General features: G+C 50.4%; 34 protein-coding genes and 1 tRNA gene (2 of these 35 cut by a window edge). 21 read left to right on the top strand and 14 right to left on the bottom strand.

All coding sequences use genetic code 11. The features are described 5' to 3' along the window. From GmarT_RS15275 to GmarT_RS15245, 7 genes are all read left to right on the top strand, one after another. Positions 1–1,523, top strand: the 3' portion of a protein-coding gene (locus GmarT_RS15275) for a sigma-54 interaction domain-containing protein (RefSeq protein WP_002643637.1). 100 nt of this gene lie to the left of the window's left edge; 1,523 of the gene's 1,623 nt are visible here — the last part of the coding sequence; its start codon lies off the left edge, out of view; it ends in the stop codon at positions 1,521–1,523. 38 nt (positions 1,524–1,561) lie between these two features. Next, the gene (locus GmarT_RS15270; protein ID WP_002643638.1) at positions 1,562–5,092 is read left to right on the top strand and encodes an STY4851/ECs_5259 family protein; all 3,531 of its coding nucleotides are present in this window, start codon (positions 1,562–1,564) and stop codon (positions 5,090–5,092) included. After that, positions 5,059–11,343: a DEAD/DEAH box helicase gene (locus GmarT_RS15265; protein ID WP_081459355.1), complete on the top strand. Its 6,285-nt coding sequence runs from the start codon at positions 5,059–5,061 to the stop codon at positions 11,341–11,343. Before GmarT_RS15270 ends, GmarT_RS15265 begins: the two co-directional genes overlap by 34 nt. A gap of 284 nt (positions 11,344–11,627) precedes the next feature. Then, on the top strand, positions 11,628–12,044 hold the full coding sequence (locus GmarT_RS15260) for a hypothetical protein (RefSeq protein WP_002643640.1): 417 nt from the start codon (positions 11,628–11,630) through the stop codon (positions 12,042–12,044). After that, the gene (locus tag GmarT_RS15255; protein ID WP_198139377.1) at positions 12,037–12,954 is read left to right on the top strand and encodes a DEAD/DEAH box helicase; all 918 of its coding nucleotides are present in this window, start codon (positions 12,037–12,039) and stop codon (positions 12,952–12,954) included. The genes GmarT_RS15260 and GmarT_RS15255 overlap by 8 nt, the downstream gene beginning before the upstream one ends. Beyond that, positions 12,905–19,267, top strand: a complete 6,363-nt coding sequence (locus tag GmarT_RS15250; RefSeq protein WP_002643642.1) for a DEAD/DEAH box helicase — start codon at positions 12,905–12,907, stop codon at positions 19,265–19,267. The genes GmarT_RS15255 and GmarT_RS15250 overlap by 50 nt, the downstream gene beginning before the upstream one ends. 2 nt (positions 19,268–19,269) lie before the next feature. Beyond that, on the top strand, positions 19,270–21,336 hold the full coding sequence (locus tag GmarT_RS15245; protein ID WP_002643643.1) for a UvrD-helicase domain-containing protein: 2,067 nt from the start codon (positions 19,270–19,272) through the stop codon (positions 21,334–21,336). A gap of 294 nt (positions 21,337–21,630) precedes the next feature. Here GmarT_RS15245 and GmarT_RS15240 read toward each other — a convergent pair whose 3' ends face one another. Next, positions 21,631–23,208, bottom strand: a complete 1,578-nt coding sequence (locus GmarT_RS15240) for an ISL3 family transposase (RefSeq protein WP_230682539.1) — start codon at positions 23,206–23,208, stop codon at positions 21,631–21,633. An 826-nt stretch (positions 23,209–24,034) separates the two neighbouring features. Here GmarT_RS15240 and GmarT_RS15235 point away from each other — a divergent pair. Continuing rightward, positions 24,035–24,796, top strand: a complete 762-nt coding sequence (locus GmarT_RS15235; RefSeq protein WP_002643647.1) for a DUF5131 family protein — start codon at positions 24,035–24,037, stop codon at positions 24,794–24,796. A gap of 196 nt (positions 24,797–24,992) precedes the next feature. On the opposite strand, the gene GmarT_RS15230 is transcribed toward GmarT_RS15235, so the two are convergent. The 11 genes from GmarT_RS15230 to leuC form a co-directional block, all read right to left on the bottom strand. Beyond that, complete coding sequence (locus GmarT_RS15230; protein ID WP_002643648.1) at positions 24,993–25,178, bottom strand: helix-turn-helix domain-containing protein; 186 nt, start codon at positions 25,176–25,178, stop codon at positions 24,993–24,995. Positions 25,179–25,407: 229 nt separating this feature from the next. Beyond that, positions 25,408–25,481, bottom strand: a tRNA-Pro gene (locus GmarT_RS15225). A 197-nt stretch (positions 25,482–25,678) separates the two neighbouring features. Continuing rightward, on the bottom strand, positions 25,679–26,698 hold the full coding sequence (locus tag GmarT_RS15220; RefSeq protein ID WP_002643649.1) for a tetratricopeptide repeat protein: 1,020 nt from the start codon (positions 26,696–26,698) through the stop codon (positions 25,679–25,681). A gap of 308 nt (positions 26,699–27,006) precedes the next feature. Beyond that, positions 27,007–29,385: a hypothetical protein gene (locus GmarT_RS15215; RefSeq protein ID WP_002643650.1), complete on the bottom strand. Its 2,379-nt coding sequence runs from the start codon at positions 29,383–29,385 to the stop codon at positions 27,007–27,009. Positions 29,386–29,550: 165 nt separating this feature from the next. Then, on the bottom strand, positions 29,551–30,360 hold the full coding sequence (locus GmarT_RS15210) for a DUF1573 domain-containing protein (protein WP_002643651.1): 810 nt from the start codon (positions 30,358–30,360) through the stop codon (positions 29,551–29,553). Positions 30,361–30,495: 135 nt separating this feature from the next. Beyond that, positions 30,496–31,794 (bottom strand): MFS transporter, encoded by a 1,299-nt coding sequence (locus GmarT_RS15205; RefSeq protein ID WP_002643652.1) that lies wholly within the window; start codon positions 31,792–31,794, stop codon positions 30,496–30,498. A 117-nt stretch (positions 31,795–31,911) separates the two neighbouring features. After that, positions 31,912–33,459: a Gfo/Idh/MocA family protein gene (locus GmarT_RS15200; protein WP_002643653.1), complete on the bottom strand. Its 1,548-nt coding sequence runs from the start codon at positions 33,457–33,459 to the stop codon at positions 31,912–31,914. Between the two features lie 124 nt (positions 33,460–33,583). Continuing rightward, positions 33,584–34,825: a DoxX family protein gene (locus GmarT_RS15195; protein ID WP_002643654.1), complete on the bottom strand. Its 1,242-nt coding sequence runs from the start codon at positions 34,823–34,825 to the stop codon at positions 33,584–33,586. Between the two features lie 258 nt (positions 34,826–35,083). Beyond that, positions 35,084–36,190 carry an FAD:protein FMN transferase gene (locus GmarT_RS15190; protein WP_002643656.1) on the bottom strand — a complete coding sequence of 369 codons (1,107 nt, stop codon included), beginning with the start codon at positions 36,188–36,190 and terminating at the stop codon, positions 35,084–35,086. A gap of 92 nt (positions 36,191–36,282) precedes the next feature. Then, a complete protein-coding gene (gene leuD, locus GmarT_RS15185; RefSeq protein ID WP_002643657.1) occupies positions 36,283–36,873 on the bottom strand; it encodes a 3-isopropylmalate dehydratase small subunit in 591 nt (196 codons plus the stop codon). A 58-nt stretch (positions 36,874–36,931) separates the two neighbouring features. Then, complete coding sequence (gene leuC, locus GmarT_RS15180) at positions 36,932–38,353, bottom strand: 3-isopropylmalate dehydratase large subunit (RefSeq protein ID WP_044236046.1); 1,422 nt, start codon at positions 38,351–38,353, stop codon at positions 36,932–36,934. Between the two features lie 629 nt (positions 38,354–38,982). Here leuC and ffh point away from each other — a divergent pair. The 11 genes from ffh to ligA all read left to right on the top strand — a co-directional run bounded on the left by ffh (position 38,983) and on the right by ligA (position 52,195). Then, the gene (gene ffh, locus GmarT_RS15175; RefSeq protein ID WP_002643659.1) at positions 38,983–40,461 is read left to right on the top strand and encodes a signal recognition particle protein; all 1,479 of its coding nucleotides are present in this window, start codon (positions 38,983–38,985) and stop codon (positions 40,459–40,461) included. A gap of 95 nt (positions 40,462–40,556) precedes the next feature. After that, positions 40,557–40,949 (top strand): 30S ribosomal protein S16, encoded by a 393-nt coding sequence (gene rpsP / locus GmarT_RS15170; protein ID WP_044235929.1) that lies wholly within the window; start codon positions 40,557–40,559, stop codon positions 40,947–40,949. 46 nt (positions 40,950–40,995) lie between these two features. Then, entirely contained in the window at positions 40,996–41,697 is a 702-nt protein-coding gene (trmD, locus tag GmarT_RS15165) for a tRNA (guanosine(37)-N1)-methyltransferase TrmD (protein WP_002643661.1), read from the top strand. Between the two features lie 75 nt (positions 41,698–41,772). After that, complete coding sequence (gene rplS, locus GmarT_RS15160) at positions 41,773–42,144, top strand: 50S ribosomal protein L19 (RefSeq protein WP_002643662.1); 372 nt, start codon at positions 41,773–41,775, stop codon at positions 42,142–42,144. Between the two features lie 106 nt (positions 42,145–42,250). Further along, the gene (locus tag GmarT_RS15155; protein ID WP_002643663.1) at positions 42,251–42,649 is read left to right on the top strand and encodes a YraN family protein; all 399 of its coding nucleotides are present in this window, start codon (positions 42,251–42,253) and stop codon (positions 42,647–42,649) included. Between the two features lie 183 nt (positions 42,650–42,832). Further along, positions 42,833–43,276 carry a RidA family protein gene (locus GmarT_RS15150; protein ID WP_002643664.1) on the top strand — a complete coding sequence of 148 codons (444 nt, stop codon included), beginning with the start codon at positions 42,833–42,835 and terminating at the stop codon, positions 43,274–43,276. Between the two features lie 594 nt (positions 43,277–43,870). Beyond that, on the top strand, positions 43,871–45,160 hold the full coding sequence (locus GmarT_RS15145; RefSeq protein ID WP_002643665.1) for a beta-ketoacyl-[acyl-carrier-protein] synthase family protein: 1,290 nt from the start codon (positions 43,871–43,873) through the stop codon (positions 45,158–45,160). Between the two features lie 401 nt (positions 45,161–45,561). Further along, entirely contained in the window at positions 45,562–47,040 is a 1,479-nt protein-coding gene (locus tag GmarT_RS15140; RefSeq protein ID WP_002643666.1) for an aldehyde dehydrogenase family protein, read from the top strand. A gap of 189 nt (positions 47,041–47,229) precedes the next feature. Continuing rightward, on the top strand, positions 47,230–48,936 hold the full coding sequence (locus GmarT_RS15135; protein ID WP_002643667.1) for a cation:proton antiporter domain-containing protein: 1,707 nt from the start codon (positions 47,230–47,232) through the stop codon (positions 48,934–48,936). 219 nt (positions 48,937–49,155) lie between these two features. Then, positions 49,156–50,139, top strand: a complete 984-nt coding sequence (gmd, locus tag GmarT_RS15130) for a GDP-mannose 4,6-dehydratase (protein ID WP_002643668.1) — start codon at positions 49,156–49,158, stop codon at positions 50,137–50,139. A gap of 40 nt (positions 50,140–50,179) precedes the next feature. Beyond that, complete coding sequence (gene ligA / locus GmarT_RS15125) at positions 50,180–52,195, top strand: NAD-dependent DNA ligase LigA (protein WP_002643669.1); 2,016 nt, start codon at positions 50,180–50,182, stop codon at positions 52,193–52,195. A gap of 10 nt (positions 52,196–52,205) precedes the next feature. Here ligA and GmarT_RS15120 read toward each other — a convergent pair whose 3' ends face one another. Together GmarT_RS15120 and GmarT_RS15115 are read right to left on the bottom strand one after the other, a co-directional pair. Then, a complete protein-coding gene (locus GmarT_RS15120; RefSeq protein WP_002643670.1) occupies positions 52,206–53,126 on the bottom strand; it encodes an archaeosine biosynthesis radical SAM protein RaSEA in 921 nt (306 codons plus the stop codon). Positions 53,127–53,129: 3 nt separating this feature from the next. After that, positions 53,130–54,458 (bottom strand): asparagine synthase-related protein, encoded by a 1,329-nt coding sequence (locus tag GmarT_RS15115; RefSeq protein WP_002643671.1) that lies wholly within the window; start codon positions 54,456–54,458, stop codon positions 53,130–53,132. 284 nt (positions 54,459–54,742) lie between these two features. Between GmarT_RS15115 and GmarT_RS15110 the strand changes: the two genes are divergently transcribed. After that, a complete protein-coding gene (locus GmarT_RS15110; protein WP_044235942.1) occupies positions 54,743–56,107 on the top strand; it encodes a DUF1501 domain-containing protein in 1,365 nt (454 codons plus the stop codon). Between the two features lie 383 nt (positions 56,108–56,490). Continuing rightward, positions 56,491–57,671: the beginning of a PPi-type phosphoenolpyruvate carboxykinase family protein gene (locus GmarT_RS15105; protein ID WP_002643673.1), read on the top strand. 2,371 nt of this gene lie beyond the right edge of the window; 1,181 of the gene's 3,552 nt are visible here — the first part of the coding sequence; the start codon lies at positions 56,491–56,493; its stop codon lies off the right edge, out of view.

Genomic DNA, 57,671 nt, shown 5'->3' with positions numbered 1-57,671 from the left:
ATCAGCTCAAGGGAGCACCTGCTGAGCCCGGTGATTTGGGCCCTACGAAAACGCTCATCCAGGCACAGGGCTTTGATGAAATCCGGCTGCTGAGTACCTATGACCGGCAGTGGAACAAATGGTATCAGCAGTGGCTGGGCACCTCTGTCAACTGGATCCCCGTCGAACTGCATCAACCGACCGATTATGCCAGAATATTTGAGATCGTCGACCGGGAACTGGCAGAGATCAAACAGTCCAGGGACTGGTCGGAGACCGAGCTTTGTCTGCACTTGAGTCCAGGGACGCCGGCCATGTCCGCGGTGTTACTTCTGCTGGGGAAAACCCGCTATCCTGCCACATTCTATGAAACAGCGCGTGACGGGCGTGTCTGGGCGACTGATATCCCCTTTGATCTGATTGATGTACTTCCCGAAGTGCTTCGCAATCCGGACGCGCATCTGCAGCACCTGGCTTCCCGGGCTCCCGCAGAGATCGAAGGTTTTGAAGATATTGCCGGTGACAGCCGGGCGATCCGGGAAGCAGTGGGACGCGCCCAACGTGCTGCAATCCGCAATGTTTCAGTTCTCCTGGTAGGAGAAAGCGGAACCGGTAAAGAGATGTTCGCCCAGGCGATTCACAAGGCAAGTCAGCGTCGCCATCAGGAACTTAAAACTGTCAATTGTGCGGCACTTTCCAAGAGTCTGCTCGAATCCGAACTGTTCGGTCATTGCAAAGGGGCCTTTACAGGGGCGGAACAGGCCAGGGCAGGTTTGTTCGAGGCTGCTGATGGAGGAACGCTGTTCCTGGATGAAATCGGGGAGTGTGATCTGGAAACACAGGCCAAACTGCTGCGGGTACTGCAACCTGTCACGGGAAAAGGGGCTTCTGTGCGGCGGGTCTGCCGCCTGGGAGAGAATGATGAACGCACCGTGGACGTCCGGATCATAGCTGCCACTAACAAAGACCTGTTTTCGGCGATGGAAGCCGGCGAATTTCGGGAAGACCTTTATTTTCGCCTGGCCGCAATCTCCATTAACTTACCCCCGCTGCGGGACCGAAAGTCTGATATTCCCAAAATCGCAGAGCGATTACTGGGCATGCTTAATCGGCAGTTCGCCGCGGAAGAACCGGGGTATCAACACAAATCCCTTTCTGGTTCCGCAATTTCATTTGTGAAATCCCAGCCCTGGCCGGGGAATGTGCGGCAGCTATATAACGCCCTGATGCAGGCCGCGATTCTGTCCGAGGGAACAGAGATTGGAAAAAAGGAACTGGCTGCTTCCATAGCTGATTTTCCTGGGACTAAAAATGGCCGGAACTCGATCTTGGATCGTCCGCTGGGAGACGGCTTTGACCTGGAGGAACATCTGAATGAAATCCATTGTAGGTACTTACAACGTGCTATGGATGAGGCGCATGGAGTAAAGGCAAAAGCAGCCCGCCTGCTGGGAATGGGTAGTTATCAGACACTCGATGCGCAGCTCAAGCGGCTGGGGGTATCACAAAAAACAGCGAATGAAAGCAGGGCCAAATCAGAGTGAGATGATTCTTGGCATGCTTCTTGCTTTTGATATTCAGCATGCAACAGAAATTTAATACTTGCGAAGCTTCTTCCAGGTTTTCTGATCAGTCAGCGTTATTAAGTGAAATCTTCTTTGCAACAGAGGAAAGCATCTTGGCGAGCCAAATTCAGAATATTCTAGACCATATAATAGAGCGGTCTGGCCTCGATCCTGTAGATAAGCATCCATTGTACGCTTATAAAGTGACTCAAGAGGAGCTTTTAATGCTGCAGGCAGCGTTAAAAGACGCATTGCAGGTTAATCCAGAGTTAAGAAAAAAGGAGCAACAGGCTGCCTTCTGTCTGTTTGGGGCAGAGTGGTTTCGTCGGAATCACGATCAGGGGCCATGGAGCTGGGATATTATTCTAGATGATGGCCTTGGTCTCAAAGGTTCAACAAAAAAATCATTTCGAAACAATAGTGTGCGTCATACAACTGCGGCAGGGCTCAATTGGTGGAAAGTGCCTCTTGTCGAAACCGAGATTGCTACGCAATATCTCGTAACCCTGGCATGTCAAGGGGGGTTGCCGCTGAAGACATTACGAAACCATGTCGCTCCTTTGAGACGATTTCTGAAAAAGATGTTACAACATCACGAGCGCTATCCGCAGGAGCCTATCAACGGTGTGTTTGAGGAGTACGCATTTTTGCTGCCCAAGACTCTGAACAATAGCGGTGTTCAGACATTAACCTGTCGTATTGTTGATTGTGTAGCAAACCTGAGACGGAGTTCGAAGGCAGTCGAAGAGAATGGGCAGGGGCGACAGGAATATCTTGATCAAAATCTATCCGGTTGGCGTGATTCAATCCCGTTACGAATTGACGATTCAGATGCGATGGACCTGATTTTAGGGCTGCTGGATCAGGAAGTAGCCCGTGCATTGCCATCTGAAGGATTCTCTGTAACCACTTTCCTGACTATGCAAGATCAATCAATACTGATTTCTCGTGACTTGAACTATGAATCAGTGATCAATGAAGAGGACCTCTGGCGATGGCTTGAATTGTCTTCAGCTAAAGAACTTCAGCCTAGAATGACCCTGTATTTACAGAGTGATACACAGCAAGTGAGAGTGGGGACTATCGCTAAACGTTCTATTGATGATTCTTATGTCATTACCAGTATCTCATCTACTCCACTGACCGGAAGTGATGCTGACGGGACGATTCGACTGGTGGTGACTGCTGGCAACCGTCAAGTTTCATCTATTGTCGTACCTGGTGGTGAAGCACTTCCTGAATCGCCATGGGTGTTTTCTGATGCGGATCCAGCTGAACTGATCGGAGTTGGCTCAGTAAAGACGCGATATTCGACTGTGCTTGTAGCGATTCCTCCAGGAGTCACATGGGTCGGTTCGCCTGAAATGGAAGTTCTGATTGACTCGAATTCGGATGATAATCGGATCGTTATGAGATTGAGTGGAGAGTTGTGTCTGTGTCAGGATGGGAATGATGTTCGGATTTGTTCAAGGGCAGAAGAAGAGGCGACATCTATTTTTAAATTGAGGGGGCGTGGTGGAACGTTGGGGCCGAACGGATCAAGCTTTTGGTATGGAATACCTGAGATTATAGAGTATCCGGTCAATAGCTCGGGAACTGTCTCGGATGTTCCCCAACACATGATCGAATGGAAAGGGACAGGTAATACCTGGCAGAATCTTTCCTCGAATTGCGTCGGAGATGTCTCTTTGCGGGCAGTGCGGAATCATGAAACGATTTTTCAGACCCGTTTAACGCTTCTACCTGATGGCTTCAGTTATCGAATCCGTCCAAGGCGTAATAACAAAGGGACAATTGAATTAAAAAATCTTGGCATGGCTGCTGTGTTTCCAGGTGAGATTTCAGGTGTAGAAACGCAAGTCGAGAGTCAGAAGTCAGTCACCCAACTGCATGTTACGTTATGCTCAGGGAGCGATCGGCCAGTAACAATTCCGATCTCGATTCATTTTCATAACGGCGTGCGGTCATATTTACAGGCGACATGTCCAACAGATGGCATATATATCGTTAACGCTGCTGGTTTGGCCATTTCAAAAAACCTTCCGATTCCCATGGATCAGCTCGATGGTCTATTTTTACGCATCCTCACTCCTAAGAGTCAGGATTTAATCCTCATAGAACGATCCCGACATCGCTTCTTAGGTAAACCTACAGAGTTCAGAAATACTGGCACGCAAGAGTTTGCACTCTCATCGGTACAGGAAATCATTCAGGGGATCCTAGCACAATCAGATGATCCAGATGGAAGCGTTGAGATACGGCTTGAACGTCCACCATCCTCAATCGACCTGTTTTCTTTTAAAGTTGCGCGTTATCCAGGCTGGCTCGAGAAAGAGCCAAATGATTACTCAGAAACAGGGACTCAACCAGATTGCACAGAGGTTTTTGTGAGTGAACAGACATTGCAAGATCTTCGGATTTCTGGAGAAGATATTCGGATTGATGTCTCACCACTGGGGCAACCTGATGCGGTCATAGAAACAGCTGCCGTTCAAAGAATTGGAGAGGCGAAGTGGAAGTTATCTCATGAAATGCTGGGGACGGGGATTTATCTGGTGGTAGCCTGGATCAATGAATTTCGTTGTCTCAGACCACTCAGAGTTTCGGTAAATCTTAATTTAATTGATCCGATACGAGTGGAAGATGCAGAACCTTCGGATCAGTTTGACACGGCATTAAACACATTAAGTCACGATGTTCGCAGATTTGAGTGGGAAGCCTTCGTAAACAGAATTGCTTGTGACTCAGGTCATCCTGGTTGGGCACGGATTGATTCACTGATAAAATCAAATCAACGTCTCCCTCTTACTACATATGAGGCTATTTCGAGTCTTATCAGGAACTCTGATGCGACAGCCATGCTGGCGATCCGAATGCATCGACTTTCCTGGCTATGGCAGCGACTTGAAGAATTACCGTTTCTCTGGGCAACAGTGCCAGTTCGATCATGGGTGACTGCACTGAGGTGTCATGTCGAACTACTGCTTCAGCAGCTAGATTCACTTGAAGCAGATATGTCTAGCCAGATTATCGAAAGTAAAATAGAGGGCTTTTCTCAGGATCTTGCTCTGCGCTGGGGTGGGGGTGTCTGTATCAATTCATGTTTGCATATATCAGGTTTCAAAATCCCTCCGCAAAATATAAATATAAAGGACTTGATGGTGAATGAACAAGACTCGTTGCTGGAGCGACTGCAGCAGGAACGTAGTCGACTTATTGCTGACCATGATTTATATGATACGCGAACTGTTTGGCCACAAGTGGACTTGCGGATTCCAGAGCGAGTCAGGGGGGTTATTTCAGATATAGAAATTAGTGATGGACATTCTAATCAATGGGAAGTCCTGAATGCGCCTGCCATCGCTGCAGCATATTCAGTTCATGATTTTCCGTTACCCCCACTCATCATCATGAAACTGAAAGAGCTTCGCAGTGTTGATCCAGTCTGGTTTGATCGGGCGAATGTGATCGCGATGCAGATTCTAGCGGGGCGTCGACTTACACAAAATCACAGATGTTTTGTAATGGAAGAAAAGGTAGAGGTATGAGTGACAGTTATTTTTTATCCCTAATGACGAGACTCAGAGAGCAGACGGCTCGTGCCACGATCAGTGATAAAAATCCATCAAATGATGCCTTACGGCAGTTCCTGTTAAGAAACTTTGAGGCACTGCCTGGTAAAGATGCGAGTTTGCTGAGTCAACCTGTATTCGAATCACTTTTCGAATATGAAAAAAACGCGGATATACTCAGTGATATCGATTTCCTTCATCCGACGTTGATTAATTTGCTTGATGCCCCACCGAAAGATCACGCCGAACGCCGCTTCCCGAGGACGGAACGGCCTTATAAACATCAGATTGCAGCATGGCAGGCATTGAAAGAGAATCCCGCACGCTCTGTGATTGTAAGTACCGGTACGGCCAGTGGTAAAACAGAATGTTTTCTGATACCGATCCTGGATGACCTGGTGAGAGAATGGGAAGCCACTCGCAAGAAACAGCTGGTGGGGGTTCGTGCATTATTTCTCTATCCTCTGAATGCTCTTATTAATTCCCAGCAGGAACGACTCTCTGCCTGGACAGCTGGTCTCAAAGGCGGGGTAAGGTATTGTCTGTACAACGGTGCGACGCCGACTTCCTGTAATTCCGCCGATCAAAGCGCGCGACCGGAGCAGGTTCTTTCAAGAAAGAACCTGTGGGATTCACCACCACCAATTCTGGTGACGAATGCGACCATGCTGGAGTATATGTTGGTTAGAAGTCAGGATCGTCCCATCATTGACAAGTCGGAGGGCAAACTCCGCTGGATTGTTCTCGATGAAGCTCATACTTATCTGGGATCAAATGCTGCTGAAATTTCATTATTATTACGGCGAGTGATGAATGCGTTTAATACGGATCCGCAAAATGTACGGTTTGTAGCTACGTCGGCAACGATTGGAGGATCTGGCAATGAAAAGGCAAAAAATCAGTTACAGAAATATCTAGCAGACCTCGCAGGTATTGATGTTTCCCAAGTGAATGTGATAGGGGGGCGTCGAATTACTCCGACTCTGGAAGTACCAGAAGCAAAGCTTCCCCTGCCTACCATGGAAGAGTTGAAGTCCTTGGATAATTATGAAGCCCGATGGTCAAGATTAGCGGCATCAGCAGAAGTTCGGGGATTACGGAATACCCTCGGTAAAAAAGCACTAACACTCCCGCAGGTATCGGCTGAACTCAATATTGAGAATGATCCTGACTTTACTTTGCAGATACTTGATGCCTGTTCTGAATCTCCTGCAAAAAAGAATTCTTCTTCGACGCTTTTGCCGCTTCGTGGTCATTATTTTCTGCGGACGACACCGGGAGTCTGGGCCTGTTGTAATCCGGAATGTGAAGGTCGGAGTGATGAACTCGCTGATGACTCCTGGCCTTTTGGGGCAGTTTATTTCGATCATCGCAAAGTATGTCAGCACTGCAATTCGCTGGTATTTGATGTCTTATTATGCAATGACTGTGGAGAAGTGTACCTGGGGGCTCATGAGGGAGACGAAAACCAGTTGTTCGCAAATCCATGGAACGATGAAACCGAGTCGGATGATTTCGAAATCGAATTAAATGATGAACCATCCCTCGAAGATGAAGCTCAAGAACTAGATGCAGTATCGGTTTCACCTGCGGGATCAACAGCCAAACAACTGTTATGTAGTAGAGCTCCAAACGATCTGATGACCGGTCCAGTGCCCTATGACACTCAAACCGGGAAGCTAGCTGACGATGATGCCCGGACGGCCAGTTTTCTATTTGCATTGCCAGAGCCCGATACTGGTAGCCTTCGTTGTGTGGCATGTGGGGGAAGGGATAGCGATCGCTGGCAGCAGTTCAGTACCATTCGACTGGGAGGCCCATTTTATCTCGGTGTATCAATACCGATTTTGTTGTCACATGCACCAGTCCATCAGGATCAGACAAAAAAGAAGCCCTTCGAGGGCAGGCAAATGATTTCATTCACAGATTCTCGACAGGGGACTGCAAGGTTTGCAGTCCGGATGCAACGGGAGTCGGAAATCAATTATGTTCGGAGCTTTATTTATCACAAATTGTGGTCACTGGCTAAATCGGTTGATTCTGCTGAGCTTATCAGGCTTGAAGGAACTGTTGCCAGTCTTGAGAAGGTAGCAAGCACGAGTCCAGAACTGCAGCAACTTTATCAGGAGAAACTCCAGAAGTTGAACCAGTTAAAGTCTCAACAGGATACTCCCCAAGCAACTATCGCCTGGTCTGATCTTTCCAGTGCATTGGCTAAAGAACCTGCAGTTGAATTCTTTATACGGGAATCAACAAGGCAGCGTTATCTGAGTGCGATTCATGAACCGAACGAACTGGCAGAGATGTTTCTATTTCGCGAATTTTTATCCAGGCCACGTCGTAAGAATTCCTTAGAAACTTTGGGGCTGGCCAGTATTTGGTTCCCTGCGATTGAAGCATGTGATCCACCAGAAGAATGGCTCTCACGGAGACGCGGAAAATCCGAATGGTGTGTATTTCTGAAACTGTGCGTGGACTATCTGGTTCGGACTAATTACTGTTCGGAGATTCGCCGTGACTACCTGCGCTGGATTGGTGTGCGTTTCAGGCAACGTGAGTTGGTACCACCAGATCAGGATATTATCTCCAGATTACAGGTGAGGTGGCCGAGTGTGCGACGTAACAGGGGGCGTGCCTCTCGGATTATGATGCTGCTTCAGCTGGTACTCGGACTTAATCTCGAAAATGATCATGATAAAACTTTGATTGATGTTATTTTGCGCGCAGCCTGGCGGCAGCTGACGATGTCTGATATTTTCAATCAAACCACCGAAGGGTACCAGCTAAACTTTAACAAGAGCGAAATTCGGATCGCTACCTCTGGGTATCTGTGTCCGGTAACAAGACGGTTCCTGGATGCATGCATCGGAGGAATCTCTCCCTACCATGATCGTCGGTCACTTGCTACATTCGGTCTGGCTGCTGAAGTCGTAATGCCAACCCTACCATTTCCATTTTCGCGTAAAGATGGCCATACCGTCTCACCAGATGAGGTGTCTGACTGGCTGGCAACAGATTCGGTTACTCAGGCAGCAAGAAACGCGGGTGTCTGGTCTCAGTTCAATGATCGAATTGTATTTCTCTCTCCTTACTTTGAGACTGCCGAGCATTCTGGACAACTTTCAAAATCACGTCTGCAGTTTCTGGAAAAACGATTTAGGAAGGGAATGACTAATTTACTGAGCTGCTCGACCACCATGGAAATGGGCATCGACATTGGCGGCTTAACTTCTGTTGCTATGAATAACGCGCCTCCAGGACCGGCAAACTGGTTGCAACGGGCCGGTCGGGCGGGACGTCGAGGGATCACCAGAGCATCGACGCTGACATTATGTCGAGAATTGCCACATGGTCAGGCTGTTTTTCGAAATCCTCTGTGGCCTTTTACAACTCCTATCCATGTTCCGACTGTGTCCTTGAATAGTGACAGGATTGTCCAAAGGCATATTAATGCGTTATTACTGGGCAGTTTTATTGCTGCCGAGTCAGATAACGCCACAAAGCTGGAGTGTAAATGGTTCTTTCTACCTGAGCAAGAGCTTCCTTCTCGTTGTCACAGGTTTGCATCGTGGCTGGAGGAAACCGCTGAATCATGCGAGCAGATCGTGAGGGGGATCGAAAGGCTGCAGGCGCGAACCTTACTACAATCAGACTCTGTACGACGCATTCTCGATCATTCCAGTAGAATGATTCAAGAGATTTCCACACGCTGGTCACAGCAACGCGAATCACTTTGGGAACAACTGGAGATTGTGGGAGGTGCGCCGGAGCAGAACGAGCAAATTGGATCGGAGCAGGCAGCCGTTCTGCGTCAGTTGCGACGGCATGAAGAAGAATATCTGTTGCGTGAATTAGTCGGTGGCGGCTTTTTGCCATCACATGGTTTTCCCCTACATGTTTTACCATTTGTTAATACCAGTGTTGAATCTATAGAATCAGAAAGACAATCACATCTTAATGCTGATTCACAGGGGCGGGAAGATAATCAATTTCAGTACAGGAGCTATCCTTCAAGGGAATTGGATGTGGCAATCAGGGAATACGCTCCCGGCAATCGAGTCGTGATTGATGGACTTTCCTACCAGTCAGCTGGGCTGACATTAAACTGGCAGATTCCGCCAAATGATTCTGCTGTGAAAGAAATTCAGGCACTTCGCTGGGTGTGGTGGTGTCAGTCATGTGGTTCTTTTGCGACTTCAACTCAACGACAGGAGACATGCCATTGCGGTTCCAATGAAATCGTGAATAAAAAGTACATCCAGCCTTCAGGGTTTGCTGTCGATATTCGTCGGGGACCGAATTCAGAAGATGAAGTTCGAACATTTGTTCCTCCCACTGATCCGCGTGTGACATGTGAAAGCCCCTGGGTTTCCCTTTCTAACCCGGAGACAGGACAAATTCGCTACTCTTCAGATGGCAGAGTATTTCACCATAGTAAAGGGGCAACAGAATATGGCTATGCAGTCTGTCTGGAGTGTGGAAGAGCAGCATCAGAAACAGGTGACGCAGGAGAAGGTGCTGCGATACCGTTTGATGTCTCCGGGAACCATGAACGCTTAAGAACAGGACGGAAAAATGAAAATACGCATATCTGTAGTGGGAGCGATCGTGCGTTTGCGATTCAACGAAATCTTTGGCTCGGTGGTGAAGATCTAACTGATGTTGTGCAAATTCGATTACAGCATCCCCATAGAGAACGCAGACTGATGACAACGAGCGTTGCGACTTCGCTGGCTATCGCTTTAAGGACCAGTCTGGCTGAACATCTGGGGGTAGAGTCTCGGGAAATTGGTTGGGCAGTCCAAAGTTCGATTGAAGACGGAGTCAATTATCGTGATGTGTTTCTGTATGATGCAGCTGCAGGGGGGGCAGGGTATGTTGCTGCGATACCGCACTCCTTTGAGGGACTTCTTAATCGAGTCAGAGAGAATCTGAATTCTTGTGACTGCGATTCAGCGTGTCATTTTTGCTTACTGGATTTCGATACACAACGTAGCGCGGATGAGCTCGACCGAAATGCATTGCTGAGCTGGCTGGATGATGATTTGATGAATGCTATCAAAGTCCCTGACTCTTATCAGTGCTTTGGCACTGCTACCCGATACGAATCAGGATGTATTGTTGAAGGGATCATGGCAGAGTCTAAAAGACCTGGTCTGAGCCAGATTTGTGTATATCTGAATGGTCAGCATGATGCATGGGATTTGTCAGATTGGAGTCTGTATCGTCATTTGGCGAAGCTTTCATTATCTAAGCAGGGGGCTCATATTTCAATTATTGTTCCAAGTTCTATTTGCAATCAGTTACCTTGGTCGACACTTCACGCTTTAACTCGAATCGCAGAAACAAATGAAATTGAGCTCATAGAAATGCCAGATTCTATGTGTCGGGTTGAGAACGGGTACAGAGCGGCAGAAGTCTGTTCTGCAGGTCGCTATGTCGAATGGGCCGTATTTGAACCAAGCGTGTTGGAGGCTGGGAACCGGTGGGGCATCGGCCATCCAAAATCACCCTCAGTCCGGGAATCACATAATCGGGAATCGCATAATACAGTCCTCAAAAATGACTCGCAATTTCAGGAAGGGAGAAAACTGTCTCTTAGTCTGATCGAATCACAGAAACCCAATCAATGTCAAATATATAAAGCTGGTGGAGAACTCAACGGTGAGGTTGAAAATCTCGGTGTTGCTTTTTGGGGACAGATCCAAAAGGTTGCTCCCTGGATAACTGAGGCAATGAATGATGGCCCACCTTTAACTGTAGAGTACTCAGACCGTTATCTCGTATCTCCATTGGCTGTCAGACTACTGTACGAAGTGCTGAAGGAGCTGTTAGCTGGGAGTCATGGCAGTAGTAAGCTCTCTATTCAGACCATGAAGGTTGATAATCATCCTGTTACTGGTCGGTGTCTCCATCATAACTGGCAGAATGAACGTGCTCAGGAAAGCACTCTCAAACATGTGTTCAATCATGTTGCGAAATCTTCTGTGAGGCTATTGCGTAAGAACAAGCTGGCACATGCCAGAACAATGAGAATCAAGTGGCCGGGTGATCGACTTGCTGTGATTACTCTGGATCAGGGGATGGGCTTCGCTGAGAGTGAAAGTCAGATCCCATTCTCTTTTCATGATTCACCTGAGAAACAGGCTAACTCGATAATCAGCAGGCAGTTTAATGTTAGGCAGTATGATCACGAAGTGCCGATTTATGTGGCTGGTGTAGAGTAGGAGTGTTCCATCAAGAGTTTGGCACATTTCCTTACTGTGTATATTATTTCAAATTACAAAGTGGATATTCTTAAGTCTATATATTATTTATATTTAGGTGGTTCATGTTGTTGAATATTGAATTGTCAAATGGTAGGTTAGAGTCAGAGAAACAAGTTCTGTTCTGTACAAAAATAACTTAGCTCGATTGTTCACGATTTAAAAATATTAACTGCTTCAAATCCTTTGCTGCAAAGCAGTGTTTTGGGATTTCTATCATAAGGGAGAGGGCAGGGCATCTTACAATGAATAAGCAACTTGGCATGTTTCCTTCCGGACTTTCACATGAACAGTATGACCGCCTGGCGAGTTTGATAGATCAGGTATCTGGCTTAGCTGTGGATGAATTATTGGTTTCCGCCCGACAGCATCTAGTACTTACTCAGAAAGTGCATGCCCAAAATGCAATCGTTAATCTCCGGTTGGCAACTGCTATCGTGGAGGTGATTGAACAGGTAATTAAAGACTGGGATACCCTACCAGCCAACGTTCAAAACTGGTTATCAGGTGCATTTTGTTATTTCTTTCATAGTGATGATGATGAGCCGGATTTCAGTTCACCGATTGGTTTTGAGGACGATGCTGAAGTTCTGAATGCCTGTCTTCGATTCGCCAGACTTGACGACCTTTGCCTAAATGTGGATGACTATGACGATGCCTAATATGGGAGCTCCCACACCGGGCATGCGCGTTCTATGTCGAGATGCAGAATGGCTTGTCACCCGAGTGGATCCCTCTGACCACAATCACCAGAACTATGCAGTTCACTGCGTGGGTGCGGATGATCTTGTTCGTGGTCATGAGGCTATCTTTTTAACACAACTCGACACCATTGAGCCGGTTGATCCTCGGAATACACAATTGGTTCAGGATCAGTCCAGCGGTTATCGGATGGCGAAACTTTTTCTGGAAGCTCAGCTCCGACAGATGCCCGCGACAGGCGTTGAGCCGGATTTGGAAGGCATGGGCGTCTTTAAGCCGATGAAGTTCCAGATCCAGACGGTTGAATGGGCTCTACGTCAACTTCGACCGCGACTGTTACTCGCTGATGCCGTCGGGCTTGGCAAGACGATTCAGGTCGGGATGGTCCTTTCCGAGTTGATGCGACGTGGTCGGGCGAATCGCGTTTTGGTTCTCGCCAAGAAGTCGATGCTGACTCAGTTTCAGTCCGAGCTCTGGAATCGCTTCGGATTTCCACTGGTGCGACTCGACTCTGCCGGTATCGCCAAACTGCGGCTGCGAATCCCAGCGAATAAGAACCCCTTTGAAGTCTACCAACGTGTCATTATCAGTATCGACACGCTGAAGAACGTGGGCAGTTATCGGCACTTCTTGGAAAACACCCGTTGGGACTGTGTTGTCATCGATGAAGCCCACAACGTCGCCGGGGCAAGCGTTCCCGAAAGACACCTTGCCTACCGACTGGCTCGATTGCTGTCACGCCGCACAGACTCGATACTGCTGACCACCGCCACTCCGCACAACGGCAAACGGGAAACATTTGGGCGGTTGATTTCGCTGCTTGACCCGTCGGCGATCCCTGACCCCGACTTCAGGTACCGGCAGCGGTAAGACCGAATGCTTCCTGTTTCCGATTCTTGATCACTGCCTGCGTGCTCGCAAAGAAGGTCAGAAGGGGATTAAGGCGATCATCCTGTATCCGATGAACGCTCTGGCCGCTGACCAAGAGAAACGCTTCGCGAAAGTCATCTGGCGAACACCCGAACTTAAGCAGGCAGGCATCCGCGTTGGTAATTACACCGGACGCTATGATCCATCGGATCCGGGTGCTTCGGCCGGGAGCGGAACGAAAGCAATGGGCGAAGCTCACGGCATCAGCAATCACGAAGCTCAACAGGAAAATCCGCCCGACATCCTGCTGACCAACTATAAGATGCTCGACTACCTGCTGCTGCGTCCACAAGACCAGCGGCTATGGAGATTCAATGATGCCGGAGTGCTCAAGTATCTGGTGCTGGACGAACTGCACACCTATGACGGAGCTCAAGGGGCCGACGTCGCGTGTTTGATCCGTAGACTGAAAGAACGACTCGACATTGCCAAGGGCGATCTGTGTGTCGTTGGAACCAGTGCCACGCTGGACGATCGTGAACCAGCCAAGGACAGCACGAACAAGAAGGCCGACGGCAGCGTCGATGCCAGGGAAACCGGCAGTGATCGACTCGCCAAGTTCGCCAGTACATTGTTTGAAGAAGAGATCAACACCGAAGCGGTGATTGGTGAAGACAGGGTCACCGTGGAAGAGATGGTCGTGCTGGATCCGGAGGATGTGACACTACCGAATCCAACTGGTTGCCAACCACTGGAAGATGAAGACGCATTGAAGTACTCCCTGCGGCAATCGGTGTTGTGGGGCGGACCGAAGTATGCCGGACCCGACATCCCCCATCATCTGTTCTCGAAAGACGATCACAAGCTGAGCGATGAGGAAAAGGCGACTCTGGAGGCGGTCGAAGAGTGGTCCGTACAACTGGGCGGCTGGCTGAAGGGTCGTATGCTGTTCAAGTATCTTCTGAACATCTTTGAAAAGTCGGAAACCGACGGCTCAGGTCCGCTCACCTGGCAAAACCTAGTCGAACTACTGGCTCGTGAAGAACTGGGCTTCAACGACTACCCGAAAACGACCGACCGCGGTTTCATCTGCGCCTCGTTCTTCGCTCTGGTTGCCCAGGCCAAAGAGGTCCGCAGCGGTCATGCATTTCCGCTGGTGCCGACTCAGGTCCAGCTGTGGATTCGCGAACTGCGCCGCCTGGGGCGACTGGTGCACGACAAACCGGTGTTCAGCTGGCTGGATGAACCGACCCAGGAATTCCCCAGCCTGCCGGTCTTTCATTGCAGCGAATGCGGAGAATCAGGCTGGGTAGGACTGGCCGATCCGAACACCGAGACTCAGATTGGCGCGAAAGGCGTCAGTGGCTTTCAGCTTGATGCCGAGCCGTCCAAAATCTACCGCGGCTGGTTCGGATTCAAGGGAATGCGGAATCCGAACATCATCGTGATCTCGCCGGACAGGGAAGGACTCAGTGACGCCCCTCAACCAGAAGGAGAGGAAACGCCAGCTGAAAACCTGTCCCAACAAGAGTTCGGTTTCAAACAGTGGTACATGTGCCCCAAAAGCCTTGTGCTGAGACTGGAGGATGGTCCTTGCCCGCTGACAAACGATCCCAAGCGTTTCAAGGTCAAAGTCAATCACGAGACGCGGCAAGATAATAAGCAAGTCACCGTCGGTGATCAGGGATGCCCCAACTGCCAATCAAAAGATGGTGTGTTCTTCATCGGTAGCCAATCGGCGACGTTGTCCAGCGTGGCAATCGACGAGCTATTTGGTTCGGTACTGAACAATGACCCAAAACTGCTCGCGTTTACCGATAGCGTGCAGGACGCTTCGCACCGTGCCGGATTCTTTTCATCCCGGACATACCAGTTCACGTTCCGCACCGCACTTCAGCATGTTATTGATGACGCTGGCGACAGTGGGATCCGCTTGAGTGACGCGGGACCAGCTTTGTTGGATTGGTGGTCACAGCAGCGTCCTGGTTGGCGAGGAAGCATTCGCGAGGCGATGGCTTCGCTGTTACCGCCGGATTTGCATGAGTATTCCGATTTCGTCAACTATCGAGACAACGCATCGGCATCCGATCCACCCAAGCGTTTGCGAGATGAGATTGATCTTCGGCTGACCTGGGAAGTGACCAGTGAATTCGGCCTGATGCAGACTCACGGTCGCACAATGGAGCCTGCCGGTAGTTCCTGTATCGCCTGGGATGATCAGCGGATCGAATCGACTTTGAAGAACCTTCGGGAACGAATTCCCGGAATTGATCCAGCACTGGCGGATCTGTCGGACAAGGCGATCAAGCTCTGGATCTACGGCTTCCTGCATCGGGCTCGCATTCGCGGTGCTATTGCACATCCGTTTCTGGACAGCTTCGCCAAGAACAACTTCTGGGGAAAATACCCGTTCGGACGCACTCTACCAGGACGAGAAACCTACCCCGGGGACGGACATTACAAGCCGCACCTGATGGTGACGCAATCTCAGCGGACTCACGATTTCGTTCTCGCACCCACCAAAAAGGGCGGTCGACCGCCCTGGCAACTGGTTTGGGCAAGACGTTCGCTTGGAAAGCCGAACGCAGACGAAACCAGCCTGTTGGATCTGATCGCGGCTTTGCTGACGTGCGGTACACAGGCCGGGTTGTTCACACGGATGCATCAGGATGGAACCAAGAACTTCTACGCTGTCTCGGCCCACGCCGCGATCCTGACTTCGGACCGGGTCAATCTAATTTGCAGCGAGAGCGGGAAGGCCGTGATTCGTCCTGCCGCTGAAGCCGAGTACTGGAAAGACGCGCCAAGCTGGGAGTATTACTCACAGAAAGGTCGTTACGCGGAGGGAGATTACTCACCTCGGCAGGAATACTATCAGGATCGTTACCGGAAAGGGGCACTCCGGCGTGTCGTTGCCAGCGAACATACCGGTTTGTTGGCCACCGAGGATCGTGAAAAGCTCGAGCTTGATTTTTCGAGGACCAAACACACCGACGATCCCAATGTCCTGACCTGCACCAGCACGTTGGAAATGGGGATCGACATCGGTGACTTGTCGAGCACGATGCTGTGCTCGATCCCCCCGAGCACAGCCAGCTATCTGCAACGCATTGGGCGGGCTGGCCGGTCAACGGGAACAGCACTGATTGTTTCGGTGGTCAATCAACGTCCCCACGACTTGTTCTTCTATGGTCGCCCGTCGGAGATGCTGCGAGGCAAAGTGGATCCTCCCGGTTGCTGGCTGGATGCGTCCGCGGTGCTGGTTCGCCAATATCTTGCGTACGGGTTCGATTCCGCCACCAAAATCGGCGAACTGACTGAGTTGCCGAAGTCGGGTAAGCAGTTGGTCGAGGACATGGCAAAGCCTGAGGGCAACATCCCAAGGATGCTGCGGTGGATTACGAAGAACGAGGCCGACCTCCGCGGCCTGTTCCTGAAACGTTTTCACAACGACGTGCAATCCGATACTCGCGAGCGATTTGTCACCGAAACATCGTCCGATCTGTTGTTGCAACGAATGCACCTGGCGACCGGTGAATTCGAGCGAATGACTCGCGATCTGGAGAACGCCCGCAAAAGACTTCGTGATCAGCTCGCCAAGCTGGACGAGGAAGAGAAGGAAGCACGTCTGGAGATCGAGCAGGAACTACGGATCCTGCAGGGGCGATTGATGAGCCTGAGCAGAACCACGGCGCTTGAGATCCTGACCGATAACGGCCTGCTTCCCAACTATGCGTTTCCGGAACGTGGCGTCCGCTTCTACGGTGCGATCTACAACAAACATCGCAAGTCCGATCAGGAGCACAAACCGATCGAGGTCACTCGGCCAGCAGGTGTGGCCTTGAAAGAACTGGCACCGGCCAATCACTTCTACACGCATAGCCGCGTTTTCGACATTCAACAGATTGCGATCGGTAACCCACAGGATCCGCTGATCTTCACCTGGGCCATTTGCGGTGCCTGTGGTCATATGCGGCCCAAGGATGATTTGGACAAACCCGAAGCCCAACCTGCCTGCCCACAGTGCGGACATGACGGTGATTCAGACAGTCAACTGGATCAGGGCCAGCACCGGAAGTTCATCGAGTTTTCTCGCTCGCAAGCTTTGTCGTATATGGAGCATTACGACAGTCTGTCTGGCGACCGCAGCGATGAGCGGAATCGCGAGTATTACCAAACCATTCGCAGCTTTGACCTGACTCAGGACACACCGGCTGGTGCCGTTGGTGATGATGGATTGCCTTTCGGTATTGAGTACCGTTCATCGGTGATCATGCGAGAAGTCAACGTCGGATATCAGGGCGAACAGGGAATCGTTCCGTTTGGCGTCGATCAAGAAGCTCCTGAGGACGGTTTCCGCGTTTGCCGAGACTGCGGCATTGTCGTTACGCCGGGAACATCACTGGACGATATTCGGCATCGTCGTAGTTGTTCACGCCGACGGGCGAATGACAAACGTCGACAGGAAGGACGAAACGAACTTCCGTATAACTGGGAACCAGTCTACCTGTACCGTGAACTGAAATCGGAAGCGATCCGCCTGTTGCTCCCGATCGCGGACGATGATGACATCGACACGCTGACTGCTTGTGTTCACCTGGGACTGCGGCTGCGATTTGAAGGGAACCCGGCACACCTGAATGTGTCTCCGCAGATCATGCCGGACCCGGCTACCGGAATGAAACGGTATTACGTCATGCTGCTGGACGGCGTTCCAGGAGGAACGGGTTACCTGAAGACGCTCTATCAGGAGAAGGACGGCCAAAACCGCGATGGCGAGGGCATCATGCAAGTGTTGCGTTTGGCGCGGAACACTTTGGAGACATGTGTCTGTCGCCAAATGCGGCAGGATCCCGATCGACAGGACACCGATGGATGCTATCGCTGCATTCGCACTTATCACCTGCAATACAAGTCCGACACGATCAGCCGCGAGCGAGGAATCACGCTGCTGAACAAGTTGATTGCCGCAGGTGAGAAACGAGTGCCGCAAAAGGCCCTCGCAGCCATCAAACCGAACTCTCTGTTTGGCAGCATGCTGGAGAAGAAGTTTGTTGACCTTTTGGAGTCATTCGTCGAACAGCAGAACGGCAATTGGGAACAAACGATTATCCGTGGCAACCAGGGCTTCCGTTTCTCGCTGCCCGGTGTCGAACGACTTTGGGAATTGGAATTGCAGCCGACGCTCGGTTCCGCCCAGGGTGTCTCCGTTCAATCACAGCCCGACTTCGTTCTGAGATCGGATGATGATCGCATCAAGCCGGTCGCGATCTTCACCGATGGCTTTCAGTACCACTGCCACCCCGTCAATCGTCTCGCGGACGACCTGAACAAGCGGCGTTCCATTCTGGAGAGTGGAAAGTATCACGTCTGGAGCGTCACTTGGGACGATCTCAATCCTGAATACGCTGATCACGTGATGGTGTGCCACACACCGGTCGCCCAGATGCTTCAGCAGTACGCGAACGCGGCAAAGGGACAGGGCAAGATCATCCCGGATGCCAGGAAGATGATTTGCAATGGGCTGGTTCAGCTCAAAGCATTCATCGCAGCACCGCATGCTCCCGGTTGGGCTCAACTGGCGACGTTTGCATCGTATTTTCCGCTGCAGATGTTGGCGGGCCAACGGACAGTCAACGCCCAGGAACTTCGTGCGGCACTGAGCACATGGCGCCCCGGTGCAGCACTTCCCAAGGTTGCAACTCAGGAAAATGGAGAATGGGTTTACAACGATAGGGCCAGCTTGAATCAGGACCTGGTGAGTTACATCACGGTCGGTGATGCCGTCAGCAACCGGCAAAACCAAGTCATCACGCTCGCGCGACTTGGCGACAGTGAAACCGAGACAACAGGTAGCGATTTCAGTGAGCGATGGAGGCGGTTCCTGGCCTGTCTGAACTTGTACCAGTTCAGTGAGAACTTCCGGTTCTGGGCTGCTTCGGAAAGCGAAACCACGGCTCCCGAAATACCGCTCGAAGCAGTGGAGGCGGTCTCGGATGACTGGCAGCCAGTCATGGAAGATATTCTTCCGAGCCTGCAGCCATATGTGCAGGAGTTGGCGGCTGCCGCTTTGCCGTTACCTGCGGCGCTACCGAAAGTAGAATACTTCAACGAGCAGATTGAAGACGACGCGTTTGCCGAGTTGGCCTGGCCGAATTGTTCACCACCAGTCGCACTTCTAGCCGGAGGCCAGGCTGATTTTGCATCGGCATGGCAAGACCAGGGCTGGAAGGTCGTGACACCGGATGATCTGCAAGCGAAAGGTATCGCACACTTGATCGATTTGATCGCCAAAGGAATCTCAGGAGCTTGACTATGGCCAAATTGATGGTCCACCGAAATATATTGAAGTCCTTTAGTAAGCTCCCGAGCAAGGTGCAGAAGCGAGTCTCCGAGCTGATCGAAGAGTTTCAGCACGACCCGCAATCACCAGCGATCGGTCTGCATCCACTTCCGGGCACGATGTTGGATCCGAAGGTCCGTGGCGTGAAGAAACTTCCCGACGGGTACCGAGCAATTGTGATTGCTCCCGAAAAGGGCGACACCTACTTGTTGGTTCACATCGATGCCCACGACAAGGCCTACGACTGGGCAAAGAATAAACGGTTTGAAGTCCATGGGATGACTGGTGTTTTTCAGGTATTCGATGCCGAGGAAGTTCAATCTGTCGTCCAGGAAGCGGTGCCGACTCAGCCAAGCATCCCTGAATACCCTCTTGCTCGCCTGTCAGATAATGATTTATTTGAGGCAGGTGTGCCCAAGCCTCTCGTACCGGCAGTAAAGTCGATCCGTAGTGACGATGGCCTGGAAGCGCTGAGTGCGTATTTACCTCCTGACTGTCGTGACGTGTTGTTTGGGCTGGCGGCTGGTATGACGCTGCAGCAGGCAATCGACGAGATGCTCGGTGTTGTTGCTGGACCGGCTGAGGTCGCTCCCGAAAGTCCCGGCGACTTCACAAAGATTCAGGAGACTCCGAACTTCGATCTGGTTCTGGTCGCAGGCGAAGAGGAACTGAAGCAGATCCTGGAAGGCACGTTGGAAGAATGGCGGATCTTCCTTCACCCCTATCAACGAAAGATCGTCAAGTGGAAGACGAAGGGGCCGATGAACATCACCGGTTCCGCGGGCACTGGGAAGACAGTCGCCCTCATGCATCGTGCTGTGTATCTGGCTCGCCAGCTTGAGGACGAGTCCGCGAGAATCCTCGTAACCACATTCACCACCAATCTCTCGGTGACCATCAAGCATCATATGCAACGTCTTGCTCCGGATGTCGCAGGACGCATCGAAGTGACCAATTTGCATGCTCTGGCTCGAACCATTTGCAATCGAGCAGGTTGGAAGGGACGAATCGCGGAGGATGAAGAACTGGCCCAGATTTGGGACGAAGTGTGGCTAAGCTATTCGGATGAACTGCCACTTTCCAAAGAGGAAATGCAGCTGGAGTATGAGCTGGTCATCGACCCCAACGGTATCGACGCCGAAGAAACCTATCTCGGCACCGTTCGATCCGGTCGACCAAGGATCAGTCGGAAGCAACGCAAGGCGGCATGGCCTGTCTTCCGGGCATTTCAACGAGGGCTCAAGAAACGAAACCTGTTGACGTTTGAGGGAGCCATTCACGAAGCCCGTTTGGCAGTCCTGCAGGGCAACTTCGCACGATACGCCCACGTACTTGTCGACGAAGTTCAGGACTTTAGCTTGGAAGCCCTTCGTCTGATTCGAGCTATCAGTCCGATTGATGAAGGAACGCCCGACCCGCTTTGCACGGTGGGTGACGGTCATCAGCGAATCTATCGCACGAAGATTCCGATGAGCCGCGCCGGGATCGATATCCGGGGGCGCTCACGACGACTGAAGATCAACTATCGCACCAGTGAGCAGATTCGCAAGTTTGCTCAAGGGATCCTGAAAGGCCTGGAGATTGACGATCTCGATGGTGGAATTGTAACAACTGTCGGCGACCACTCGGTCTTTAAAGGCCCTGAACCGATGGTCGAGAAGTGTAAAACAGAAAAGGCAGAAGCTGAGGCGATCGTCGCCTGGGTTCAAATGTTGATGGCAGATTATGGACTCGCAACGCATGAAATCTGCGTAACGCCGCGTAAGCCAAAAATCGTCACAGCACTGTCGTCAGCCGGTATTGCTACCTTCGAGCTCAAGCCTCGCGAAGAAGACCCCGGGTCAGACGAAGCCGGCATCCGTGTGGGGACCATGAAACGCATCAAAGGACTCGAATTTCGAGCTGTAGCCATGGCTTGCGCCCAGAAAGACGACCCAATGAACCAACTCGATCAAGCAGAAATCCGCCACCGCTGCGAACGATATGTCGCGGCAACGCGGGCAAGAGAGCATTTACTGGTAACTACGAGATCCACGTGACCCTCGATATACATCTGGCAGACAACGGCTACCCGCCGATCGACCGGGACGAGGTCTACAAGGAAATTTTTGGGCAGCCTGAGAACTTTAAGAAGAATCAGACCCATCGCGACGGCTGAAAATATCCTTGAGTGACCATTCTGTGTGAGAACATTGATGGCATTTTTTAATTGTTATCAATTGATTGAACTGGAAGTATTAAGTGAATTACAGATATGGTCAGCCATGCAAAAATAATCCCATTACTCAAATGGAGATTGGCGTGCAAAGCGGGTTCTCCCGCACTTTTGATGATCATGCATTATTCAGGAACCGGGCTCGCAGTAAATCAAAACTTGCCCGACCGTACATCTGTCGTTTGACCATTTTCAAACGATTGACCTGACCTTCCACTTGGCCATTACTCCATATTGACTTCATCGCTGCTTTTACAGCCTCTTCATCTCGTTTTAAACTCTTTCCGAAACGACGAATATCAATGGGAGCATTTTCAGAACAGGCCCGTTCCAACCAATTATCCCAGCCGGCACTGTCTTGCTGCTGAATGAATGTGTGAAATTCATGGATCAGTTGTGTGGCTTGAAAAATCATTGGTGTCTGCAAAAGCTCCTTCACCAGTTTTTTCTCGTTACGCGCCAGTTCATCAATGGGTTTCCAAAGTAACCATGAAAGACACATTGAAGAGGGCTGTGACACCGGCAGCGCATTGTGTAGTATGCTTTTTCCATCTCCCGAAATCTGCAGTTTCTTTCTCCAGAATGCAACCTTTCGATTCACGATAGAGTAAGAACCGTCGAAGCCCAGCTCTTTCAACCGTCTCCATAAGACGGTTGCCGTGGTCACGCCTGCATCCCACATGGATTTCAATTCATCCAGATGAGGATCAAGACAACTTGTCCCGGATCGTGTTGCCCGTTCTGGAAATGCGTCAGTGCGTAAATAGCGTCTCACAGTTCTCCGACCGACTCGAAGCTGACAGGCCATTTTACGTATGGACATGCCACTTTGATGCAGTTCACAAATCTGCTCATACATTATCTGTTTTTTCTTGCGACTGTTATTGTCAGTGTTGGGAATCGTGGAAGAATTGTTGAGTGGATTAGAATCATGTAACGCATTAGAGGATAACTTAGATTCTCGCTCGGCAAGCAGCTTGACACTCTCACGAACCTGTTTCTGGTGCCGGTCAATGACTTTCTGTAAAGTTTCACGGGCGTTTTTCAGCAAATGCCAACGGTCTACGACCTGAATCGCCTGCGGTGCGCCTTGAGACGCTCCTTTGGCATATTCTCCCCCACGGTCACGGCTTATGATTTCCACACCGGGATGGGAAACCAGCCAGTCTGCCAGAGAACCTGAAGTACGATCTGGAAGCAAATCAATGACCTGACGTATCTCCAAGTCACACAAAATCGTTCCATAACGTTGTCCTCGCCGTAATGCCCAGTCATCCACGCCCAATACGCGAACGGGTGAATAATCCGATCGGGAACCGGTACGAATTCGTCTCAGGAGAGTATCCGCACTACAGGGCATTCCTAAAAAACTGGAGAGCTGTTTTCCTGGTTCTCCCCCCAGCAGTAACCCTATCTGTTGCTGGATCTTAGAAAGCCGAATGGTTGTTCTTGCATGAGGCTGAATCAAATCAGTGAGACGTTCGGTAAAGATTTTACGTTTACAGGTTTGATTAATACAGACGAAGCGACGGACCTGGAGAATGAGCTGTGTCTTTTGACTAAAGCAGGGAAGGTCACTTGGCGAACGCGTGTATCGACTATGGACACGGTCCGATTCTTTTTGGCATTCAGGGCAACAAGCCCTGGAATTCACCGCTCGAAGATAGATCTGAAATCGATTTTCATCCTGGACCATCCGTTGGATCTTCAAGCCGTGGATTTTCGGAAACACTATGAAATCAGGCATCCTTTATACTCCGTTATTCAGGAACAAACCTCTGAATTATACAGATTATCAGCCTGTCATATCATCAAAAGTGCGGGAGAACCCGCTTTACACGCCAATCTCCACTCAAATTCGAAGACATTTAATAATCAGCATTTCGAAAAATTCTTGAAGTATGCCCTGGCTTTGTCGTTAGAATCAAGTTCTGATCAGAATTCATTCGTGTCAGACATCAGGCGGTCATTTCAATTTCTTTTATATTTTGGAAAATAGAATAAATATTATGGAAGTCCTCAGGTAGACAGCGTATCCTAAGTTAACGACATACAAATAAAATTTCGTATCTCGAGCGAACCAGATTGCTCTCCGGTGGGAAATGAACGATTGAACCGGAACTCACAGCAGAGTTCGCCACTCTTACAACCAAATGATACGAAGATTCGACCTTTTGTGAACAGATATGACTTCCCAACGTTGCTTAAATAATCAGTGCAGCAAGTTGTGGATTGTGATCTGTCTGAAGTCGAAATCTTTTGCTACGAATTGAGCTCAATTCGACTCGGCTCCAGATTTACTCTCTGGTTACTCACTCCCTACGCCACTTTCTGAATCAGAAGCGAGGCGTTTCTGGAAAGACCTGTTTTAAGGCTTCCAGCGCAAACGATCTGATACCGTTTGCTTACCTCTTACTTCACCTTGATTCTCTCTGAAAAGAGGTTCCTGTACCCCCTGGCAACTGACTTGGTTTGTTGCCATTTCTGTTCAAGCACGAAATATCTGTTGAAAGTAGAGAGACATGGAAAATTCAAAAATTGGCTGGACTGATCACACCTGGAATCCCTGGAAGGCATGTCACAAAGTCTCTGAAGGTTGCCAACACTGTTACATTGGGCGTGTGTTACGTCGCTCCGGAGTTGCCAATCCCTTTGCTGGACCGATTCGTACCAAACAGGCTACCTGGAGCAATCCTCAAAAATGGAATCGAAAGACTAAGAACGCGGGGGAAGTTCATAAAGTATTTACCTGTTCGCTTTCCGACTTTTTCCATCCGGATGCGGATGACTGGCGACCCGCGGCATGGGATGTCATTCGAAGCTGTGATGCTTTAGACTGGCTGATTCTGACGAAGCGTCCGGAAATGATCAGAGATCGATTGCCTGCTGACTGGGGAGCAGGTTACCCCAATGTGTGGTTAGGAGTAACGGTTGAACTGCAGAAGAATTTGAAGCGAGTTCAGACGCTTTCTCAAATACCTGCCCTGGTTCGATTTGTTTCTGCCGAGCCATTACTCGGTCCCGTCCGGTTTGAGAAAGCGATTGCAAAGCTGGACTGGATCATTACCGGATGTGAGCAGGCACATCGGGAGAAACGGACCCCGATGGACTTTAAATGGGTGCGTTCCATCAGAGATGAATGTGATGCCGCCGGTGTCCCGTTGTTTCATAAACAATATTACCGCGGAAACCAGATTGAGACCGATGGGCTGATTGAGGGAGCGGTCAGGCAGAGTTACCCGCAATCCTGTAATGTCAACTTCTTGAGTTGTTCCGGCAAGTAACTGCTCGATGGCACGCGGATCTTGTGAGAGTTCTGATCATAACCAGCCATCAATGGTAATCGATTGATGGCTGGTTTCTCTTTTACTAATTGTAGCAGACTGCAAAGCGCAACCTTTCAAATTCTGTTTCGCGATCCTAAACTGATCTGACCTGCAGGGAAAGCACTTCCTGTCGGTAGAAGTAAATTAACTGTATCTATTCAGACCCGTTAAATTGATTCAAATGACGATGAACGGTCATCCGTGATTTCCCGGTGGCTTCTGATATCTCACGCACAGAGGCACCCTGCTGGTGCAGTTCCCGGATCTGGTCGACCGCTTTGCGGGTTGTATAGGCTTGCGGATGACGCTGGGTGGGATCACCGGGAACTTCGGCAAACACGGGTTGGAGGTAGGCTTCGACTTTGCGGATGGCCTAGCGGGTGTTTAGACCTGAAATTTGAATTGAATTCAGGTACTGAAAATGAGCAAAATAATGGTGGGAAAATTGAGCGAGGCTACCTGTTTTAACGCAAAAAAGGTATCACCAAGGGTATCACCGGGGAAAATTCGTTAAAAACAGGAGATTATTAAAACTCACAAGTCTTTTTTAGGTAATAAATTAGCGTAAGTCGGGATGACAAGATTTGAACTTGCGACCTCTGCGTCCCGAACGCAGCGCTCTACCAGGCTGAGCCACATCCCGCGGGACGTTTATTCTACCATGAGTCTTTGATGGGTCAACGCAGCCGGGGGCTTTGTAAGCAGAGATTGTGAACAGGATGAACTGTTTTCGATGATTCGACCATGATTTTAGACAGTCGCGTGTTTTATTGTAGCATCTTCAGATCCATTTGGATCGAGTATCATAGATCGGGAGGGCTACGGTTAAATGTGATGCCTTTAGTAGGGTTGAATAATCGGCGTGCCTGCTGTGGCTGGTTCGGTCGGGAAATGAGCCGGATCAACATTGACTGGTTCCGGAGAGGCAGTCATGTAGGGGGTTCCCATCTGGATAGGCTGTCCGGTCATTCCCGGGGCAACCAGCATCGGCTGCGAGGTGACAACCTGTTCGGAAAATCCGCCTGCCTGGCTCATCTGACCTGCATTCATCATGGCGACCGTACTTGTCGTACCACCTGTCATATAAGTGGGGAGGGGGTGCGTGTAATTTGCATTTGCGGTACGTGTCCGGTAACGCAAGAGGCTTCCGTTACCCATGGGGCCGTGTTCCCAGCCCTTTGCTACGATCCGATCCTGTGAACTGGTTGTGTCATAAGGCTTTTTGATGGAAGCGATTCGGGATTGCACCTGAGGCTGATACCATTCTGAGTAGAGTGATTGCTCATACATGGCGATTGCCTCTTCCGAGCGTCCAGTCTGCTGATAGACCTGTCCCAGGTGAGCTAACACTTTGGGATGGTTCGGGTCTACATTTGCTGCTGCTTTGAGGGACTGTTCTGCACCATTGATATCCCCCGACTGTTCCAGCAGCCAGGCCATTTCCAGGTGTGATTCGGCAATGTAGGGCTGAGTATCCCGCCAGGCAGTGATATGTTGAACGGCTTCCTGCTGGCGTCCCTGACTGATCATCAACTCGGCCAGACCGTGGTGTGACGGCTGGTGAGAAGGGTCGAGCCGCAGTGCGTTCTGGTAAGTCTGTTCGGCACCTGCCAGGTTCCCTTCTTTCTCCATGACGACCGCCAGATTATGGACGTAGTCAGGGTTGCCGGGATTATCTGCAATCGCACGTGTGAATGATTCACGGGCTTTGGCATATTCGCCCCGTTGGTAGTAACCATTCCCCATTTCATTACTGGCGACACCATGCATCGTATTACAGCCGGAAAGCGTGAAGATTCCCAGTGAAAGAAGAATGGTCAGATTGCCGATTAACGAAAAGTTGATCCGGGTCAAGTGCATCGTGCACAGCTCCATCGTTTGTAAGCATGGTTCAGAGTCCTATTCTGAATTTCATGCTGTCGGAAAATGGTTTAGACAGGGGGAATTAGATTTCAAGGATTGAAAATCAATCAGGAAATGACTGGGAGAGAAGTGTGAGGAAGATAGCAGTCTGCGAAAATTGCAGCAAGAGGAGTTTTTTAAAATCCGCTTAAAAAAAACAATGTCGACTGGAAAAATATCAGAACACAAGTCCCTGTTGAAAATGAAGATAGAACATTTTCAACAGGGAGAATCTGTAGTACTGCAGGCAGTAACTCCCGTTAATACTATGGGAGGACTGGTTTGCCTGGGGAAGCCGGACTGCTATCCTGCGGATCGACTAAGGAACCATGTTTTTCAATATGGGTGAACCAGCGTCGTGCCGTGGCCCGTCTTTGTGTCGGTGTCGCGATTGCGGAGTAATCGACAGAGCGTCCTGTTAACTCGTTGATGTAATTAAAGGCCAACTCGCGAACGGTGACATTGTCGTTCTCCAGCCATTCTACAAGTCGTCCCGAGATAAATCGGTCTTGTGCATCTTCCTGCTGGAATCCCCACAGCAGGCGTTCCATAATTTCAGCCATCTGCGGGGAGAACTGATTTTGCAGTGACTCGGTCAGGCGTTTGCCATTTTCCGGATCACGCAGCAGCCAGTTGCGGATGCCATTAATGGCGGCAATACGAGATTCATGGTGATCGACTTCATTGAGTACTTTCACCAGTTCCTGATAGCGGTTCGTCAATGCCAGTGACCTGGTCGCCAGGTCAGATAAGTTGGGTTTCAAATCCTTGGTGATTGCAGGCATGGTGAGTGAAACAAGCTGACCATCTTTCAATTCTTTGGCGAAAGCGGCGATTAAACGACGTGCAAGATAAGAGTTATCTTTGTAGTCAGGTTCAACCCAGTGTGGTACGCGCAGTGGTTTGGGGCGGTCAGAGGGGTTGATCAATCCTTGGGCCCGATCCCTGGCTGACAGAGACATCCAGTGTCCTGCGTCGATTGTCTGGACTTTTCCCTTTCCGTCAGAAAAACGAATCATGCCAGAATATACATACAGGATGCCTGTGTAATTATCTGCATCGGGAATCTGTCCTGGTTTATGGGGTTGAACTGGAACGATTTCAATTCCACACACACTGTCTCTGGTGACCAGATCAACACGCCAGAGTTCGTCGTTTACCTTGATCGACAGTATCGGGCCAGCTGCGTCTCTGGCATCGTTCAGGCCACGGGATGCTTCAATGCGGATGCGACCTTCCTGAATCTGGAAGCCCATGTCAGCCGCTTTATTTTTGCCTGTGTAAGTGACCGTTGTTCCAGGGAGGAGTACAACTTTGCAGAGTGCTTCGGGAATATTGATTCTAGCTGTAAATGGCTCGGGAGAAGCAATCGTGGCCCCCCCTTGAATGGGGCTGACCTTGGACAGGATGACCCAGTCGTTTTTATCTGCCAGTTCGTGTTTTTTGTCGACCTGTGCCAGGAAGAAGCCGTCTTCCGATTCGATCTGTGCTGCCGGCGCCTGTTCGGCAGCGTCGGCCATTTCAATCTTGGGTGGTGCTGGTGCTGCTGGCTTACTGTTGGCGGTATTCAAGGCAACTGTTTTACCGTCAGTCGCAGTGGGCTGAGGTGGTTCAGTTTTTGTTGTTTGTGACGGTGGTTCCGGAGTAGCCGGGATTGGTAAAGCTTTCGTTAATGGAGGCGTTGCCGGGACCGAACTGGATGTAGATGCTGTTTCAGCGTCGGCCGGTGGAGGCGGATCAAAAGCCGGAGGCTTCGTGTTCATTGCTACTGTTTCACCCGCTGGTTCTTTATTCTCTGAAGTTGAAACGGCCGGCTCCTCTTCTACTTCATTTTTTGTAGCGGGAGCAGCAGCAGAATTTGATTCAGAAGACGTTTTGGGCTGACTGATGGCTGCAGAGGGCCCCAGATCCACTTCCGGGTTTTCGACGGTATTACTGGCCATGTCAGTTGAATTGTCGCCTCTTGAGAACAGATTCGGGAAGAGCGCCTCATCACTGAAGAACAGGCCTGCCCAGACGACGACTGCCGCGAGTATCAGAAAATATGGTGTCACTCGTTTCCAGAGTGGTTTCGTTTTCAGGTAATCGGGTATGCGTGAAGAGAACGGCTCGGGTTCTTCTGCCGGCGTCGGCTGCTGTTTGGCTGGTGCAGGGTTTCGCAAAGGGGCTGCGGAGGGATGTTGTGTGGCTGTCTCTGGAGAAGCAGTGGACGACTGGGGCGCGGCCATTGCATCAGCAGTCTCTGGCTGCGCACCGGCAGGAACTGGCCCCAGGGCATAAATGCGATCTCTGGTATCCGGATTGATGGTGGCGGGCTCACCCAGAACGAGTGTTAAAATCTGATGCGTGGCGGCAACTTCCACAAGATTCACATCCGAATTCAGACAGATTTTTTCTACATCGGCAACACTTTCCGGTGTGAGTGTATTATCCAGATATTCTGCAACCGTATTCGGATCAGGGTTTGAGCCGGGACCTTCGACTTCAGGTGCAGTCAGACGGCGTCTGCGCATCACATCTTTAATTCGTTCAACCAGGGAAGATGCGTAGCTGCTTTCTTCCAGTTTCTTGCCGATCTCTTTGATTTGAGATGGTTCAAGGACATCGTCGAGATAAGCAATCAGAGTTCGGAGTGTCAAACGCATACAGCACCATTGAAGAAAAGAGGAACGTGGGGAAAACCGCAAAACATGGTTTCTCTACCCATAAATAGTGGGGCTGAAACACGCTTTCCGTACAAAAAATGTATAGAAAATCTCAAAAAGAGAGAAAATTATTCACATTTCGAGGAAAGAATGGAAACACCTGGCTTAATTGGCGTTAGGTGAACCTGGCAGCAGGTTTTGGGCTGTTTTCCGGTCGGGCCCCTGGATGATCATTGGGACATAGAGTTCCGGGAAATCAGGGTCATTGGTTTTGATGACGATCATCCCGTTATGCTTTCCGGGGGGCACCAGGTTTTCGACGATGACTTCCAGTTTCTGTGAAGTGACCCCTTTATCCAGCTCCCGTTCTGCCAGTTTTACTTTTGCAAATTTCGAAGTGCTCTCGACACTGATGATTTCGAAATCCTGACCGCCCCGGTAGTCGGAAACGGTCAGCGGATGGATAGTTCTCCCGGGTGTGAATTGGTAGATTACCAGTGCTTTGGGTTTTACGACCAGTCTGCGGGTCGGCAATTCCAGTTTGAATGTCAGGCGTGTGGAGCGTTCCTGCGTGTCTTCGTATTTGAAGTCAACGAAGTATTCTTTCTGTCCAGGGGATTCACTGGCGGTTTCCATTTTCAACTGGAATTCACCCGTTTCATTCGGCTCATAGACTTTTTTCTCAAGGCGTGGTTTGAGGCATCCACAACTGGGGACGAGTTCCGTGACAGTCACCTTATGCTCACTCAGGTTTTTAAAACGGAAACGGGCGCCGACAACCCGTGTGGTCTCTTTCACCATGCCGGTATTGACCATGTAGGTTTCAAATGCCAGAGCCGGTTTTTCTTCTGCAGCCAGTGACTCCTGAACCCGTGAACCGGACCAGTGCGCGAAACTGGCCGTAATAAAAGGGGAAACAGCTAATGCCAGCAGAATACTGCGATTCCATTTTGATTTGAAGAGATTATTGCGCATGGCATCCGTGCCCGTAAGAGTGTCTATCTTGTCATTTAAAGGCTAAAACTGTGCATATCATTAACACAAACTGAAAAACGGGACAAGACCGGGTTTTGTGAGTGTTAGCAGGACCACAGTGAGACTGGCCTGCCTTTAAGTTTCAGCCGGGGATGAGATTTCGGGCTCTGATTCCGTATCAGTCGAGCCAGATTTTAAGATGGTCATCAGAATCAGGCCGAGCAGCATGATTCCGGCTCCTACCCAGTAGGGGGCAGTAATGCTGCCTGTGATCAGATCTCCTTTAGTTCCCTTAAACAGAATGATGCCTGCGAGGGGGCCGAGAATCCGTGCGAGGGCAGAGATACTCTGGCCGACCCCGAGGATTCCACCCTGTTCTGCATCGGAAGTATTCAGTGAGAGCAGCGACTGCAGGGAAGGGGTTGTCGCGGAAAACCCAATCACAGAAATCGGGAGTACGGCATACAGCATTGTGTAGGACCCGGAATTGCCGGCAACGCCAATCAGCAGCAGGCCGATAACCATCAGAACGATTCCAAATAATCCCATGCGATATTCACCCAGCCTGGGAATCAGTCGTCTGACCAGAAACCCCTGGCTGAGTGTTAAGATAAAACCGATGTAGGCAAAGATGAAAAAGTTGCTGCGGGCAGCGAATCCGAGTTCCTGAGTCAGCAGGGAGAGCGTGGATTCAAACTGGGCAAACGCGAAGGTCGTCAGAAAGATCGCCAGCAGAATCAGTCCGATACGCGGTTGTGTCAAAGCATGTCGAAAACTGGTGATATCGAACCAGTGATGACGTCTGGCGAGAGAATCGGTTGTTTTTTTCGTCAGGGATTCAGGCAGAATGAAAATGGAGAGCAGGGCAGCCATTCCTGAGAGAACACAGGCGACATAGCCTGGCGCTGCGCTGGGGGTGGCACCTGTCTCTGCGGAAACAAAGGCAGCACCAATCAGGGGGCCGAACGTGAACCCGATTCCGAAGGCAGCTCCAATCAGTGCCATTCCCTTGCCGCGTTCTTTCGGGCCGGTGATGTCTGCGATATAAGCCTGCGCGGTGGGGATCGTTGCGCCTGCGATTCCGGCACCGATCCGGGTGATGAATAACCAGGAAAGGGCATCTATTCCCAGGAACATACCGGTTTTGCCCAGTGAAGTTGCAAATCCGAACATGCCGTAAAAAAAGGTGGATCCGAGCAGGCCCAGAATTAAGATCGGGCGGCGTCCCACACGGTCGGAAATCCGTCCCCAGACGGGAGCAAACAGAAACTGCATGGCAGAAAAGGATGCCATCAACAGTCCGAGTGTGGTGCCACCTGCTTCAAAATGTTCGCCGTAGCGAGGCAGTAACGGTAATACGATCCCAAATCCCAGCAGATCGATGAAGACCGTTACGAAAATGAGAAACAGGCCTGCCTTGCGTCCTTCCGACACGTGGTTCCCCTTTGCAGTGGATGCGATGACTATTTATAAAGAAACAATGCCGAGGAGTTTATTCCTCGGCATTGTGGAATCATGATCGAAATTGAGTCTGAATTCAATAGACTGCGATCAGGCCAGTTTGTCAGCAAAATCTGCTTCGGGTGTGGCCGGATTATCGGGATCAAACCATTCGGGCTTGAATTCAATGCGAACCTTATGTTTCATGGCCAGGTTGGATGTCAATGCCATGATGGCATCGGCCATCGCGACGGTTCCATTACATTTCAGGCCGCCATCTTTAGGCTCGCTGTGGTTGTCCGTTCGGATACAGTGGCAGAAATGTTCCATTTCTTCGGTGTATCCTCGGCTGATTTCATCTCCCATGGCTTTGGTTGTGTCTGAAGCAGCTGCAGAGGGAGCAGTCGTTTCATAGGCATCCAGAACCGGTCCACTTCCATCGCTGGATTTGATGACCCACAGACGCTGGTCGGGGCCACCACCACCGGTAGAGGGGCTGGCCTCCTTGAAGAGCAGAGCTTCTTTTTCTGTCTTCATGATCAGGGTGCCGCGACTGCCGAGCACGGTTTCGCCGTACGGTTCCCAGCGGTTGGTGTTGATTGAGGAGTAGGTCACGATACAGATATCGCGGGGATTGGTTTCGGGGTCATAGTGTGGTCCCGGGAATTCAATAGTGACATACACATGGTCGTCGATCTCTCGATCGTCTTCCTGTTTGTCTTTGGAACCGATTCCTTTGACTCCGTAGAAGTTTTTGCCACCATATCCCTGTACTGCCAATGGGTGAACTTTGCCCAGGAAGATGCTGCAGGCATCCAACTGGTGGCTTCCCAGTTCGGCCATCAGTCCACCGCCCGTTTTGTTGTACAGGCGCCAGTTGATAAGTTCGTCCATGTTATCGTAGCCATACTCTTTGACTGTCTGGGCGAGCGCCTCTTGGTCTTCTTTGGGAACATTTTTCCGCCAGCTGTCTCTGCCGGGGAAGCTGTTATTGCGGTGCCACTGGGCGCGGATATGTCGAATATCGCCGAGGATACCGGTTTTTACAAGTTGATTTGCATTGTCATACAGCACGCTGTAATGGCGTTGATGCCCTACAGCGAGCAGCAGGTTTTTCTCTTTTGCTTTCTTGATGAGCTGTTTGCATTCAGTGATGTTGTGAGCCATCAGTTTTTCAGAGAGCACATGCAGCCCGGCGTCGAGCGCTGCCATGGCGATGGGAGCATGCTGGCTGAGAGGGACTGCAATCACAACTGCTTCCAGACCCAGCTCATTTTTCGCGGCGATCAGTTTATTATGATCATCGTACTGTTTGATCTTGGATGCTTTTTCTGCACCGAGCTTATTAATCAGTCCGACGCGGTGTTCATTGCCGTGACCGTGAAACGCTTTTTTGCGGTTGGAAGGACGCAGGTCTGCTATGGCGACGATTTCCATGTATTCGGGTGGATGCTGCGTAATCAGCACGCTGCCTTCATCACCTGTCCCGATGAAACCGACTTTGACCGGTTTGCCTTTGAGCTCTTCGTAACCAAAATAGGCAGCGCCTAATCCGGTACCCGCTGCCGCTGCCGTCGTGAGGAAGTCACGACGGGTAAAAGCAACCGCTTCGTTGAAGTTATCTTTTCCGATTTGTTCCTGTTCGGGAGTCAGATTCATCTTGATATTCTCCTGGTACGCATTGCGTAGCTGTGATCCGTAGGGAGTGATATTTAGTTAATTATAGGCTGGAAACGAGGCGTTTGTTAGATGTACCTTCATTTCTTACGTAAAATGTACTGAATCAGTTGGTTTTGTTTGTCTTGTTTTTTCGGCTATGGAAAAAACGGTAAACCAGACCATCAATGCCGAACCAGGTTCCCGTGGGTAACGCGGCGATCGCCAGTAGAGCCAGTACTTCAATCAGATTCTTATTAATAATAAAACTGTGTTCAGGTCCCGGGACCGGAGGAACTCCCGGCCAGGGAGGCATAACCAGATAGAATGAAAGCAGCATTCCTGCTGAAGCAAGCGCTGCGATCCGGGTACCAAATCCGATCAGGAGCAGAACTCCCAGTATTGTCAGACTGTAGATGGTCATCATGTTGACGCGGTGGATTTGCGTATTTTCGAGGGGGACCGGACCTGCTGCCAGTTGTTCTGGCGTAAGCAGTTTGCTGGCTTCCGATTCCATTTCGTCTTCCATGGCCCGAATGGGATTCACCAGGCTTGCTTTCATGCTCTGGATTTCCGACCAGATTTTATTGAGGTGATCCACCTTGAAATCCTGGTCGGCTTTGGCGAGTCGCTGTTCATAGCGATCCAGGGCGATTTTATACTGTTCAATTTTTCCGACGCGTTTCCCGTCGATGGTGCCTTCCTGTTCGACGTCAATCTGTCCCGCCAGTTCCGGATTGCCTCGCAGGGATGCCTGCATCTTCTCGATATAACTGAGTCGCGAAGAACGTGCATAGACTTTTTCTACAGCATCGAAGTATTCACGATCGAGAGCTGTTCCGCCTGTCAGTTTGCCATTGGGACCTTTTTTGACGGGTACCATTTTCTGCAGCCGCTGTTTTTCAGCTGGTGTGAGGTGTTTTTCCCCATTCACAATCAGGCGTTGGCGTTTGGGGTCATACTCGATCACTTCTCCGAGACTGCCGTTGAATTTGACTCCGGGAGGCAGCGCACTCAGTTCAGCGGCGAAATAATCACTGCCACTCACCATCTGGTGCAGCCGGGATTTCTGGGCATCGGTCAGGTTGGGGTAGTGGTTCAGGAAGCGCTGTTCCCAACCCAGCCACTTGGCTTTGACCTTGTCTGCGTCGAGCCAGTTCAGGTCATTCGGGTCACCAGTCATGTTGCGGAAATGATCCCGAAACGGTCCTTTGGCATTATTAAGGTAACCGGCGGCTGTCCAGGGGCGATTGGAACTGAGGGTGTCAATCTTCCAGAGGCCTTCGTAAAGCAGTTGCCAGCCTATACTGAGACGTAATACGACGATGAACAGGATCGCAATGCCTGTGATTCTCTTTAAATCTTGCACTCGTGAACCCTCTTTTTATCAGGGGATTTCAATTTCTTAAACCAGATGCTGATTGACTGTATTTGACATGACCAAATCCAAAAAAGGATTGATCGTCAGTGGTTCGTACCCTGGCGTTGATGCTTCCTGAAAGAACATGAATCCTGAGCCAGATGACTCAGGTCCATTCGTCTTACCGCTCTCAATCACGATTTGTCGTGCTCAAAGAAACGTGCGTTTTACGAACCTGTTCTTCAAAGAGTCCTTTATAACGACAAATCATTGTGACAACAATTGGTCGCGATCCAGGAACAGAAACTCATTCGGAATTCCACGAATGACCGGGCTGAGTTTTCTGCCTTGGGCAGGGGGGGGAATTAAAATCGTACCGACCTGGGTATGGTTCTCGCAATACTCCAGAGCCTTTTCGATGCCGATTACGTAAAAAGCAGTGGAAAGGGCGTCCGCCAGGGCTGCATCAGGTGCAATAACCGTTACAGACAGTAGTTCCGAGACCGGCCAGCCCGTACGCGGGTCGAGAATATGACCGTATCGCTGCCCTTGATGTCGAAAATGCTGTACTGAAGAACCGCTGGTCGACATGGCACAATCCTGCAGCAGAATGGTGCCCAGTCGCTGGCTGGTGAAAAGCGGGTTCTTGATGCCCACAGGCCAGCCCGGTAGTTTATTGTGTGTGCCTGTGGCCAGAATACTGCTGAAACCACCATAAAACAGCCAGTTTTCCTGCTCTTCTGACTTCAGAAACTGACCCGCGAGATCCAGGGCATAACCTTTGCCGATGCCTCCGAGATTCAGCTCATTTTCAGGAGACTGGTACTGGATCGTTTTCGCGTCGTGATCGAACAGAAACTGATCAATGCCGGTATGCTGCAGGCAGGCGTCAATTTCCTGCTGTGTGGGAAGACGTCCTGCCAGTCTGCATTCACGCCACAACGAGATGAGTGGTCCGGAGGAAGGATCAAAGCCCCCTTGTGTATCCAGGCAGATCTGACGGGCCTGATCGAGAATCTCGAACAGGCGGGCATCCATGGTGACAGGTCCCTCCGCGGCTGTGGCGTTGACCCGCGACATCTCGCTGGTGCTGCGGTAGACCGTCATGAGTTGTTCGTACTCATGGATCAGATCGAGTGCATCTGAGGCACGCATGACCTGCTGGCTGGGGCCCGGGTTCATAACCATGGCGAATTCAGTGGCCATCGCCCGCGTGCTTAGACGAATTGTAGGGCCACCTGAAGGAGCAGCGAATTCTTCAGTCGCCTGGTTGAGATAGTCGCCCAGGTTGTTGCCGACATTCTCAATCGTCTGTTTCAGGATGCGTCCTGTCAGAAAATCGCGGCGATTACTGTTCGTTTTATTCTCAGGCATGGGAGCACATTTGAATGTTAAGTCAACGTTTGCCTGATGAGAGGAGTTCACATTCCCCTGGGTTGTAACAGGGGAACGTGACTGTCCGATTCTCAGGCAAATGAGGTGAAGTAAGGAACGTCAGCAGCCCGTTCTTTGATTTCGGAAGTACTTTTCAGCAGTTGAGCTAAAAAGTCATAAGTACCTGAAATCAGGGCAGAGCGTGCATTATCAGGCAGGGTACAGTCAAACTGCTGATCACCACAGGTGATTTTCATGGTTTGCAGATCAACCGTAATTTCCTGCTTCGGATTCTGTTTAATGGCTTTGTCTAATGCTTCGAGGGTCTGTCGACTGGTACATACGGCTGGCACTCCGAGAGAAGTACAGTTGCCGAAAAAGATTTCCGCGTAAGATTCAGCTATGATTGCCTGGATGCCCCAGCGGATCAGCGACTGCGGTGCGTGTTCACGAGAGGAACCACACCCAAAATTACGGCCACCCACCAGGATGGACGCATCCTGGTATTCAGGTTTGTCGAAGGGGTGTTCCGGGTCCTGGATGCGGTCGTCTTCGAACGCATGCTCGCCGAGGCCTTCGAATGTGACGCAACGTAAAAAACGGGCCGGGATGATCCGGTCCGTGTCGATATCGTCCAGTAAAAGAGGAATTCCCGTTCCAGTGATATTTTCTACTTTATTCATGGTTCTGTTCTTTTGATTTATGCAATCGATTATTTTGTCGGTGAAATTTTAAGGTGAATCAGACAGTCGCCGGGCTGAGCAGTTCCCGCACATCAGTGACACAGCCATTGATGGCAGCGGCAGCGACCATGGTCGGGCTCATTAACAGGGTACGACCGGTGGGGCTGCCTTGACGCCCCTTGAAATTCCGGTTACTGGAGGAAGCACACAATTCGTTTCCAACGAGTTTATCGGGGTTCATAGCCAGGCACATTGAGCAGCCTGCTTCACGCCATTCGAAACCGGCATCGGAAAAGATTTTGTCCAGGCCTTCTTCAATCGCCTGTTTGCGGACCAGCTGTGACCCCGGAACAACCAATGCCCGCACATGTTCGGCGACATGTCGCCCTTCGACGACTTTGGCTGCTTCACGCAGGTCAGAAATACGTGAATTCGTACAGGAACCAATAAAGGCCACATCGATTTTCTGGCCTTTAATCGGCTGGTTTTCTTCCAGTTCCATATAACGGAACGCTTCTTTGATCAGTGTCTGCTCATCGGGAGCATAGCTGGAAATCGGAGCCAGATTTTCTGAGACGCCGACTGATTGCGCCGGAGTGATGCCCCAGGTGACCGTGGGTTCGATGTCAGCGGCGTCAAATTCCACGACATCGTCGAATTGTGCATCGGGACCGGAAGCAAGGTCGAGCCACCATTCCGCAGCTTTGTCAAAGGCGGCTCCCTGCGGGGCAAACGGGCGGCCTTTCAAGTAGTCGACAGTTGTCTGGTCTGGGTTGATGTATCCGCAGCGGGCTCCCCCTTCGATGCTCATGTTGCAGACTGTCATCCGTTCTTCCATTGACATGCGGTCGAAAACTTCACCTGCATATTCGTAAGCGTAACCCACGCCTCCCTGGACACCCAGTTTGCGGATGATGTACAGCGTCACGTCTTTGGCGGTCACGCCCGGACCGAGTTCGCCATTCACGACGACCTGGCGGACTTTCGGGCGTCCCAGTGCCATGGTCTGCGTGGCCAGCACGTGTGCAACCTGGCTGGTTCCGATTCCCAGTGCAATCGAACCGAAGGCACCGTGGGTACTGGTGTGACTGTCACCACAGACAATCGTCATGCCGGGCTGCGTGAGCCCCTGCTCAGGGCCGACAACATGTACGATTCCCTGCCGGATATCATCAACATCCAGTAGCGTGACGCCAAACTCAATGCAGTTTTTTTCGATGGCGGACATCATTTCTTCCGCCAGCAGGTCTGCAAAGGGACGTGCCTGGTTCTGTGTCGGGACGATATGGTCCACGGTGGCGATCGTGCGTTCGGGGAACAGCACTTTCAGTCCCCGATCACGCAGCATTTCAAATGCCTGCGGGCTGGTGACTTCATGGATCAGGTGTAAGCCGATCAGCAGCTGATCCTGTCCGGATTCGAGAGTTTTGACGCAGTGTAAGTCCCAGACTTTATCGAACAGATTTTTTGTGTTACTCATCTTTTTCTTTATTTCGTTCAACTCGTAATAGGCAATGACAGGGGGAAAACAGGCTTTGAAAGCGGACGGAAACCGGCGTGTTCCCCAATGACACGCTGGAAGTGGCATGGTTCTTCTGGACTCATGACCACATGAAATGCCAGATTAGAAAACGTGATCAGAAACCTTACACAAAACAGGGAGTAAATATAAGGTTTCCGAGCCTGACAAATCTAAAAATCTCCAGCCGGGAGAGTGGAAATCACAGTTAAACCAGAGAATCCTGTGTTCCTGCCGGGATTGGAATAATGCCATTATCGCAAGTATGTCCGCTTTCTCTACTAGATTGTAGGAATTTTGCAGAGCAAATGGGATAAGAATTTTAAAAAGAAGTGCTGGAACCGTTGTGTATTGTTCAGTCAGCTTTTAAACTCCACGGCTTGATGCAAGTTATTGCCTCACCATAACTTTGAGAACACTGACAACGTACGGAGAGCAGGTGGTATGCCTTAACTCACTGTCGTTGCTCGGCTTAGGTTCCGGTTTTGCGCTCAGGTTCTGTCATGAATGAGCTGCGGTGAAGCAGATTTGTCTGGCATCCCCGGTAGTAAATTAATTCGATTTAGTCCCTAACGGTCTGGTATTTTAACGTGTTTGAAGGTTTAACGTCCAATCTGAAAACGGCACTCAGCGGTCTTGCCCGTGGTGGGAAACTCACCGAAGGCAATATCAGGGACGGGTTGCGCGAAGTCAGGCAGGCTTTACTGGAAGCCGACGTTAATTACGAAATTGCCACCAGCTTTATTGAACGGGTTACCGAGCAGTCGGTCGGTGAAAAAGTTCTCAAGTCGGTTCGACCTGATGAGCAGATCGTTGGTATTGTCCATCAGGAACTGATCAACCTGATGGGGCCTGTCGAGCCTGGTTTTGCTTACAGACCGTCTGGTATCACCGTCATTATGATGTGTGGTCTGCAGGGGAGCGGTAAAACGACCACCTGTGGTAAGCTGGCCCGCCTGCTGAAAGAGCAGGGTCGCAAGCCGATGCTGGTTGCAGCCGACTTGCAGCGTCCCGCGGCGATTGAGCAGTTGAAAGTGATTGCCGGTCAGGTCGACGTTCCCGTCCATGCGGAAGCACCGGATGGCAATAATGCGGTAAAAGTCTGCCAGAACGGGTTGAATCAGGCGAAGAAACTGGGCAATGTTGACACCGTCATCCTGGACACCGCCGGTCGTCTGCACGTTGACGCTGACCTGATGAAAGAACTGGAGCAGATTGAACGCAAGCTCCAGCCTGACCAGGTGATTTTTGCCTGTGATGCGATGACAGGACAGGACGCGGTCAACAGTGCAAAAGCATTCAATGATGCTCTGGAACTGGATGGGGTCATCCTGACCAAGCTGGACGGCGACACGCGTGGCGGGGCTGCGTTGAGTGTCAAAGAAGTGACCGGCGTACCGATCAAGTTTATCGGTGTCGGCGAAGCGCTGGACCGCCTGGAGCAGTTCCACCCGGACCGGATGGCAGGCCGCATCCTGGGGATGGGCGATGTCGTCTCACTGGTGGAAAAAGCCCAGGAACAGTTTAATGAAGAAGAAGCCGCTGATCTGCAGAACCGGATGGCTTCAGGTAAGTTCAGCCTGAATGACTTCCAGAAGCAGATGGCAACCATTCGCAAGATGGGGCCAATGCGGGAAATCATGAAAATGATTCCCGGTATGGGTGGCCTGATGGATACGAACCCGGATGTCGATCCCGGTTCGGAAATGAAGCGGATTGACGCGATCATCAGTTCGATGACACCGGCAGAACGGGAAGATCCCGGTCTGATCGATCACAGTCGTCGTCGTCGTATCGCGTTAGGAAGTGGATCTGATCCTTCGGATATCAGTCGACTGGTTAAAGATTTCAACAACATGGCGGGCATGATGCAGAAGATGGCCGGCATGGGCATGCGTGACAAGATGAAAGCCATGCGAGAACTTTCCTCGGGTGCCATGATGGATCCGATGGGAGGCATGAACAAGAAAAAAGAGCGCAGCAAACGGGGGGGGGATCCTCTGAAGCTGCGAGAAAAAAAGAAAAAAGATCGTAAAAACAAGAAGAAGCAGCGAAAGAAAAACCGTTAGTCGGACTGACGGTACCTGCTGTTTTTGACTGAGCGTCTAACGCTATATTTTGTATCTTCCATAAGATAAGAGTTTGTTTCCTAAAGGAGAAATTAGTGGCAGTTCGTATTCGTATGAAAAGAATGGGACGTAAGCATCGCCCCTTCTATCGTATTTGTGTAATGGATTCACGCAAGCAGCGTGATGGAGAAGCAATTGAAGAAATCGGGACCTACGATACTTCTGTTGCCGACAAGTCAAAACGCGTTGAAATTAACATGGAACGCGTCGACTACTGGATGTCAGTGGGTGCCAAGCCGTCGGAAAATGTGGCCACTCTGATCAAGAAAGTCAAGAAAAACAAATTTGGTACAGCGGCTGCTCCTGCACCTCTGACTGCTCCAAAAGAACCTGCTCCCGAGCCGGAACCAGAAGCAGAAGAAGCATCAGCAGAAGCAACCGAAGCCGGTTCAGAAGAAGCTGCTGCCGAAGAAACTCCCTCAGAATAGTAATGTTCTGAGTTGTTTTGAGACAGTTACGCTCTGAGAGAGCATTATGCGATTTGATATTCTGACTTTGTTTCCTGAACTGTTTGACAGCTATCTGGAACAGGGCCTGCTCAAGCGGGCGATCCGGAATCAACTGGTTGAGATTCAACGTTGGAATTTTCGAGACTGGGCGACAGACAAACACGCCTCGGTAGATGACCGCCCCTACGGCGGTGGACCGGGAATGCTGATTGGCTGTGATACAGTATTTCAATGTGTAGAGCATGTTCGGGAAGTCGTTCCTGAGCCCGGTAAACTGATTATGTTAACCCCCCAGGGGCGGACGTTAAATCAAAGCCTGGCGCAGGAATTATCGAAAGAACGGCAACTGACTTTACTTTGTGGAAGATACGAAGGGTTCGACGAACGAATCCGCATTGGTCTTGAGCCAATGGAAATATCGGCAGGTGACTTCATTACCAATGGAGGGGAAGTGCCGGCCATGTTGATTATTGAGACTGTGATCCGGTTAATTCCGGGAGTACTGGGCGATGAAAGCAGTGCCAAATACGATTCGTTTTCCGAGTCGGGCCTGCTGGAATATCCACAGTACACGCGGCCTCAAAACTTTCGTGGAATGGAAGTTCCGGAAGTGTTGTTAAGTGGAAACCATCAGGAGATAGCCCGCTGGCGTCACGAGCAGAGTCTGTTGCGGACTCGTGAACGACGCAGTGATCTGTTGACTGAATCGGAATCAAATTCAACTTAAACCAGATATTGTAAACAGTGCATTTCAGGCGTCCTTGTCGGGACTCCGGAGAACGTACCAAGAGGACTTTGAGTCATGCAGGAATTATTGAAAAAAGTAGAAGCGTCCAGCCTTCGCGAAGAGCCACTTCAGTTTGAAATCGGCGATACCGTAGATGTGCACACACGAATCCAGGAAGGTGACAAAGAGCGCATCCAGATATTCAGTGGCGTGATTATCGCCCGTCGCGGTGGTGGTACACGTGAAAACTTCACGGTCCGTCGCATCGTTGCCGGCGAAGGGGTTGAACGAATTTTTCCCGTGAATTCCCCCAAAATCGCCAAGCTGGAAATCAAACGACACGGTCGCGTACGTCGCGCCAAGTTGTACTACCTGCGTGATCGCGTTGGTAAGGCAACTCGTCTGGTCGAACGTCGTGCCAAAGTCAAAAACACAGACGCAGAGTAACATCGATAATGTAGCAGGAGCACTGGGCTGGTTTCAGTGCTCCTGAATCAGCTGCCTGATGTACTTGCAAAGGGCAGCATCACCCTCCGGTTGACGGTGTTCGCGTATGGCTGGAAAATGGCTCAGTCGATTACTGGGAGACAAAGGTGAACGCGCTGCAGTTCGCTTTCTGAAGCGACTGGGGTATTCGATCATTGCCCGTCAATACCGGACAGAGCAGGGGGAAATCGATGTGATTGCCCTTGATGGCGAGACAGTCGTCTTTATCGAAGTCAAAACCCGCAAGAGTGATGCAAAAGGTCAGCCCTTTGAGGCGGTGACATTGCAGAAGCAGAAACAACTGACCCGTCTGGCGGGTATGTTTCTGAAAAAACAGCAACTGCTCTCGCAGCCGGCGCGGTTTGATGTCATCTCAATCGTCTGGGGAGCAGGGCAGTCGCAACCGGAAATACAGCATTTCCAGAATGCGTTTGCCCCATCTGGTGAGTTCCAGTTTTATACCTGATCTCACAGGATTGTAATCTTCGCCGGATCCTTCTACATTGGCTCTGTCCTCGCTGACAGATGCGTCGTAATGTCAGCGTAGCGGCGTCCTCGTTAATAAGGTTGCTGTGATAAACGGTAGTCACGAGGACGTGAATCACTGTCTGGTTGTTTGAGAAACTGTTTGCATCTGAAGGAGTCGAGAATGTCTGTTGAGCAAAAAGCGGCTGAATTAGGTCTGGTCTTTGAGCCGATTGAACCAGGATATCTGAAACTGTGTATTCGCAGCGGTAATCAGCTGCTGACATCAGGGCATGTCAGCGATCAGAAAGGCCGACTGGGTGAAAATGTATCTGTGGAAGAAGGTCAGGCAGCTGCCCGTGATTGTGCAATCAAGATTCTGCGCTCCGTACGCGATGAACATGGCACCCTGGATGGATTGAAGGTCGTGAAGCTGCTGGGATGCGTGAACTCGACACCCGATTTCACAGACCAGCACCTGGTGATTAACGGTGCTTCCGATCTGTTTCATGAACTGTATGGTAAAAGCGGAGACGGTTATCATGCCCGCAGTGCCCTGGGTTTCGCCGCACTACCCACAGGGGTTGCTGTTGAGATTGAGGCGGTTTTTGAGATCAAAGAGTCCTGAAACCATCGGGAGTCTGCCGATCAGGGAGTTCAGTGACTTTAAGTCGGAAGTAGCAGAGAAATCAGCTTTTCTGGAAAATCGCTTGACAAACTGAACGGCAAAGTGTGTAATACATGCCGATTGGTATCACTCAGATACTAGATATAGTTGAAGGGGACCTCAATTATATTAGTAGATCTGAACTGATTTCACTCGAAACTGCGAAAAGGATTTCCAACCTGTATTATGGGAGTATTACTCTCACCACGCCTTGCTTTTAAAGCACCTTCCTTAGCTCTGCGGGCTCAGTCCGGAGCAATGTCTTGTCCCCGGTGACATCTGGGCCTCTAAACGGTTATCGTTGTATAACTTGTTTAATCATTAGAGCTTATGTGTTTTATTTCAAGGGTTTGAGAACACTCTCAGATTTCAGGTAGGCTTTTTCCGATATAGATAGATAGAGAAGGAACTCATAGAAGCTGAAAAAGTGACTCCCAGAGTACTGAGCACAGATGTGTTAAGCTGAGGGTTTCAAAGATCTTATAACTATAGTTCAAGCAGCACTGGTAATGGATTTGTGCTGTCTTACTGTAGGAGATTGAGGGTCAGGCTAAGATGGCTGGGTCAAATCAGACACGCGTTGTAATTTCTGGAATTGGTATTGTTTCGCCAATCGGTATCGGTATAGAACCGTTTTGGCAGAACATATGTTCGGGTAAATCTGGTATTGATCGTCTCACGTCAATTCCCACAGAAAATTTACCTTCCAAGCTGGCAGGAGAAGTCAAAGACTTCCATCCCGAGCTGCATGTCTACAACAAAAAATTTCTGAAAGTCATGTCGCGCGATATCCAGTTAGGAGTCTCCGCGGCTTCTGACGCAGTGAAAGATGCCGGAATCAAACGTGGTGTGGTTGATCCGGAACGGTTTGGCGTATCCTTTGGTGCCGGACACATCCCCACGACTCCCGATGAGCTAGTGGCTGCTGTCAAACGATGTGCAGAAGATAATTCCTTCGAAGTCACCCGCTGGGGTGAAGATACAATGGGGCAGATTACTCCGCTGTGGATGCTCCGCCAGCTGCCGAACATGCCGGCCTGCCATATTTCCATTGAACACAATGCTCAGGGACCGAACAATACAATTACCAGTCAGGATTCGTCGGCGTTACTCGCGTTAGCGGAAGCGATGCGGTGGATCAAGCGTGGTGCCGTCGACTGTATGGTCGTCGGAGCGTGCACTTCAAATATCAATCCCGTTGATCTGTCTCGCAAGAATCTGATTGACCTGCTCTCACGGGATGAAGACCCCAAACGGGCCTGTCGTCCCTTTGACCGTTTTCGCAACGGTACGATCCTCGGCGAAGGAGCTGCTGCTTTTGTGGTCGAAAATTATGATCATGCTGTTCGCCGCGGTGCTGAAATTTATGCAGAAGTGATTGGTCTGGGAGCTGGCTGTGATGGAAAGTCCCTGAGCAACAGCGATGAGGAAAGTGATACTGGTCTGGTGCGAGCTGTTGAATCTGCGATGCGTCAGGCCAATCTGATGCCTCATCAGCTTGGTCATATTAACGCCCATGGCAAGAGTACGAAAATCGATGACCAGGTCGAAGCTCGAGCATACCATCGGCTGTTTGGTGATGATGCGATTAAAATTCCGATTACGGCTCTCAAGAGCTACTTCGGTCATTTTGATGCTGGTTCGGGTGCTGTCGAACTGGCTGCGAGTATTCTTTCACTCCGACATGGTGCGACTCCGGCAACTTTAAATTATGAAACTCCCGATCCCTTATGTAATCTGGATGTCATTCATGGTGAAGTTCGTCCGATGTCAAAACGCACAGCCATGACAGTCAGCCGCACCTCGTTTGGTCAAACTGCTGCTGCTATCCTGCGGGCCATTTAAGAGTTAAGAGTGAATCTCTTTCACCGTAGCGACTCTCTTGCGAGGACTCTTCAAAGATGTCCTGAAGATAATGTCGTTGGCCTCGCTTATGCGAAATGTAATCTTTCAGGCGTAAGCTGGTATTGAATCCCCGTGGCATCATTCTAGCCTGTTCTCAGGCTTTTTTACGCGCATGAGTACATCCCTCTTGAGAACCTGATTCAATTTAATCAGAATGAACGTTCAAGACTGTGTCCAGTTTTACTGTAGCGTCTCCAGAGCTAATTAAACCGAGTGAATTAGTTTGAGAGATGCTGTGGTTAATTGTGATGCGATCCAGAAGGCAGTATCCAGCCTTCGCAGGACAGCTAATTCCGTCCTGATGAATTTAAACGCTCAACATATTCTCAGGAGATTCAGTCATGGCGACAGAGATTCTTGATACCGTAGCCAACACCCCACAGATTCGACAGACCCAACTGCTGATTGATGGAAAGTGGGTGGATGCCATCAGTGGTAAAACTTTCGCAACGATTAATCCTGCGACAGAAGAAGTTATCGCCGAAGTGGCTGAAGGGGACGCTGCCGATATTGACCTGGCAGTGAAGGCTGCCCGCAAAGCTTTTGAATCGGGTCCCTGGTCCAAAATGGATGCGCGCGATCGCGGTCGACTGATCTATCGACTGGCTGATCTGATTGAAGAAAACATCGAAGAACTGGCGGCTCTGGAATCGCTTGATAACGGGAAGCCGATCCGTGACAGCCGTGCTGCTGATTTGCCACTGGTGATTGACTGTCTGCGTTATTACGCCGGTTGGGCTGACAAAATCGAAGGAACCACGATTCCCATTCGTGGTAACCATTTCTGTTACACGCGACGCGAACCACTGGGTGTCGCGGGGCAGATCATTCCCTGGAATTTTCCGCTGTTAATGGTTGCGTGGAAATGGGCACCCGCGTTGACGGCGGGTTGTACGATTGTGATGAAACCCGCAGAACAGACACCGTTATCCTGTCTGCGACTGGCGGAACTTGCGCTGGAAGCTGGAATCCCACCGGGCGTGATTAATGTTGTTCCCGGTTACGGGCCTACAGCAGGCGCTGCCCTGGTGAAACATCCGGATGTCGATAAGATTGCATTTACCGGTGAAGATGCAACCGCGAAAAACATCATGGCCGATGCCGCTGCTACGCTGAAGCGGTTGACATTCGAGCTGGGGGGCAAGAGTCCGAATGTTGTATTCGCAGACTGTGATCTGGATGCAGCTGTAGCCGGCGCGGAGTTCGGTCTGTTCTTCAATCAGGGACAATGCTGCTGTGCCGGGAGCCGACTGTTTGTGGAAGAGTCGGTACATGAAGAATTCGTCGCAAAAATTGTCGCGAAGGCGGCTGCCCGAAAACTCGGGGATCCACTGAATCCGGAAACCACACAGGGACCCCAGGTGGATCGGGCCCAGATGGACAAGATCCTGAGTTATATTCAGAAAGGGACCGATGCCGGGGCAAAGTGTGTCACGGGGGGATCCCGCTTTGGTTCCAAAGGATATTTTGTGGAGCCGACGGTCTTTGATCATGTAACCGACGAAATGTCGATTGCCACTGATGAGATCTTCGGGCCGGTTTTGAGTATTCTGCCTTTCAAGAATGTGGATGAGGTTGTTACACGTGCGAATAACACTCATTTTGGTCTGGCTGCTGCTGTCTGGACCAGTGATGTGAAAAAGGCGCACCTGATGGCCAGTCAGATCAAAGCCGGGACGGTCTGGGTAAACTGTTATGATGTGTTTGACGCAGCTGCTCCCTTTGGTGGATTTAAACGCAGCGGTATCGGACGCGAACTCGGTGCCGCGGGACTGGCCAGTTATACAGAACTGAAAACAGTGACGATGAACCTGGACTGAACTTTGAAAATGGAGGATTGCTTTCCGGTCTGAAATGTTGCTATAGCAGGTGCTCGAACTTACTGTCACATAGTAGTTTAGAATCAAATATTTATGGCGCGGATTAGAGTCTGAGGATCGACCGAGAGTGTTGATCTGCTATAATCGGCCCGTATCTGGTCATCGATTACTCAAGAACAGGACGTTCGAATGGGCTCTTGGCACATTATCTTTACACTGGGAATCTTTCTGGCTGCCGGTCTGCTGTCAGGAACACTGGGAGAGCTGTTTCGCCTTCCCAAAGTAACCGCCTATTTATTAATGGGTGTGATCCTGGGGCCTGCGCTGCTGGATTTGATCCCCCATAAGCATCTTGAGGAATTGAAACCGCTGACTGATCTGGCGATGGCGCTCGTCTTATTTGGTCTGGGGAATCATTTTACGCTCTCGCGCCTGAAGCGATTGTTTCGGCGCGTTCTGCCACTCTCGGTAGGCGAAATCCTGGCAACATTTTTTATCGTCTTTATCGGCTTATTGCTGGTAGGTGAGTCCGGTAGCGCTGCGATTCTATTGGGAGCGATGGCGATTGCCACTGCGCCTGCCACCACGATTCTGGTTCTGAAAGAAATGCAGTCGGAAGGTTCGATTTCAGAATATACAGGCATCCTGGTCGCGCTGAATAATTTAGTCTCCATTGTCGCTTTCGAGATTATCTTTGTCGCCGTCTATTTCTTTCAGGGAGACAGTCAGACCAGTTCGGTATTTACTCAGCTGGGACATCTGGGGCTGGACATTTTTGGTTCGATCTTTATTGGTGTGTTCGGCGGTCTGATGATCAGCTACGGCAGTTCAATCATTAAAGGCAGCCGCCGAATGATTATGTTCATCGCATTGATTGCGATCGCATTGGGATTATGCCGTACGACCGGAATGCCTTATATGCTGACGTTTCTGGCGATGGGGTTCACGGTCGCCAACTCTTTGACAGAGGAAGAGGTTCCCAAAGTCGAGGCCGAATTATATCCTTTGACCGGTTTTTTATGCGTCCTGTTTTTTATTATTCATGGTGCAGAATTAAAACCCAGTCAGTTCATCGATGCGGGGCTGATCGGGACCAGTTATATTGTGTTCCGTCTACTGGGTAAATATATCGGAATATTTGTACCCGCCCGAATGCGGAAGGAAGAACCGGAAGTCTCCCTGTGGCTGGGAACCACCCTGTTTGCCCAGGCGGGTGCCGCGATTGCTCTTTCAGGTATTGCCGTCAGTCGCGACCCGGTGCTGGGAGGACATCTACAGACGATCATTTTAGGCTCCGTTGTGTTCTTTGAGATTGTCGGTCCGATTATGATCCGTCAGTCCGTTTTGCGGGCTGGTGAAGTTCCATTGATCAACGCCATCCACCATACCGCCGGTGATCCAATCAGTGAATTTCAGTCTATGATTCGGCGTTTTCTGGTCTCGTTTGGTCTGCTTTCAGAAATCGATCAGCCGCCGGACCAGATTCTGGTAGAACAGCTCTATCGCAAGAACGTGAAAGGCATAGCGCAGACAGCGACGTTTAATGAAGTCATCTCTTTTATTGAACACAGTCACGATAACACATTTCCTGTTTTAGGACCCCAGGAGGAAGTGGTGGGAGTGATTCGTTATCAGGATTTGAGTAATACCCTGTTTGACCCGAAAATCGGTTCCCTGGTACGTGCTGCCGACCTGGCGAATAATCTGGAAACGGTGGTCTACCCTGATGATTCCCTGGCTCGTGTCTGGAGTAAATTCCGTGAAGATTCCTATGACTGCCTGCCGGTGGTCTCCCGCGAGCAGCCTCATCGGATGCTGGGGGTGATAAGACGCTGGGAGATTTTAAAATATTACATCAAAGGTCACCGTTCTGCTCAAAGCAATGAAGTGAAGTGATCCATTTAGACGGTGTCCCGTTTTACTGTCGCGTTTCCAGAGCCATTTGGATCGAGTAGATAAGATTGGCGACGCCAGCGTAAAATGTGATGCGACCTGGAAGACACGCAGCACGCAGACCATGTATTGCGATTTCGATTAAACCGACTACACTGCAGGTAAGCCGATGCTTACCTGCTTTCAGAAACCGAATCAAATTCAATTCGAGGATAGATTACAGTGAAACGAGTTGCATTAATTACCGGAATTAATGGTCAGGACGGATATTATTTATCGAGGTTTCTGAAGGGCAAAGACTATGAAGTTCATGGGGTTACTTCCTGCAGCAAACCCGGTATCGGTGAACCTCCCGAGAACTGTTATTACTGTGATTTTGCAGACGGTTCGAATTTGAATGAAATCATGGACAAGGTGAAACCGGATGAAGTTTATCATCTGGCAGCGCAAAGCCATGTCAGACTTTCGTTTGATATCCCTGTCTATACGGCTGAAGTCACCGGGGTTGGTACGCTCCGGTTGCTGGATGCCATCCGCTATTTTGAACAGCAGAAGGGGAAGCAGGTTCGTTTCTACCAGGCCTCTTCTAGCGAGATGTTTGGTAAGGTCGTTGAATCTCCCCAGAGTGAAACTACCCCGTTTCATCCCCGCAGCCCTTACGCGTGTGCGAAAGTCTTTTCGTACTGGCAGACGATCAATTATCGTGAGTCCTATGGGATGTTTGCCTGTAACGGGATTCTGTTCAACCATGAATCCCCCCGTCGCGGCGAAGCATTTGTTACCAGAAAAATCACCCAGGCAGTAGCCCGGATTAAGCTGGGGCTGCAGGATAAACTGTTTCTGGGGAACATTGATGCGAAACGGGACTGGGGATTTGCCGGTGACTACGTCGAAGCGATGTGGCTGATTCTGCAGCAGGAAAAACCGGATGATTTTGTGATCGGTACCGGAGAGACGCATTCCGTGCGGGAATTTCTGGAAGCGGCATTCGGAGCAGTGGAACTGGACTGGAAGAAGTATGTGGAGATTGATCCACAATTTTACCGTCCTGCGGAAGTTGAACTGTTATGTGCCGATCCGACCAAAGCACGTGAAAAACTGAAATGGGAACCCAAGGTCTCATTTGAGGAACTGGCCAGAATGATGGTCGAAGCAGACCTGAAACGGACTCAGCAGGAAAAAATTCTGAACGAATCTGCTGGCTGAATCGATTCTTTCTTTTTCACTTCCCGCCCGGATCAGTACCATGTCAGTTCGAACCGAGATTGAAGAACTACGTAAGCAGCTCGAACATCATAATCGTCTGTATTACCTGGATGCGAAACCGGAAATCACCGATCGTGAATACGACCGGTTGATGAAACGGCTGGAGCAGCTCGAAACTGACCATCCGGAATATGACTCTCCCGAGAGCCCCACCAAAAAAGTCGGGGGTGCACCGATTGAGGGCTTTCAGACTGTCGCCCACCGATTACCGATGCTGTCCATCGATAATATTTTTGAGCTCGAAGGTCTGACTGAGTTTGAAGCCCGTATCTGTAAACTCCTGGGGCAAGATCAGGTTGAACTTACCGCCGAGTACAAAATCGATGGAGTTGCGGTTTCTCTGATTTATGAAGAGGGGCGGCTGATCCAGGGGCTGACGCGCGGAGATGGCCAACAGGGGGATGACATCACGCATAACGTGCGGACGATTATCGGTGTGCCTTTGCGGTTGGAGACAGAGAATCCCCCTGAACTGCTGGAGGTCAGGGGCGAAGCCTATATCAGCAATTCTGATTTTCAGGTTTTGAACGTGGAAATGCAGGAACAGGGAAAGGAACCGTTCGCGAATTCGCGGAATACGACCGCCGGTGGCCTGAAACTTCTGGACCCCAAACTGTGTGCCAAACGCAAGATTCGTTTTTTTGCCCATGGTATCGGGGCGATGGCGGGGGTGGACTACCAGACTCATATCGAATACCTGGCTGCCATACAGGAGATGGGAATCCCCGCGACACCAGGTGTGAAGGCGTTTCCTGATCTGAAAACGACGATGGAGCATGTGCAGACCATGATGGATGATCTGCACGCACTTGATTTTGAAGTCGACGGCATTGTCCTTAAGGTCAATCGTTTTGATCAGCGAGAGGAACTGGGAAATACTTCCAAAAGCCCCCGCTGGGTCGTTGCCTATAAATGGGAACGTTACGAAGCGGTTACCCGAGCCGAGTCGATTGTATTTCAAGTCGGGAAAACGGGGACGGTGACGCCAGTCGCCAACCTGGAACCAGTGCCGATTGCAGGAACCACGGTTTCCCGGGCCAGCCTGCATAATCGCGATGAAATGGAGCGGCTCGGAATTCAGATCGGGGACTGGGTGGTTGTCGAGAAGGCAGGGAAAATTATTCCGCACGTGGTCCGCGTAGAAGAGCATCGCCGCGATGGCAGTCAACAGGAACTGGAGTTTCCAACGCATTGTCCTGAATGCGATACCTTGCTGATACAGGATGAAGGCGGCGTGTATATCCGCTGTCCCAATCCCAACTGTCCCGCCATGCTGCGGGAAACACTGCGTTATTATGCCTCACGCCAGGCGATGGATATCGAAGGCATGGGCATCAAGATGATAGAACAGTTGCTGGGCCAGGGACTGTTGAAAGGCCTGGCGGACATCTATCGACTGCACAATTATTATGGTGACCTGGTCGCTCTGGAACGCCAGGGAGAAAAGTCGATCGAAAATCTGCTGGCGGGAATTGAAAATTCAAAAACACAACCACTCTGGCGTCTGCTGACGGGACTGAATATCAGGCATGTCGGTTCCAGTAATGCCCGGATCCTTGAGAAACAGTTCGGCACGATTGATGAGATTGCTCAACAGAGCGTGGAAGAACTGGCGGCCGTCGATGAAATCGGCCCCGTGATTGCCGAATCGGTTTATACTTTTTTTCATTCGGATTTCGGCACGAAGCTGATCGATGATTTGAAGTCGGCAGGATTGAATATGGGGAGTCCTGTCGAAAAGACGACGACAGAAGCTGCCGGGATTCTGGACGGTAAAACTCTGGTCGTGACAGGTACTTTGACACAATTCACTCGCGATGAAGCGAAAGAACTGATCCGCAAGCATGGCGGTAAAGCTTCCGGCAGTGTCTCTTCCAAAACCGACTACCTGGTTGCAGGTGAGAAAGCGGGCAGTAAACTCTCAAAAGCGGAAGAGTTGAACGTACCCGTCTTAACAGAAATCGAATTTCTGGAGTTGCTGGGCGAGTCTGGTTAAGCAGTGCATGTCAGGAGTCAGAGGCAATGGTCTGTGTGAGATTCATCTGTTCCAATCTCGCCAGTCGCTGCCGCAGATCAGGTTCGCTCCGGTAGAGGAGATCCAGGTCCCAGAGGTCCATGAAAACCCGCCCCTGGTTTAGCTGCAGGCAGGATTTCAGAGTGGTTTCGATCGAAGTGAAAGCTGGCAGACTGTACTGCCCGTTTTGCTGCAATTGTTCCAGCATGCCGTTTCCTGCGCGTGTCGGGATCAGGGAACAGCAGGAGACTCCCTGCGAAAAGGCATATTCAACCGAGCGAATTCCCCAGTCAATGCCCTCCTGTTCTTCCATGAAGGGCGGTTTCAAAAGAATGAAAACGCGGGTTTCAATCGCATGATTTAATAGAAATTCATTGGCGCGTGCGAAATCATCCAGTGTCATTCTTTTATTTAACGCCTTGAGAATGTCCGGATGAACGGTTTCCAGGCCCAGCGCAATTTCCAGTTGCCCGGTAAGTTGCTGTTGAAAGTCCAGACAGGACTGATTGCAGAGCAGGGGATGATTTTCCACAATCACCCGGTCATAGCATTGGACAAGCGCGGCAATCCCAGGGAGATCTTTTGGAGGTACGGCCCTGGCATCGAAAAAGTTTCCGCTGTTATACAGCTTGATCCGGGTAGCGGGGGGCAGATTACCCAGGGCATAGCGAATCTGTTGGATGATCTGTCCCGGTGCGACAGATTCATCTAAGGTGTTTTTCCAGAGATCACACATCAGGCAGCGAAAAGGGCATTCCCGATTCGTCAGAAAAATGGTTGAAATTTCAGCCGTCTGTCCTGTTGCGATATACTCAGTTTCATTCAGGAAAGCATACGGCCGTAGTGGGGACACACTGTTTTTAGGCGGGCGGGCTGCCAGAATCTGTTGATCAGTAAAGTTCGGGACAGGCATTCATTACTCATAAAGTGAGTGCAGGGTCTGACGATAAGAATTTTCTGAATCGGAAAACAGGGAATGAAACGATTCTCGATTTACTGTACCTTCCTGAAAACGCCGCTTGGGATAGACGGGCATGGAAAACCCGGTTACCTGTTTCACACCGCGACAGACGATATCACCCTTGAGTGCATAGAGTTTCTCATGATTCCATTCGGTGAGTTCGATATAGGGAATGCCTTCTGCGATATCAATCACGTTCGGCAGGGCATAAGGACTGAATCCCGAAAAACCCAGGCTGCGCGCCGGTGCATAGGTTCGGACGTGTCCGCGACTTTGACCGCCTGAATACGTCAGGGAATGCTTAACCGCTTCCACTCCCCAACCTTCCTGATAGAGCATCAGGTTATTCAAAACACTGCGAATCGTCAGTTCCGGGTTTGCGTCGATCGGATAGTCTTTGAGATTCTCGTCTCCACCATCGCCGTCGATCAGATATTTCCAGCGAGGATAGAGCTCCCGGATTTTTTTGCACAAAGCATAAGTCATGGTTGCCGCCTGGACATCCAGCTGTTTGTAATCCTCAACGATGCGAATTGTTTCCTGGCAGTCAAGGCTTTCCTGTGGGACGTCGATTATTTCCAGAAACAGGCTGAGATTCATCTGTTCCAGAAACTGTCTTGCCTGTCTGCAATCACTTCCTTCCCCATCAATTGACAACGAGAATGCCTTCAGTCGGGAAGGGGATTCTTTCCGCATCAGCAGTGCATGGTAGACGAGGAGAAAGATGGCGCCACTATCGACTCCGCCTGAGAAGAGGACGCCAATCGGTTGCTGGGGGGGGATCGTATCAAGCCACTTATGGATTTCCCGCGAAACCGCACTGATATACTGTTTTCCAATCTCATTGAGTTGATTGGGAAGTCGATTGCGGGCAGGCGTAAAGAATCGTGTTGTTTTCGGATTCGGATCGGGACAGCCGATCAACTGCAGTTCCAGAACATAGTGTGCGGGAACCATCCGTGTGTAGGAGGGGTGGAATTGATCGTCCAGCCCTTCGCTTTTGAGAAACTCATAAATTTCATCGATCCGCTCGGCGATGATCAGGCAGGGACCTTCTGCGCGCTTTGCCAGAAAGAACCGCATCGGTCTGCCAATTGAGCGCGCCATTCGAACGCAGGTACCATTCTTATGTACGAGCGCAAACTGTCCGTCAATTTGACGCACCTGTTCAGCGGATCCGCTGCCAACAAGTTCAGTGGCTTCTTCATACGTCATGTTGAAGATCAGATTGGCGTCGGCGTCCAGCAGGTTTACTAGACGCTCCACATATTCTTCATGAACCATTTAAATCTATCCTGAGATTTAAGATGAGCGATCTGGTGAGTTCGGGGCGTAGTGGTAATTTTATGATTCAAATTCTGAAATGAAAACTGCTACCAGTGGATTGCCTTTCTTTTAATTAAAATACTTAAGTTGCTCTACTCTTTGTATATCAGCTATGTCAGCCCAGCGGTGTTCTGTTTACTGAAAGTATCACCATTCAAAGGTTTAGACATTCATGAATGAAAGCTGGGGTTGAGATGGTGAATCCGGTCTGGTAGTTTACAACTACATATTGGAGAACATTTATGAGACATTTTCCGTCTTCGGCAGAGCTATCGCGGCGTCAATTTATACAGCTTGGCTCCCTGGGACTTACTGGTGGACTTTCTCTGGGAAGGTTATCTGAAGCTGTTGCCGGTTTACCACAGACTTCGAAGCAACAGTCAGTGGTGATGATTTATCTGCCGGGAGGTCCAACTCAGTTTGAGACCTTTGATCCCAAACCGGATGCTCCGAGTGAGATCCGCGGTTCTTTTGCAGCGACCCAGTCGCGCGTGCCGGGAGTGCAGTTTTGTGAACTGCTGCCCGAGTTGTCGAAGATTGCGGATAAATTTTCAGTCGTGCGGACTCTGGTCGGAATGGAAAACCGACATGAATCGTTTCAGTGTTATACAGGACGTGCCGGAGGACGGACTGAAGATGGCGAGCCTGCTGGCGGCTGGCCTTCATTCGGATCGATTGTTTCTCAGCTATTGGGACCAGGCAGGGGAGGCATGATTCCCTATGTCGATGCTGCCCCCAAGATGAGTTATAACCCATACAATAATAACGGGAGCCATCTGCAGGGGAATCCGTCCTGGCCTGGGTTTACCGGTTACAAACATGTTCCCTTTGCATTGGAAGGAGAAGTCAAATCAGACCTGATTTTGAATGGCATAGATCTGAATCGTTTCAATGAACGCCGGGTTTTACTGGAAACCGTCAAACAGAATCAGTCGAGATTTACAGCTGAAGGGATTGATGATTTTCAGGATCAGGCTTTTCAGATGCTCTCATCCGGGCGTTTTGCTGCCGCCATGGATCTGGAACAGGAACCGCAGTCCGTGCGAGATCGCTATGGTAAACTGCAAAAGACGGATCCGAGTTTTGGTGGTGCCCCGCAAAGCCCGCAGCATTTGTTACTGGCGCGACGACTGGTGGAGGCGGGGGTCCGTTGTGTGAGTGTCGCGTTTGGCGCGTGGGACTGGCACGCCAACCGCGAGGGCTCGATTGAGTACCTGTCAAGAAAATATTTACCCGTTTTTGATCACTCGCTTGCCGTCTTTCTGCAAGATCTGGAAGAACGGGGGTTGCTGGAGCAGACGACTGTCATCGTCTGGGGTGAGTTCGGCAGGACTCCAAGAATCAATGCCAAAGGGGGCCGCGACCATTGGCCGGGAACGCAGTCCGTGCTGCTGGCCGGTGGCGGAATTCAGGGAGGCCGTGTGGTGGGACAGACAGATCGTGTCGGCGGAGTGCCACTGGATCGGCCCGTACATGTTCAGGAAATCTTTGCGACGTTGTACCAGAATCTGGGGATCAACATCGCCACCGCTCAGATTACCGACCTCTCCGGTCGTCCCCGTTATCTGATTGACGATGATAAACAGCCGATTCCCGAATTGTATTAAACTGTGTCCAGTTTTACTGTAGCGTCTCCAGGCCATTTAGAGCGAGTATCATAGATCCGGAGACGCAATGGTCAAATCTGACAGCTTCTAGAATGCCATGTGCAGTCATCCTTGTGATCAATCATCAGATCTGCTCCCGCTGTCCTGAGAGAATATTCGATTTCTAAGTCTCTTTAAGATAGGTGGTTAGCGTTTGACTGATTCTCTATTCCGGGACAGGAACTGTGAATGTGAACCGTTGACGCTACAATATTTTCGAATATACTGCAGGCTAAGCTGAAGCTGTGATCTTGTGCCCGGATCTCATTCAGATACCCGCTCTCAGTGCGCTCGAAACGCCCAAAATCTTATCCGCTCTTCATTTTTCCAGAAGCCATCACATCATGTTAAACAGCGACGGTCCACGAATTTCCCCCCCTCGGTCTCTGAAAATCAGTTCCGATAAAACAAACGAACCCTTTCGCCAGGCACTGGGACTGGATGAAAACGGGAATTCGACATGTAATGAAGATCGTGATGAGATTCTGAGGTATCTGAATCTACAGTTGATTGCCAACGGCTACCCGGCTGCATTAACTGACGCCGACCGTACCTTTGCAGAAGTCGCCAAGGGTTTACTGGAGAATCACCGTCAGAAAAACCGGTTACTGGTGAATCACCGCTGTCCGGCAGACCAGCGAATTGAGCGTTTTCTGCAGACTCACTTCAGTGATGTTCCAGGGGGAGATGAGTTGAAGCTACCCGGTCGTACACTGGTACTGGATCGGTTTGGCCTGGCACGCGAATTGTCACTCCCTATTGAGCATGATGAATTTTTCAGTGACCTCGTTCAGTCTTACCGGGTCAAGAATGGCGTGCTGCACAACCCGAAGCATGACCGCCGCACGACGGTCGGAACGTTTCATGTCACCGAAGGCGGACTGCCGATTGCCGGAGATAAACGGGCCGTTCCGCGGGCAACCTTCGTGAAAATGTTCGAAACCGCTATGGTACCTCCTGAAGAACTGAAACTGTTTCCGTTTACCGCGAAACAGGAAGAGCCAGCTTCCGGCTGGGCTTCATTATTATTGCGTCCGATTGTCTGTCCCGAAGTGAAAGGCGTAACGCCTGAAAAACGGATGGAAGTGCGTTTCTTCGCTCCCGGAACGCTGGTGAGCAACCTGGATTTCGTGGAATCAATTTTTGGGAACGCCGGCGATCCTTATGTACCGATCAACGATTCCGGTCTGGATGTGATGCACTGGACCGGGCATACCGGCGCTGTCATCCTGGCACCGCATCTGACGAAACTGACCAAGAAAGAAGTCGGTTTGCCTCACTGGGACGATGCAACCGAACGTCAGCAGCGGGACAGCATGTGCTGGAAATCGGAAGACGAACTCTACAACGACGGTATGGCATTCAAGATGACCTGTCGTACCGATGCCGGCGTGATCGTAACATTAATTGCAGATAACTATTTCGGTTACTGCAAAAAGGAAGTCAAAACCCAGATCAGTTACTCTGCGAATCTGTTTGGAAATGCGGAAGAAGAGCACGCTGGTGGCACGATGGCTTATCCCAG

This window comes from Gimesia maris, from assembly GCF_008298035.1.
Classification (GTDB): domain Bacteria; phylum Planctomycetota; class Planctomycetia; order Planctomycetales; family Planctomycetaceae; genus Gimesia; species Gimesia maris.
Note: the sequence above shows the minus strand (reverse complement) of the source record. Positions and strands in the feature narration are given on the sequence as shown.

Coding starts and splice junctions, on each gene's coding strand:
- GmarT_RS15270 (WP_002643638.1), top strand. CDS start 1,562: ATGCAACAGAAATTTAATACTTGCGAAGCTTCTTCCAGGTTTTCTGAT.
- GmarT_RS15265 (WP_081459355.1), top strand. CDS start 5,059: ATGTTTTGTAATGGAAGAAAAGGTAGAGGTATGAGTGACAGTTATTTT.
- GmarT_RS15260 (WP_002643640.1), top strand. CDS start 11,628: ATGAATAAGCAACTTGGCATGTTTCCTTCCGGACTTTCACATGAACAG.
- GmarT_RS15255 (WP_198139377.1), top strand. CDS start 12,037: ATGCCTAATATGGGAGCTCCCACACCGGGCATGCGCGTTCTATGTCGA.
- GmarT_RS15245 (WP_002643643.1), top strand. CDS start 19,270: ATGGCCAAATTGATGGTCCACCGAAATATATTGAAGTCCTTTAGTAAG.
- GmarT_RS15240 (WP_230682539.1), bottom strand. CDS start 23,208: ATGGTCCAGGATGAAAATCGATTTCAGATCTATCTTCGAGCGGTGAAT.
- GmarT_RS15235 (WP_002643647.1), top strand. CDS start 24,035: ATGGAAAATTCAAAAATTGGCTGGACTGATCACACCTGGAATCCCTGG.
- GmarT_RS15220 (WP_002643649.1), bottom strand. CDS start 26,698: ATGCACTTGACCCGGATCAACTTTTCGTTAATCGGCAATCTGACCATT.
- GmarT_RS15215 (WP_002643650.1), bottom strand. CDS start 29,385: ATGCGTTTGACACTCCGAACTCTGATTGCTTATCTCGACGATGTCCTT.
- GmarT_RS15210 (WP_002643651.1), bottom strand. CDS start 30,360: ATGCGCAATAATCTCTTCAAATCAAAATGGAATCGCAGTATTCTGCTG.
- GmarT_RS15200 (WP_002643653.1), bottom strand. CDS start 33,459: ATGAATCTGACTCCCGAACAGGAACAAATCGGAAAAGATAACTTCAAC.
- GmarT_RS15190 (WP_002643656.1), bottom strand. CDS start 36,190: ATGCCTGAGAATAAAACGAACAGTAATCGCCGCGATTTTCTGACAGGA.
- leuD (WP_002643657.1), bottom strand. CDS start 36,873: ATGAATAAAGTAGAAAATATCACTGGAACGGGAATTCCTCTTTTACTG.
- leuC (WP_044236046.1), bottom strand. CDS start 38,353: ATGAGTAACACAAAAAATCTGTTCGATAAAGTCTGGGACTTACACTGC.
- trmD (WP_002643661.1), top strand. CDS start 40,996: ATGCGATTTGATATTCTGACTTTGTTTCCTGAACTGTTTGACAGCTAT.
- rplS (WP_002643662.1), top strand. CDS start 41,773: ATGCAGGAATTATTGAAAAAAGTAGAAGCGTCCAGCCTTCGCGAAGAG.
- GmarT_RS15155 (WP_002643663.1), top strand. CDS start 42,251: ATGGCTGGAAAATGGCTCAGTCGATTACTGGGAGACAAAGGTGAACGC.
- GmarT_RS15150 (WP_002643664.1), top strand. CDS start 42,833: ATGTCTGTTGAGCAAAAAGCGGCTGAATTAGGTCTGGTCTTTGAGCCG.
- GmarT_RS15145 (WP_002643665.1), top strand. CDS start 43,871: ATGGCTGGGTCAAATCAGACACGCGTTGTAATTTCTGGAATTGGTATT.
- GmarT_RS15140 (WP_002643666.1), top strand. CDS start 45,562: ATGGCGACAGAGATTCTTGATACCGTAGCCAACACCCCACAGATTCGA.
- GmarT_RS15135 (WP_002643667.1), top strand. CDS start 47,230: ATGGGCTCTTGGCACATTATCTTTACACTGGGAATCTTTCTGGCTGCC.
- ligA (WP_002643669.1), top strand. CDS start 50,180: ATGTCAGTTCGAACCGAGATTGAAGAACTACGTAAGCAGCTCGAACAT.
- GmarT_RS15120 (WP_002643670.1), bottom strand. CDS start 53,126: ATGCCTGTCCCGAACTTTACTGATCAACAGATTCTGGCAGCCCGCCCG.
- GmarT_RS15115 (WP_002643671.1), bottom strand. CDS start 54,458: ATGGTTCATGAAGAATATGTGGAGCGTCTAGTAAACCTGCTGGACGCC.
- GmarT_RS15110 (WP_044235942.1), top strand. CDS start 54,743: ATGAGACATTTTCCGTCTTCGGCAGAGCTATCGCGGCGTCAATTTATA.